Here is a 57,671-nt window from a genome sequence, read left to right as displayed (position 1 = left end):
CCGCCGACGCGGTGGCCGACCCGGACGACCTGCGGCTGGTCCTGAAGCTGAACGGCGAGACCATGCAGGACGAGTCCACCAAGGACATGATCTTCAACGTGGCCCGCATGGTGTCGTACGCCTCGCAGTCCGCCCAACTCCTGCCCGGTGACCTGGTGTTGACCGGCTCTCCGGCCGGGAACGGCCTGCACTGGGGGCGGCTGCTGCGCGACGGCGACGTGATGGACGCCTCGATCACCGGACTCGGCGCGCAGCGCACCCGCTGTACGGCGGAGGTGACGCCGTGACCGCCGCACCCCTGGACCGGGACGACCCCGAGGGCGCCATCGCCGAGGCGGCCAAGGCGTGTTCGAACTGGGGGCGTTGGGGCGAGGACGACCGGCTCGGCACCCTCAACTTCCTCGACGAGGCCAAGCGCCGCGAGGGCGCCGCGCTCGTGCGACGGGGCGTCAGTTTCTCCCTCGCGCAGCGGTTCGACATGGACGGGCCGCAGAAGGGCTGGCGGCGGCGCACCAACCCGGTGCACACCATGCTCGACACCGGCACCGACGCCGCGCTCGGCAACCAGGGCTTCCCGCACGGCCTCGGCGGCGCCGACGACGTGATCGCCATGCCGCTCCAGTGCTCCACGCAGTGGGACGGCCTCGGCCACATCTTCGACCACGGCAAGGCGTGGAACGGCCGCCCCGCCGAGCAGGTCGTCACCTCGGACGGCGACCTGGTCACGGGCATCGAGCACATGGCCCCGTACGTGGCCGGGCGCGGTGTCCTGCTCGACGTGGGCCAAGTGATCGGCGAGGGCGGCGAACTGCCCGACGGTTTCGCCGTGACCGAGGACCATCTGACCGCGACGGCCGAGGCGCACGGTGTGACGGTCGGCCGGGGCGATCTGGTCCTGGTGCGCACCGGACGCCTCGCGCGGGCCCGGCGCGAGGGCTGGGGCGAGTACGCGGGCGGCCCCTCCCCCGGGCTCTCGTTCACCACGGCGGGCTGGCTGCACCGTACGGAGATCGCCGCGATCGCCACCGACACCTGGGGCTTCGAGGTCCGCCCGAACGAGTTCGCGCACGCCTTCCAGCCCCTGCACCAGGTCGCGATCCCCAACATGGGGCTGCTGATCGGCGAGATGTGGGACCTGGACGCACTGGCCGCGGACTGCGCGGGCGACGGCGCGTACGACTTCTGGCTCACCGCCGCTCCCCTGCCGATCACCGGCGCCGTCGGTTCGCCGGTCAGCCCCATCGCCGTCAAGTAGCCCTCCCTCTCCCGAGGAACGAAGGAGTTCCCGTATGAGCACACCACCCCGCACGGTCCTCGTCGTCGGCGGCGGCGCGGCCGGCAACGCCGCGGCGATCCTGCTGCGCCGCGCCGGGATCGCGGTCGACCTGATCGAGGCCAAGGAGGACTGGAACGCCACCGCAGGGTCCGGCATCACCCTCCAGGGCAACGCCCTGCGCGTGCTGCGCGAACTCGGCGTGTGGGAGGAGGTGGCGACGTCCGGCCACGGCTTCGACGCGGTCGGCATCACGGCCCCCGACGGCACGGTGCTGCACATAGCCGAGGATCTGCGCACCGGTGGCGACGACCTGCCCGCCACGGTCGGCATGCGGCGCCCGCGGCTCCAGACGATCCTGAGCGAGGCGGTACGGGCCAGCGGCGCCGCCGTACGGCTGGGCGTCCGGGCCACGTCGCTGGACCAGTCCGCCGAGGACGCGCGCGTCACCGTCCGCTTCACCGACGGCACCGAGTCCCGCTACGACCTGGTGATCGCCGCCGACGGCCTGGGCTCCGCCACGCGTGCGGCCATCGGCATCACCGACCGGCCCGAGCCCACCGGCATGGCGATCTGGCGCGTCGCGGCGCCCCGCCCGGCCGGCATGACCCGCGCCGACCTCGCCTACGGCGGCCCCGCCTACATCGCCGGGTACTGCCCCACCAGCGAGAGCACGCTCTACGCGTTCGTCGTCGAGGCCAACCGCGACCGGTCCTCCATACCGGCCGCCTCGTACGCGCACGAGATGCGCTCCCTGGCCCGGCACTACGGCGGCCACTGGCCCGAGATCACCGCCCACATCACCGACCCTTCCGAGGTCAACTACACCTGGTTCGACCGGATGCTGGTCGAGGGCTCCTGGCACCGCGGCCGCGTCGTCCTGGTCGGCGACGCCGCGCACTGCTGTCCGCCCACGCTCGCCCAGGGCGCGGCCCTGTCGCTGGAGGACGCCTGGGTGCTCGCCCAGATGCTGACCGCCACCGACGTCTGGGACGACGCGCTCCTCCAGGCCTACTACGAACGACGCGTCGCCCGCGTACGCCCTGTCGTGGAGGCCTCCGTCCAGATCGGCCGGTGGCAGCTCGACGGAGTGCGGGACGCCGACGTGCCCGGCCTGATGGGCCGCACCATGAGCGCGCTGCGGGAGCTGCCGTGATGCCTCCGCCCACCGTCGACGTGCACGCCCACGTCCTGCTGCCCGAGATCGAGGCGCTGGTGGCGGGTCTGCCGGGGCTTGCCGCCGCGCGGGCCCTGGACGCCCGGCGCAACGGGCCGGACGCACTGAAGGCCAACGGCCCGATGATCGGCGCACGCATCCCCCGTCTCACCGATCCGGCGGTCCGCCTCGCCGCGATGGACGCCCAGGGCGTGGACATCCAGCTGGTCAGCCCGTCCCCCTCGCACTATCACTACTGGGCCGACGAGGAGACGGCCGAGAAGGTGTACCTGGCGGCCAACGAGGCCACCGCGGCGCACTGTTCGGCCGCGCCGGACCGGCTGCGCGGCCTCGGCCTCGTGCCCCTGCAACACCCCGGGCAGGCGGTGCGCGCCCTCGACCACGCGCTGGCACTGGGCCTTGACGGCGTCGAGATCTCCAGCCACGCTCCGGGGCGCGAACTGTCCGATCCCGCCTACGAGCCCTTCTGGGCCGCGGCGGCCGAGACCGGCGCGGTCGTCTTCCTGCACCCCTTCGGCTGCACCCTCGACGAGCGCCTCGACCAGTGGTACCTGTCCAACTCCGTGGGCCAGCCCACCGAGAACGCCGTCGCCCTCTCCCACCTGATCTTCTCCGGAGTCCTGGACCGCCACCCCGGCCTGAAGATCCTCGCGGCGCACGGCGGCGGCTATCTGCCCACCCACATCGGCCGCGCCGACCACGCCTGGACGGCCCGCTCCGACGCCGGGTCCGGCTGCGCCCACCTGCCCAGCAGCTACCTCAAGCGCCTCTTCTTCGACTCGCTCGTCCACGACCCGCACGTGCTGCGGGAGTTGGTGCGCGTGGCCGGCGCGGACCGGGTGCTGCTCGGCTCCGACTTCCCCTTCGACATGGGCACCGAGGACCCGCTCGGCGCGCTGCGCGCCGCCCGCCTGACCGACGCCGACTTCGAGGCGGTGCGCGGCGGCAACGCGGCCGCCCTCCTCCGGAAGGACTGACCTCATGAGCCACCGTCTGCTCACCCATCTGCGCCACGTTGACCTGGCCGTGCCCGACTACGCCAAGCAGCTCGACTTCTACGCCGGCGTCTGGGGCCTGACCAAGGTCGCCGAGGACTCCGGCATCTCCTTCCTGGCCGCCGAGGGCTCCCCCGAGCAGTACGTCGTGCGTCTGCGCGAGGCCGACGAGAAGCGGCTCGACCTCGTCTCGTACGGCGCGGCGTCGGCGTCCGACGTCGACACACTGGCCGAGCGACTCCTTTCCGGCGGCGTGGAGTTGATCTCACGGCCGGGCAAGGTCGACACGCCCGGCGGCGGTTACGGCTTCCGCTTCTTCGACGTCGACGGCCGCACCATCGAGGTCTGTGCCGACGTCGAGGTGCGCCGGCACCGGAAGATCGAGGAGAAGGAGGCCATCCCGGTCAAGCTCTCCCACGTCGTCCTCAACTCCCCCGACCTGAACCGCACCCGGGAGTGGTACGAGCGCCACCTCGGCTTCGCCCTCTCCGACACGCTGTCCTCGCCCCACATGGGTGAGGTCATGCACTTCATGCGGATCTCCAACCAGCACCACTCGATGGCCATCGCGCAGGGTCCGCACACCGCGCTGCACCACGTCTCCTTCGAGATGCGCGGTCTGGACGAGTACATGCGCGGATCGGGTCGCGTGATGCGCGCCGGGTTCCGCAAGATCTGGGGCCCCGGTCGTCACATGGCGGGCGACAACACCTTCACCTACTTCCTCGATCCGCACGGCAACACCGTCGAGTACACGACGGAGTTGGAGGAGCTGGACGAGGACACCTGGCATCCGCACGTCTACGACTTCTCGCAGCCCGAGGTCACCGACCAGTGGGGCACCGCGAACGCGATGAACGAACTCGTGGCCAAGGAGTCCTTCAACGACCCGGACCGCGGCGTGTTCGTCGCCCCGCCGGTCTGATCCCGCCGGACCCGCCCCGGGCCCCGGGGGCGCGGCGGCCCTGTCCCTGCCCCGGCACTCCGCCGCCCGCGCCCCCGGCCCCTGTCCGCACCAGGAGACCCCATGCGATTCGCCACCTACGCACACAACCACCGCACCCGCGCGGCCGTCGTCGAGGAGGACGGCACCCTCTTCCCGCTGCCCGGCGTCACGTCGCTGACCGAGGTGATCCGGGCCGGCGGCGGTCTGGCCGCCCTCCTCGACGCCGGTGCCGCCGCGCTCGACGTGCCGCCGGGTCCGCACGTCTCGCAGGTGCGGCTGCTGCCTCCGCTCCAGCCCTCCTCCGTACGGGACTTCGTCACCTTCGAGGAGCACGTGGAGGGCGTGCGCCGCGCGGTGGACGGGGCCGGCGGAGTCCCCGACCAGTGGTACGCCGCGCCCACCTTCTACTTCACCAATCCGCACGCGGTCCACGGACCCGGCGACGCGATCCCGATGCCGCCCGGCTCGACCGCCTTGGACTACGAACTCGAAGTCGCCGCCGTCATCGGCCGCGAGGGCCGCGACCTCACCCCCGAGCAGGCCCGCGACCACATCGTCGGCTACACCGTCCTCAACGACTGGTCCGCCCGCGACCTCCAGTCCGTCGAGATGAAGGTCGGTCTCGGCCCCTGCAAGGGCAAGGACACCGCCAACACGCTCGGCCCGTACCTGGTCACCGCCGACGAGCTCGCCCCGTACCGCGACGGCGAGGGCTTCCTGCGCCTGGCGCTGACCGCCGAGGTCAACGGTCAGGTGGTCGGCAAGGACCTGCTCTCCAACATGAGCTGGACCTTCGAGGAGATGGCCGCCTACGCCTCGCGCGGCACGCGCGTCGTGCCCGGCGACGTCCTCGGCTCGGGCACCTGCGGCAACGGCGGCTGCCTCGCCGAACTGTGGGGCCTGCGCGGCGAGCGCACCCCGCCGCCGCTCAAGCCCGGCGACACCGTCACCCTCACCGTGGAGGGCCTCGGCACGCTCTCCAACACCGTGGTCCCCGGCGCCGACCCGATCACCCTTCCCACCGGCCGACGCCGCTCCCGGGAGCGGCCGTGAACGACCCGCGTCCTCCCCGTCTCCTCGGCAAGGTCGTGGTCGTGACCGGCGCGGCCCGCGGCCAGGGCGCCGCCGAGGCGCGGGCACTCACCCGGGAAGGCGCCCGCGTCATCGCCACCGACGTCACGGAGACGCCGGACATCCGCGTCCTGGACGTCACGGACGAGGGACAGTGGGCGCTGCTTGCGGCCGAACTACGGGAGTCGTACGGGCAGCTCCACGGCCTGGTCAACAACGCGGGCGTCACCTGGCGCGCCCGCCTCGACGAGGTACGCCCCGACGACTTCGCGCGCGTCCACGCCGTGAACGTCACCGGCCCGCTCCTCGGCATCCAGCACCTCGCCCCGCTGATGCCCGCCGGCGCCTCGATCGTCAACGTCGGCTCGTCCGCAGCGCTGACCGCCCACTATCCGGTCGCGTACACGGCCAGCAAGTGGGCGCTGCGCGGCCTGTCCAAGGCCGCGGCGCTCGAACTGGGGCCGCGCGGCATCCGCGTCAACACCATCCACCCGGGTTTCATCGAGACGGAGATGACCGCCACGGCCTCCCCGGCCTTCCGCGAGAGCAACCTCCGCGAGACCCCCCTCGGCCGCACCGGCACGGTCGACGAGATCACCCCGCTCGTCACGTTCCTCCTGTCGGACGAGGCCTCGTTCATCACGGGCACGGACATCCCGGTGGACGGCGGCTACACCACCCACGGCGGCGCCAAGTCGATCTCGGACGCCCTGCGCGCGGACCCGGGTCCCTGAGACCTGGCGTCAGCGCACCCGCCCCCGGGCCTTCAGGGGTACCGGGGGCAGGTCCGGCGCCGGGATGCGGGTGCCGTCGTAGCCCTTCACCTCACCGAAGCGGGTGGTTTCCATCCAGTCCGCCCGGGCCCGGGCGATCTCGTCGTTCGACCGCCCGATGAAGTTCCACCACATAGCCGGTGTTTCACTGCTTTGCGCAGGTCAGAGGCCTCTCGCTCCTCGCCTCACCTGCGGGGCCAGCGCATGACATCCCTGCCCCCGCCACGTCCATGCCCCGGGCTGGTTGATCGGGCTGTGGTGGTAGTTGGCCGGGAGTGCCCGGGTGGTACGGCCTTGTGCACGCCTTGGCGCAGGAACCGGGCAGCTCATGGCATTCGGATTCCGGGCGGGACCGGTGGAGCAGACTCGGGTGCGGTCGGCGGACAGCGGCCCGGCCACCGGACGGGAGAGGGGCGACATGGAGGGCTTTCGGCAGGTCGGGGAGAGGGGGAACCTGCCGTCCGAGACGACGAGTTTCGTCGGGCGTGGGAGTGAACTGAGCGTCACAGCGGGCTTGGTGACAGCCCATCGGCTGGTGACGCTGACCGGGCCGGGCGGGGTGGGCAAGAGCCGTCTGTCCCGGCACGCCGGAACCGAAGTGCGGGCCGCCTTTCCCGACGGGGTGTGGCTGGTCGAGCTCTACCCCGTCAGGGATGCGGAGATGATCGCGCTCGGCGTCTATGAGGCGTTGCGGCTGTCCGATCAGACCACGCGGCCCGCACTCGACGTGGTGGCCGAATGGCTGGCGGACAAGCAGCTGCTGCTGATCCTGGACTGCTGCGAGCACCTCACCGCCGGCTGCGCGGACCTTGTCCGGGTGCTGCTGGCGGCGGCCCCCGGGGTGCATGTCCTGGCCACCAGCCGGAGTGCCTTGCAGACTCGGGGCGAGCGGGTGGTGCCCGTTCTTCCGCTGCCGATCACCACCGGGGCAGGATGCTGCGACGGAGCCCCGGCCGACGCGGAGTTGTTGTTCACGCAGCGCGCCGCGGAAGCATCTCCCCCGGTGGTCCTCGCGGAGCGGGACAGCGCCGCGGTCGCCGAGATCTGCGCGCGCCTGGAGGGCATCCCGCTGGCCGTCGAGCTGGCCGCCGCCCGGCTCGCCGAAACGTCCCTGAACGAACTCGGCTGGGCCCTGCACACCCGCTTCGAGTTCCTGGCCAGGCAAAGCGACAGCGCGTACGGCAGAGCTGGCGAGGCAGATCCGCGGCACTGGGCGCTGCGGACCACGATCGGCTGGAGCCATGAGCTGTGCTCCCCGTTGGAGCGGCTGGCGTGGACGCGGCTCTCGGTCTTTGTCGGAGGCTTCGAGCCGGAGGCCGCGCAGTGGGTTTGTACGGGAGGCCCGCTCGCCAGCCGACAGGTACCCGGCCTGCTCGACCGCCTCGTCGACCACTGCGTCCTCCAGCGCGCCGACACCGTCTGCGGGCCCCGCTATTCGATGCTGGACACGATCCGCGAGTACGGCCAGGAATGGCTGGCCCGGCTCGAGGAGGAGCAGCCGCTGCGCGAGCGCCACCGGGACTACTACCGCCAACTCGCCCAGGCCGGTGACCACCTGTGGGCCGGTCCGGAACAGGTCGACTGGTCCGAGCGGCTCACCGCCGAGCACGCCAACCTGCGGGAGGCCCTCGAATCCTGCCTGGCCGACCCGGATCCGCTGCCCGCACTGGAGATGGCGAGCGATCTGTGGTTCTTCTGGACCGGGTGCGGCTTCCTGCGCGAGGGGCGCGCCTACCCTGAACGGGCCATCGCCGGGGAACGCAAGGCGCCCCAGGGCCCTCAGCTGCTCCGGGCCCTGTGGTCCTGCGGCCATGTGGCCAACATGCAGGGCGACTTCGCGCGCTCGGCCGCGCTGGAGAACACCTCCTGGCCGCTGGCGGACCGATTCGCGGACCCGGCGGCGACGGCCGCCCTGCGCTACGTCCGGGGCACCCGCCTGGTGATGACCGCCCGCCCGGACCAGGCCCTCGACGTCTGCCGCGCCTCGCCGGACCGCCCCCCGGCCCGCGGCAGCGCCCTCGCCATCTGGCTCCTGACCCGGGGCATTACCTCGTACGCGCATCTCCTGTCGGGCGAGATCGCCCACGCCGTGGCGGCTGCCGACCTCATGCGCGAACACAGCGAGCACCACGGCGACCTGTGGCTGCGCGCCTACGCCCTCTACTTCCTGGCCATGGCCGCACTGGCCAACGGCGATCCAACGACGGCCCACCGCCACGCCCGCGACTCACTGGCCCTTAAGTGGCAACTGAACGACACCTTCGGCGCCGCGGTCGATCTCGACACCATGGCCACGTCCCTCATCGCGTCGGCCCCCGAACGCGCTGCCCGGCTGCTCGGCACCGCCGACAGCCTCTGGCACTCCATCGGACGGAACCGCGCCGGAGTGCCGGAGTTCCTCGCGACCCGCAACGCCTGCGAACAACAGCTCCGCGAGACCCTCGGCGACGCACCGTACGCAACGGCCCATCGAATGGGTCTGGAAGCCGGTATCGACGAGGGCATCAGTTACTTCCTGCGCCTGGAGTGAACCCGCCGTCCGGAGCCGCGACCGCATCAGGATGGAAAACGCTCAGTGCTCGGCGAGCAGCTCGACGAGGACGAGCGGGTCCCGCGAGGAGTGGCCGGTCAAGCGTGGGAGAGGTAGCGGCGCTACGACGGTCAGCGGACCAGGTCGATCGAGCGCCGGTGCTCGCGCACCGCGTGTACGTCGTAGCGGGTGAAGTCACCGGCGATGCAGATCAGGTGCGGGCCGCTCCACAGGACCTGGGACGCGGCCGTCACCCCGAGCCGGTCGCGGACCAGGCGCTCGCAACAACGGCTGCGGTGCGAAGTCCAGGGTGTCGGGTTCATCCCGCCCGTGCGCGACAGGACGCTCATCGCCGCGGTTCGGGCGCTCTGGGGCCGGGGCGTCTTCACATGCCGTCGGATTGCCTCTCGGATCCTTGCGCCCGCTCTCGGGCGGCGAGGTCGCGCAGGCGCGCGGTAGTGCCGTTGCGCTGCGCGCGGCGCAGCCCCTGTTTGGCCAGCAGGCCGTTGGCCACGGTCGTGACCATCCTGTTCTGCGGCGCTGTCATGCCCGTCAATGTGTGGGGCGCGTAGAGGGCCCGTCCGTCCTCGACGGTCAACCAGCCGGTGACGGTGCGCATGCTCACACCGACGCACTGCGGTTGGAAGCTGTGGGCGAGGAATCCCGCTCGGCGTCCGCCCGGTGGCAGCAGTTCGGACGGTGCGGCGAGGCGCAGGCCGGTCTCGTCGCTCCCGGTGACCGTCACCGGGAGGATGACGGGGAGGCCGTCAGCACCCTGGTAAGCCAGCAGGCGATGAGGAAGGGCGGCGATCTGCCGGGCGAGCTTTGCGACGGGTGTCCGCGGGGTCGTGCCGTTCCTCGGCGGTTCCTGTTCGGCGGGATGTCCCGGCCAGGAGGCGCCCGTCACGGTTACACGTCCACTCGCCGAGAGATCGGGCCAGACGGCGATGCGGTCCGGGTGGACATCGACGAAGACCCGGTTCTGGTGGTACTCGCGAAGCAGCCAGTCCCATACGCCTCCGCGCCTGGTCCGCCCGAGGAACGGCTCGGAGGCGTCCATCAGCCCCGCCAGTCGCTGCGCCGAGGGCTGAAGGTCCACCTCTGCTCGGCCCTGGGCGAGGACGTAGTGGCTGTGGGTGGCGAACCCGTGCTCGCGCGTGTGATAGGCGAGACACACGCGTGGGTTGCGCAGGATGTGTTCCAGTTTCTTCGGGAAGCCCAGCGATGTGGTGAAGCTGACCTCGTTGGCCGCCCGGTCCGCGAGCCCCACCGGTGAGACGCTGGTGACCACCGCGCCTCCGGCCGGGGTGAGGTAGGCGGCAGCGACGGTCAGGTCGCCCTTGAATGCCTCGAACGCCGTGTCCGGCCACGGGAGCCGCGTGGAGCTCACGAGCCGTCGCCTCGCAGGACTCGCAGGTCGGCGGCGGCTTGGCTGCGCAGGGCGGGCAGCAACGCTTTCACCGGGGGCGGCATGTTCACGAGCATCGACTCCACCTCGGCCGGCGTGCCGGCTTCATCGAGGAATCCGATCATCAGATGCCCGGCCACCGGGGGTGTGCTGGCGATGACTCGTTGGGCGAACTCCTCCCACTGCTCGGGTGTGATGAGCTGCAGGGCGGGGAGCAACAGTGGTTCCTCGTGAGCCAGGTGGTCACGCACGCTGTCGCGCACCGCGACAGCCGCCTCGCGCAGTGCGTGCCGGCTGTCGCCGCTCAGGCTCTCGCCGCCGGGGCCTTCCGTACCGGTCTGGTTGACGGAGGCGAGGCGGTCGAGTGCCTTGTCCAGGTGGTCGTGTTCTTCGCTGAGTTCGTCCAGTGCGCCCTTCGTGTCCGGCGCCGCTGCCAGGATGAGCGGCCACAGCCATGCGTCTTCGGTCTCGTGGTGGTGACGCAGGTTCGCCACGATGAAGTCCCGTAGCTGCACGAGTGCCTGACGTGGCACGGAGGATCGGTCGACGGCGTCGACGAGCAGTCCGGTAGCCAGTCTGTGTGTCTCATGGGCGAGCCGCGTTTCCACGATGGCTTGCGCGTCGGACTCGGCTTGCATGGTCATGTGTGCGGAACCTTCGCGTAGGAGTGAACGGTCTTCCGGGCGGCCCCAAGGCCCTGAACCGCTCCGGCGGGGCGAGGGGAAGAGATTTTGGTTGCCCGTCCGGTCTCCATTTCAAGTTACATGCTCTGCAATGAAGTTATCCACTCTGGCGTCCGATAGGCTGCCGACATGCCCGAACAGACTCGGAGGTATCGGTCAGCACGGCGTGAGCAGAGCGCGGCTCAGACCCGACAGGACATCCTGGAGACCGCGCGCGACCTTTTCATCACGCATGGCTATGCGCAGGTGACGATGGGGCAGATCGCTCGCTCGGCCGGTGTCGCGACCAAGACGCTGTATGCGAGCGTGGGCACCAAGACTGAGCTGCTGCACGCTCTTCTGGCCGTGGACGTGGCGGATTCGAAGGCCACCGGGCTGCATGACGCGGTACTCCGAAGCAAGGACCTCGCCTCCGCGATGACCTGCCTGGCCCACGGAATCCGCGGCAACACCGAACGCTTTGCCGCATCCATAGACCTGCTCCACTCCTCCATGGCCAGCGATGACAAAGCGCGGCAGGTGTGGGAGTACGTCGTCACGCAGTACCGCCAAGCGCTGCGCGACATCGCGCAGCACCTGGTCGCCCTCGGTGTGGTGGCTCCTCATCTCGACGTGGACGGTGCGGCGGACCGCCTGTGGCTCTGCTTCGGGCTGTCGGCTTGGCGATCGCTTGTCGTCGACTGCGGCTGGAGCTATGACGACGCGGAGCGCCTGCTCGCCCGCCAGGCGGTGAGCATGCTCGAAGACCCCGGCCCGGCATAGGCGGGACGTGGGTCCCGTCGAGCTGCCGCACAGGCTACGGCCTCAACGGAAGCGTCTGGGGCCGCAAGGCGCCGAGGCCCGAAAGGTCGCGGCCCGTGGCTGTTCGAGGCCGGTCCGGAGGTATCCGGCCATGGGCCTGGAGCTTTCCCACCGGCGACATGGCCCACCTGCCCGCCGTCGGCGCCAGTCTCTTCGGGTCAACGGTCCTGGAAGGTGTCTAGGGCCACGGCCTGGGCGACGGCCAGGCGGGGGTCCGGTCCGGGGGTGAGGATGTCGACCACGTAACGGTCCCGCAGACCCCACTTCCTGTCCACCTTCAGCACCTGCTTGCCCCCCGTCTCGAAGTCGAAGTGGTACGGCCACAGGAACGGCACCAGGTCCAGCGGCAGGAAGTCCCAGACGCGGCGGAGCACAGCCACGAACCGGTTACGCTCCCGGCCGACGGCGGCCGGGAATCCGGGTTGGTCCAGCACCCAGGTCGAACGCACCAGGGAGGCGAAGTCCTTCTCCTCGAAACCGCCGACAAGGTTGCCCTCCGCGTCCCACACGTCGTAGCCACCGCCAGCGCCGCGAAGGCCGCGCTCCTCGATGGTGAACAGCACGCGGGTCCCGGACAGGCCGGTGTAGAAGGTGATCTTCTCCTTGAGCGAGAATCGCTTCACCTCGGCGCAGGCCAGGACCTCGCCCTCCGAGCCGTCCGGCATCAGCTCGCTCACCATGTAACGGCCGGCCTTGAGACGGTTCTCCTGCCGGACGGTGAAACGTCCCCCGGTCCACTGTCCCGCACTGTCCACTGTTCCGCTCCCGAAGCCGTCGTTCCCTGTGCCGCCGCTGAGTGCGTCCGGCCGAGCCATCGTCACCGGACCGCCCGCCCTGCGGCAGTCTCCATAAGTCGTCACCCGTAACGACCAAAGAGGACAGGAATCCCAGGAACCGAGGCCCTCCGACCCCCCCTTCGTCGCGCGCGACCGCACCGAACGAAGGATGCGGGTGTCAGAGGGCAGCCGTCTATCGTCTGCACGTGGATGCAGCAGAAACTCCCCGTACCGCACCGTCGTTCCGCTTCCGTCTCGCCGCCGCCTCCCCCTGGCCCCGGCGGCGGATCGTCGGCGAGGCCGTGCTCACCCCAGTGCTCTCCGGGATCGCAGGCATCCTCCGCACGGCGGAGACCGGCTCCCTGGTACAGGGCGGCGCACTGGCCCTGGTCGTCGCCGTACTGTCCCTGGCGCGTCGCGCCCTGCCGGCGTCGGTACTGCTGGCCGCGTCAGCCCTGGCCGGCACCTTTCTCGGTACGTTCGTCCTGCTGGTCTGCGCCGGCTGGTCCGCCGGCAGCCGCATCGAGCGCCCGGCGCGGGCACTGGCCGCGTTCACGGCCGGTTTCGTCCTCCACCTTGTCGCCGGCGTGGCCAACGCACCAGATGAAGACCTCGGACTGTCGGTGCTGGTGACCGTCGCACTGGTCGGGGGTTCGTTCCTGGTGCTGGCAGTCGTGCCCGGTTTCGCCGCCCGGTACCGTGCCCAGCGGCACGCCCTGCTGGACGCCCTGCGGCGGCACAACGCCCAACTGGTGCGCGAACGGGCGATGGTGGCGCGCCAGACCCGGCTGCTGGAGCGGCAGCGCATCGCCCAGGACATGCACGACAGCCTTGGCCACCAACTTGCCCTGATCGCCGTGCACACCGGGGCACTGGAGGTGGACCCGGAGCTCAACGGCCGCCAGCGGGAAGGTGTGGGCGTCCTCCGGGAGGCATCCAGATCGGCGATGCGGGAGCTGCGCGAAGCCGTGGGCATCCTGCGCAACGACGCGGAGATGTCCGGGCCCGGTCCGCAGGGAGCCGGGCCCTCCCCGGACCGTGCCGCGGTTTCTGTCGAAGGGCTGGTCGCGTCGTCGCGGGCGGCGGGCGCGACAGTGGAACTGCACCGCTCCGGCGCCCAGCGGACCCTCACCCCCGCTGTCGACCAGGCGGCGTACCGCATCGCTCAGGAGGGACTGACCAATGCACACAAGCACGCGCCGGGCGCCCCGATCACAGTCGCGCTGCGCTACGAACCGGACAGCCTCGTAGTCGAGGTGGCGAACGGCCCAGTACCGGCCGGGGTTCCGGCCGCACTCCCCGCGATCAGCGGCCAACAGGGGCTGACGGGCCTGCGGGAGCGGGCCCGTCTGGTCGGCGGCATGGTGCACACCGGCCTCACCCCCGGCGGGGGCTTCCGCCTCGCCGGTGTGCTGCCGTACGCCGACGGCGAGCGGCAGTCCCCTCCGGGCGGCGCGACTTCGGTGGCTGCGGACGACGACTTCCGGGAGCAGATCGGCGGGGCCTCGGCGGGAAATGGTGGTGGCGTCCTCGAACGCGCCATACCGCACAAGGAGTTCACCACCATCGTGAGCAGCAAAAAGAACGCCGCCCTGGGATGCGCCGCCACCGCCGTGGTCCTCGTCGTGGGCATCGGCGCCCTCCTGGTGTGGGGGGTGTCGAAAGGGATCGACGAGTTGGAGAAGGGGGCCATACCGACGAGCGTGTACAAGTCGGCTCGAGTCGGCGAGGCCGAGGCGGACCTGCGCGGGAAGTTGCCGGAAGGCGGCTCATGGCTCACCGACGGCGTGGAGAAGCAGGGGCCTGCGCTGCCCGATGACGCGGCCTGCGAACACTTCGTGGACGACGAGAAGGACATCGTCTACCGGTTCTGCTTCCGCGACGGGAAGCTCACCTCCAAAGTGTCCTACACGTACAACCCCTGACCCGAGGTCTGTGACCACGCTCCCGGCCGGATCGGGCATGATGAGCTGACCTGTTGTCCGCCTGTCACACCGATCCCGCGCAGGAGACCGCATGATCCGGGTTCTCATCGCCGACGACGAGCCGCTCATCAGAGCAGGCATCAGAATGATCCTCGCCTCCGCCGGGGACATCGAGGTCGTCGCCGAGGCCCGGGACGGCCGGGAGGCGGTGGACACCGCCCGGGGCACCGCGGTCGACGTGGCCCTGCTGGACATCCAGATGCCCACGATGGACGGGCTGACCGCGCTGGCCGAACTGGGCCGTGCCGCGCCGGGGGTACGAGTGCTGATCCTGACGACGTTCGGGGAACGCGACAACGTCCTGCGGGCGCTCGGCCACGGCAGTGCGGGCTTCCTGCTGAAGGACACCGCCCCGCAGGAGCTGATCCACGCAGTCCGCGCGGCGGCGGCCGGCAACGCTTACCTGTCCCCGGCCGCCACCCGCCACGTGGTGGACACCCTCGCCTCCCCCGCCGCCACCGTGCGTGGCGAGGAGGCGCGCCGCCGCCTGGCCGGGCTGACCGCTCGCGAACACGAGGTGCTGGCCCTGCTCGGCGAAGGACTGTCCAACGCGGACGCCGGCGCCCGCCTGCATATGAGCGAGGCGACGGTGAAGACCTACGTCAGCCGCGTCCTGACCAAGCTCGACTGCGACAACCGGGTCCAAGCGGCGCTCCTGGCCCGCGACGCGGGCCTGGAGCCGTGCGCAGAGTGAACTTCAGCGCCCCGGCAAACCGTACGTGGAACGGATCCCCGAACTCACCCTCAGAGATGAGCCCCGTGAACCGGACTACCCGGATGCCGAGGTCCTGCTCACCATCGTCAATGCGGAACGCCATTGCCGACCGGTCCCGGTCCAGCACGTCGAGCGCGACGGACGCGTACCGACGCAGAGCACCTATTCCGTTGCCGTCGTATTCCTGCGGGCAGTAGCAGCCGTTCGCCTGCCGGTTACCGCCGCGGCTGAGACGGTCCGGCACCACCACAAGCTGGGTCTGCTGGAGGAGCCGGAGCGCGCACCGAGCAGCTACAAGCGGTACGACGTACGGCACCTGGTCCGGCTGATGGGCATCCGCCGGCTGACCGATCTCGGCGTGCCGCTGTCCGACATCCCCACGGTGGCCGCCGCCGACGCACGGTCCAAGGAGATCCTGCGCGCCCTGGACGCCGAACTCGCGGCGAACATCGAGCGCCAGCAGCACATGCGCCGCCAACTGGCCGCGATCCTGGAGGACGGGGCCTCGCTCGGCCCGCCCGCGGGCTTCGGGGCCGCCGCCGCCACACTGCCCCAGGCCCAGCAGGACCTCCTGGTGGCGTCCTAGAGCGTCCTCACGCCGACGGCGATGTCCCTCATCCGGGACCAGTACACGCGCCCCCGGGACAAGATGGACGAGGAGTTCGAGCACCTGCCGGCCCGCACTCAAGGCCCTCGTTGAGGCGTGCAAGCCCGTGACGCTCGGTACCTTGCGGTGCGACCTGGAAGGGCTGCCGACGTTCGGGCGGCAGTCGCGCGCGGTTGACGACCGCGGCGCCTCGGTCAACGACCGCGGCGTGGACGAGGTGCTGTCGTGAGCGACGTCCCCGACGCGGTCTTGCCGCTGCAGGCCCTTCCAGTGGCAGCACACCTGGGGCGCCGGTAGCCGTCTGACGAGTTCGTGCACGGTAGGCGGTGAGACATCGAGCCTCGGCCGCCGCGAGCACATGAGCGACGCCATCCAAGCCGTCGCCTGCCTGCTGTCTCAGCAGCAGACCGTGGACCTGAAGCCGACAGGGCAGACGTGAACCCAGATCACACCGAAGCTCGCGACGTCTCACCGCCTACCCGTGCACGAGCTCGTCAGGCGTCGCGACCGAGTCGGAATCATCCCCGTGCGGCGATGCCGGTGGCCGCCAAGTCGCGCCGTGAGCAGAGCCCCAGCTTGGCGAACACGTTGGACAGGTGATGCCCGACGGTGCGGTCGCTGATCCGCAGATGGGCCCCGATCTCGCGGTTGGTCAGATCGCCGGCGGCAAGCTGGGCCACCCGGCGTTCCTGTGCCGTCAGCGTTGACATGCCCGTGCCGGCGGCAGTGGCACGGCGTGCGGGCGCCATGATCAGACGCTGCTCACGCCGGGCCCGATCGAGCATCGGGCGCGCTCCCAGTGCGTGGAACGTCTCGGCAGCGGCGTCGAGCTGCTGGCGGGCGTCTCGGCGCCGCCGCTGTCGCCGCAACCACTCGCCGTAGAGCAGACGGGCCCGTGCGTGGTCGAACGGGCGCCGGGACGCACCGGGCACGTCCAGCGCCGCCCGGTAGGACCGTTCGGCGGCGGGTTCGTCCAGCAGTGCGCGTGCCAGGTGCCCTGCGAATCTCGCCCAGTGCGCGCCGGTGCGCCGTACCCAGACGTCGAGCGCCTCGGCGCGGCGCTGGCCGATCTCCGGCCGCCGCGCGTGCACGGCGGCCTCGATCGTGTCCAGGCTTGCCAGCAGAGCGACGATCGGATGTGCTGCCTCGTGCCCGTGCTCGTCCAAGCGGGCGAGCAGGTCGAGTGCAGCATCGGCGCGACCGGCCGCCAGAGCGGCCATTCCACGGTTCCAGTGGGCCGAGGCGCTGGCCGCACGGTCGCGGCGCGGCCTGGCCAGTTGCAGGGTTCGAACGGTCAGATGGTCGACGCTGCGGCCGTCACCGCGGGCGGCGGCGAGCCACCCGAGGCAGTTCCGGCACTCCGCAGCGATGTGCTCGGCACCGATTCGCTCGGCCGACGCGAGCCCCTCGGCCGCGGCGTCCTCCGCGGCACCCCACCGGCCCGCGGCGATGTCGAGTCGCGCCATCCGAGCCAGCGCCGCAGCAAGCGAGGTGCCATCGGCGTGACGGCGGTGCCTGCGGACAAGGGCGTGCACGGCATCGGCGAGTGGCTCGTCGAGGCCCCACACCAGTCCGAGCGGCGACACCGGGAGCAGCTGCGACTCCACCCGGGAGATGTGCGCCATGACGTCACCGAGTGCTGCCGACGACGCTGCCCGTGCCGGGTCCGTCGCCGGCCCCCACCACGTCCGGACGATCGGGAGGACCTCGGGCAGCCCAGGGGCCGTCAGCCCCGCGAGACCAGTGAGGGACTCATCGACGAGGTCGTCGCGGGCCGCGGACCATCCCGCGTGCAGGGCAGCGGCGCCGAGCTCCACTCTCATACGCGGATCATCGAACGCGGCGATGTCGCGACTGATCGATCGATGGGCTCGTTCCAGAGACCCCTCGGCGAGTTCGAGTACCCCGCGCAGGCCGCGGCTGGCGCGGGTGGCCAGAACCTCGTCGGTCAGGCTCCGGGCATCGGCCAGCAACCGACGCGCCATCGTGGCGTCGCCGCCGTGCCAGGCGGCCACGGCCGCGCCGGCGAGCCTGCGGGTCGCAGCGGCCGGGTCGGCGGACAGCTCGGCGGCCCGCCGCAGGATCGGTACCGCGCCGACGCCCGAGGGCACCGTCTGCTCGAGCAGCCCGGCGATCTCCTCGTCGACGTCCTGAACGGTCGCGGCCCGGTGCCAGACATGCCCGCGACTGCCCGGGGGAAGCGCGGCGGCCAAGGTCCGGTGGGCGCTCCTGCGCTCAGACGGGGAGGCGCTCGCGTAGACAGCGGCCCGGACCACCGGGTGCCGTAGCGCAGGCCGGTCGGGCGTCCCGGCGAGCAGACCCGACCGGATCGTCTCCTCCCAGACCGGCTCCTCGGCGGCGCGGGAACGTGCTGACCGTGCGAGCGTGAGCTGATCACCGTCGGCACGAGCCGCGGCCATGAGCACGACGAACTCGCGTGCCGGGGGCGGCAAGGTCTGCAAGCGCTCGGCGAAGGCCTTACGCAGCCGGGGCCCCACGGACACCGTGCCGGCGGCAAGATCGTCGACTGGTACAGGCAGCTCGTGCAGTGCCAGCGGGTTGCCCCCACCTGCTTTCACCGCGCGGGTGACCTCGGGGCCGTCGAGGCCGGGGTGGGCGGCGCCGACCAGTTGGGCGGCGTGGTCGTCAGCGAGAGGCCTCACCGCGAGCGGATCGACCCCCTCCCACGATCCGCCGGCAGGCGCGTCGTGGCCGGCGACCAGGACCACCACCGGATCGGTCCCCACCCGCCGGGCGACGAATCCGAGCACGAACTCGGTCTCCGCGTCGAGCCGGTGTGCGTCGTCCACGACGATCAGGAGCGGGCGGTCGACTGCCAGCGCCGACAACAGGGACAGCACCGCCACGGCGGTGAGCGACCGGCCCGCTGCGCTGGCCTCGCCCGCGAGCACGCCTCGCAACGCTGACGCCTGGGACACCGGAAGAGTCGCGATCAGGTGCTCGACCGGCCGGAGCAACGTGTCCAGACCGGCGAAGGGGGTCCCGGACTCGCACCGTGCGGGCTGTACCGCCAGCGGGGCGAAATCGGGAGACGCCGCGGTGACGTGGTCGAGAAGCGCGGTCTTGCCGATGCCCGGCTCACCCCAGAGCACCAGGGCGCCACCGGTGCCACGGCGGGCTCGGTCGAGCACCTCGGTCACGGCAGCGATCTCTGCCTGTCGTCCGACGAGCGGAGCCGGAGCACCGGTTGCCCTCATCGCGTCCCCTCAGCCGTGACCATCTTCCGGCCCCAGAAGTCCGTGCCGTACCGTCCGAGGCCGGCGGGATCGTCCGACGCCCCGACGAGGACGCCGACCCCGTGCACGAGCACGATGCCGGTGAGCCCCGCTCGGATCCTGATGAGCGCATCCTCGGGCCCCTGCTGTGGCAGTGCCACCCCACCGAGCCGGGTCCCGTTCGGGGGTGCCGACCTGTCCGTGAATGGTGTGAGCATGCTCAGCGGCCTGCCGCAGGTGCTTCTAGGACCGCAGACCACGGGCCCGAGTGCCTTGACCGATGGCCCCGCCACCGCGGGTAGGGTCGGGTCCCGTTCGTCGATCGCCGATGACGAGCTTGCGCATCGAGCACGCCGAACCGCTGCCACGGCACGGGCAGCGTATGGACGAGGCGCTCGCCGCGGGCGCACGTCGAGCTCGGCGCCGCGGGGCGAGGCGCCGGTGGCCGTGGTCATGGCGACTCCTGCGAACCGGGGCGGACGCCCTTGGGGAGTGGATCTCCCAGGAAGGCGAGCAGGGCGGCGTTGACCTCGTCGGCGTGAGTCCACAGCAGGCCGTGCGGGGCGCCGTCGATCTCCACGTACTGCGCGTCGGGCAGGGCCCGGCGGAAGCGGTGGGCCGTGACTTCGATGGGGAGGATCCGATCTGCGGTGCCGTGCAGGATCAGGGCCTGCGTGCCGCTGGCCCGGACGGCCTCGACGTCGGCGCGGAAGTCCTCGATCCACGAGGAGACGACGGCATGGGCGGCCACGGGGGCGCTGGAGATGGCGACGTTCCAGCTGGCTGTGACCGCCTCCTGGCCGATGCGGTTGCCCAGGTTCTCGTCGAGGTTGTAGAAGTTGGAGAAGAACTGCTCGTACCAGGCGTAGCGGTCACCCTTGGCCGCGGCCTCGATGCCGTCGAAGACGTCCTGGGGCACGCCCTCCGGGTTGTCGTCCCGAGCGACGAGGAAGGGCTCCAGGGAGGCCAGGAAGGCGAGCTTCACGACCCGCTGGTGGCCGTATCGAGCGATGTAGCGGGCGAGTTCGCCGGTGCCCATCGAAAACCCGACGAGGACGACATCGCGCAGGTCCAGGGTCTCCAGCAGGGCATTCAGGTCGGCGGCGAAGGTGTCGTAGTCGTAGCCGGTGCCGACCTTCGACGAGCGGCCGAAGCCGCGGCGGTCGTAGGTGATGACGCGGTAGCCGGTGGAGAGCAGCTCGCGCGTCTGGCGCTCCCAGCTGTGGCCGTTGAGCGGGTAGCCGTGGATGAGGACGACGGGCTGACCCGCGCCTTGGTCCTCGTAGTAGAGCTCGATCGGCGTGCTGTTCTCGTTCCCGATGGTTACGTGGCCCATGATCTTTTCCTTCCGAGGGTGGTGTGCCTGCTGTTGACCGACGAGCCGCCGTACCGCGATCGTTGTCGCTTCGGCGATGGTGGCGTTGCCGGCCGTGGACTCCGGGTCGGCCGGGTCGGCGTAGACGGCGAGACCGGCGGCGCGCGGTCCGCGAACAGCACGATCCCGACGTCGTTGTGCTCGCCCTGTGCTCCGGTCCCGGTCCTGTCCACGATCAGCCTCCCGGCTGGCACGTCGGCGAGATCGGCGAGTTGGCGGGGCCTCCAGGCCACGGCTGTTCCCTCCAGGTGTCGTGTCCTCGACCGACGTGTCGTCGGCCCACATGTCCTCGGCGTGGTCAGGGGCGCGTGAGCCGGCGCCGGCCGGCGATCGGCCTCCGACAGCCCGCCCCACCGCCGTGCAGCTCCCGGTGGGCCAGGGCGTGGACGGCGCCCCGTTCGCGCTGCTGCCGTAGCGGAAGGACTCCTTGTCGGCGGGGAAGAACACCAGGGTGCTGATCACGGTGGCCGCTCCCTTCCCGGTCGCTCTGCTGTCGGCTCTCAGCGTCGCGGGGAAGGCGCCTGGTCCGCGTCGGTGGAAATCCCTTATCCCGTCACCGACCCTGGCGCGGGGGAGGCTGGCATCTTGACGACCCGGTGCTGCCCGCGCGCTTCGCATCGGTGACAATTACCGGATAGACGCCGTGTCGGCGCCAGAGGAGGACCAGGCGATGCTCGTGGGACGGCGCGCCGAGCAGGCGGCGCTCGAGCAGCTGCTGGCTCGGGCGCAGGGCGGCGACAGCGGGGTGTTGGTGGTGCGCGGGGAGGCCGGCATCGGCAAGTCCGCCCTCTTGCAGCACATGCGGGAGACCGCCGTGGCGATGGGATTCGGGGTTCACGACGCGGCCGGGGTGGAGGCCGAGGCAGAGTTCGCGTTCGCGGGCCTGCACCAGCTGTGCGCCCCGTTCCTGGCGCGGGCGGTCGAGCTGCCCGAGCCGCAGCAGACCGCGCTCGGGGTGGCGTTCGGGCTGCGCGAGGGTGCTGCGCCGGACCGGTTCCTGGTGGGGCTGGCGGTGTTGAGCCTGTTGGCCGAGAACGGGCCGTTGCTGTGTGTGGTCGATGATGCGCAGTGGCTCGATCAGGCGTCTGCGCAGGTTCTGGCTTTCGTGGCCCGGCGGGTGGGGGCCGAGCGGGTGGTGATGGTGTTCGCGCTGCGCGATCCCGGTGTGACCGACGTCGAGGCGTTCAGCGGGTTGCCGGAACTGCACCTGGCGGGGCTGGGAGCCTCCGATGCCCAGACGCTGCTGGCCGCCGCGGTCCGCGCACCGCTGGACGATGTGGTGCGCGACCGGATCGTAGCCGAGGCGCGCGGCAACCCGCTGGCGTTGTTGGAGCTACCCCGGGGTGCTCCGGCGGTGCAGTTCGCGGGCGGGTTCGAGCTGCCGGACGTGGTGAGCGTTCCCCGCCGGATCGAGGACGGCTTTCGGCGTCGCGCGAACAGCCTGCCTGCCGACGCGCGGATGCTGCTGGTGGTTGCCGCGGCCGAACCGACCGGGGATGCGGCGTTGCTGTGGCGCGCGGCCGCGGAGCTGGGGATCGCCCGCGAGGCGGCTGCGCCCGCGGAGGCCGCCGGGCTGCTGGAGTTCGACTTCCGTGTGCGGTTCCGGCACCCGCTGGTGCGCTCGGCGGTCTACCGGGCGGCCACACCGACCGACCGGCGCCGGGCGCACGGCGCGCTGGCCGCCGTCACCGACCAGCAGGTCGATCCGGACCGGCGTGCCTGGCACCGCGCGCAGGCGGTGGTGGGCACTGATGAGGACGCCGCCGCGGAGCTGGAGCGTTCGGCCGGACGGGCCCGCGCCCGCGGCGGGTTGGCCGCCGCAGCGGCGTTTCTGAAGCGTGCGGCCGAGCTGACCCCTAGGCCGGCCGTCCGGGCGGAACGGGCCCTGGAAGCTGCACACGCCAAGCACGAGGCCGGTGCGTCCGAGGCCCTGGAGCTGCTGACGGTCGCCGCGGCCGGGCCGTTGGACGCCGTGGCGCAGGCCCGCCTGGAGCTGCTGCATGCTCGGATCGCGTTCCACGGGGCAAGGGGCGGCGAGGGGCCGCGGATGCTGCTGGACGCCGCCAAGAGCCTCGCCCCGCTGGACCCGGCGCTGTCCCGGGAGACCTACCTCGACGCGCTCGATGCGGCAATCGTTACTGGCGACCGCGGACCCGGCGGCGTGCGTGCGGTGGCCGACGCGGCCCGGGCCGCGCCCGCACCACCGGAGCCGCCGAGGCCGGTGGATCTGTTGCTCGACGGGCTGGTGACGACGTTCACGCAGGGCTACGCGGCAGGAGTGCCCGGCCTGCGGCGGGCGTTGGACGCCTTCAATCCTCACGAGCGGGACGATCATGCCGTGAACGACGGCGACGACCGCCGCTGGCTGTGGCTGGCCGGCCGGACCGCGATGTCGGTCTTCGACGACCAGATGGTGCACGCGCTGGCCGCTCGTCATGTCCGGCTGGTCAGGGAAGCAGGCGCGCTGGCCACGCTCCCGGCAGCACTGCTCGTCCAGTCCGTCATGCTGGTGCTCTCTGGTGACTTCTCCCGGGCCGACGAGCAGACCACGATCGCGGCCGCGACCAGAACTGTGCCCGTGCTCCACGGCCAGCTCATCCTGGCTGCCTGGCGCGGCCGCTCGGACGAGACCACCGAGGTCCACGCGACCATGGTCCGGGAAGCGGCTGGACGTGGGGGCCGAACTGAGGACTTCCTGGCGCAGTACGCCATGGCGGTGCTGCACAACGGTCTGGGCGACTACCCAGCGGCTCTGGTCGCTGCGACGCGGGCTTTCGAGTCCGACGAGCTGACCCACAGCAACCTGGCCCACTCCGAGCTCATTGAAGCGGCATGCCGTAGCGACCGGCCGGAGCGTGCGACCGCTGCGCTGGACCAGCTCAGCTCACGGGCGCTGGCCAGCGGCACCCCATGGGGGCTCGGGCTGGCAGCGCGCTCATGGGCATTGGTCAGCACCGGCCCGGCCGCCGAGGAGTACTACCTCGAGGCGATCGAGCAGCTACGAAACTGCCGAGTGGCCACCCAGCTGGCCCGGACTCATCTCGTCTATGGCGAGTGGCTACGCCGCGAGGGCCGCCGCCAAGGCGCCCGCCAGCAGCTCCGCACCGCCCACCAGATGCTGTCGGACATGGGTGCGCAAGCGTTCGCCGCACGCGCCGCCCGCGAGCTGCGCGCCACCGGCGAGCACCCACGCAGCCGGTCCGCCCAGCCCTCCGACGCGCTCACCGCACAGGAGCTGACGATCGCCCGGCTGGTAGCTACCGGGGCGACCTCCCGGGAGGTCGGCGCACAGCTGTTCTTGAGCCCGCGCACCATTGAGGCCCACCTCCGCAGCATCTTCCGCAAGCTGAGCATCACCTCCCGGCGACAGCTGCGGGACCTGCGGCTTCCCTGACGAGCTGGCAGCGTGCGTGCCCAGTCGCGGTACAGCGAATGCCGCCCGGAAGGCCAGCGAGCTGCGCCCTTTGGAGCTCGCAAACAGGATCAAGAGCGCGCCGTCTTGAGACGACGCCTGCACTTGCGGTTGCTGATCAGCCGGATGTCCTCTTCCGTGAGGGCACCGCCGTCAGCGGTCCTGACGGCTTCGAGGAGCGTCGTGCGGTCCTGGTCGGCCAGGAGCCGAGCCAACTCGGCTTCGTCGCCAACAACCAGCCGCAGGCTGCTTCCGGGAAGGTCCAGCTCGACGCAGCGCTGGAGGAAGGTGATCAGACGCCCCCTGCGCGTGTCGTAGACGTAGGGAAATCCGTGGCCGCGTATCTCAAAGTCCGAGAAGTCCTGCAGTACGACGTTGAACTCCGTGGTTGGCGGACCGATGCGCAGACGCCGAACGACGGCTGGATCGGGCTCGGCCGTCTGGTTCCTCCAGTCCGGTGGGACGGCTGGCAGGGGCGCTATGTCGCCTTCGACCACGAGAGGCTGAACATCTTCGCGCTGGAGCCTGGTGAGCACGGATTCGAGTCGCTGCCAGTCGCGTCGGTGACCGCTTTTGTGAAGGCGGGCAGCAGAACTCGATCCACGTTGAGGACAACCTCGTACGTATCGACCGTCCATCCGTCACCGGGCATGGGGTGGTAATTGCCGCCGTCACAGCGCAGCGTGAGGACGGCCGGGCGGAGCAGGTCGCGGGCGACCTGCTCGCCTTCGCGGTCGAGGAGGCTGTAGGTGTGCCCGAGAACGAGGTCGAGTTTGCCGGTGCCGTCGTTGGCGAGCGGCAGCGAGACCATCGGGCCAGTGGCCGGCGCGGGGAACGGTGTGTAGATCGGCCGACCCGACAGGAACTCGAAGGCGCGGAAGGTCCAGCCGTCCGGCCCGAGGAGGCGGTTCTGCTCCTCTGGACGGGCGCTTCCATCAACGTCGGCGAGGTCTACGCCAGCCTGGCCCGCGACATCACGAACGGCACCCACCACACCCCGGGATTCCGGCACGCCGTCCACAACAGCCGTCTCATCGCCCGAGTCGAACAAGCCGCCCGGACCGGCGTCCGGCACTGACGCCGCCGCACCGCGCGGCACCGTGCCTTACTGCCGTGACGGATACGGCGACCGATCCGCGGGCACGGGCGGCCGACATAGGTTCGGACTCGCTGAAGGGCTCCTGAGGCCCACCCCCCCCCCGATCAGGGAGTCGTTGATGATTTCAGTCCCTCGTCACCATGGCCCTCGCGGCGCTTCGCGGCAGGCTCACGGCGTATGACCACCTCCGCGCGCGCCGCTGTTCTCGAAGCGCAGGACGGGCCATTCGAATTCCGCGACATCGAGATCGAGGACCCGCGGCCCGACGAGGTACTCGTTCGCATGGTCGCGACCGGAATATGCGCGACCGACGCTCACGTGCGGGCACAGCGAATGGCGACGCCGCTGCCGGTGGTACTGGGGCACGAGGGGGCAGGAGTCGTCGAACGCGTGGGGGCCGCTGTCACCACCGTCGAGCCCGGTGACCACGTCGTCCTCTCCTACCACTCGTGCGGCCGCTGCAAGCCGTGCATGTCCTCGCACGCGGCCTACTGCGACAACGTCTGGGCGGCCAACTTCGCAGGTGCCCGCCTGGACGGCTCGAACGGTCTCCACGTCGCCCACGGTGCTGAGCCGCACGGTCACTTCTTCGGCCAGTCCTCGTTCGCCACCCACGCCCTGACGCACCAACGGAACACGATCAAGGTCCCCCGCGATCTGCCCCTCGACGTCATGGCTCCGCTGGGGTGCGGGCTGCAGACGGGTGCGGGGGCCGTACTCAAGGCCCTCGCCGTGCCGGCGGGAGCGTCCTTCGCGGTCTTCGGCGTGGGCGCGGTGGGCCTGGCGGCGGTCATGGCGGCACATGTCGCGGGTGCCACCACCATCGTCGCCGTCGACGTCGACGCCGGCCGCCTCGATCTGGCCCGCGATCTCGGAGCGACGCACCTCGTGGACCCCGGCCGGGTCGAGGATCTGACCGGCGCGCTCCGCGCCGTCGACGAACGCGGTCTGGAGTACGTCCTCGACACGAGCGGCCGCGCGGAGAACCTCGACGCCGGGGTCGGCGCCCTGGCACCGATGGGCCGATTCGGCTTCGTGGCGTTCCACGAAGGAGCGGGCGCCGTGCTCGACGCCGGCCGGCTCACGCTCGGCCAGTCGCTTCAGGGCATCATCCAGGGCGACGCCGTCTCGTCGCTCCTGATCAACGACCTTGCCCAGCTCTATCGAGCGGGCCGGTTCCCCATCGACCGACTGCTGTCCTTCTACGACTTCGCCGATATCAACACCGCGTTCGAGGATGCGGGCTCAGGCCGCGTCACCAAGGCAGTCCTTCGGTTCACGTCACCGGGATAGACCACCCGTTCGACAGCTTCCCAAGAACACAGAAAGGCGTCCCGCCGGTGTGCCAGAGCAGTCAGATACCCATCAACGTCGAAGAAACCCCGAGCTTCTACGGGATCGACCACTATGGATTCGCCCGCGCGGGGGCGGACGACCCGTTGGACCCCGAGGGCTATTACCCCCCGTATTTCCAGAGCGAGCACTTCCAGAAGTACGGCTACCACGTGGAAGAACTGCGCGGCGGCTTCTACTGGGTCACCAGTGCCGGCTACGACGCCGCATTCGTGGTGACCGAGGAGGGCGTGGTCGCGATCGACGCACCCCCGACGCTGGGCGAGAACATGCTGGCGGCGATCGAGGACGTCACCGACCGACCGGTGACCCACGTCATCTACAGCCACTGGCACGCCGATCACATCGGCGCGGCCTCCGTGTTCGGTCCCGACGTCGAGATCGTCGCCCACCGCATCACCAAGGAACTCCTGGAGCGCTTCCCCGACCCGAAGCGCCCCCTGCCGACGAGGACGTTCGACGACGAACTCGTCCTCGAAGTGGGCGGCGTGAGCCTGCACCTCTCCTACAAGGGAGAGAACCACTGCCCCGGCAACATCTTCATCTACGCACCCCAGCAGAAGGTACTCACAGCCGTCGACATCGTCAGTCCGGGAAGCGTCACGTTCATGCACTGCGACGCCTCGCAGAACATCTCCGGCTGGTACGAAGCCCAGTCCCAGATCCTCGAATACGACTTCGACTACTTCGTCGGCGGGCACCACATGCATTACGGCACCTACGAGCAGGTGAAGCTGTGCGTGGAGTACTTCACCGACGTGCTCGAGGGGGCGACTGCGGCGGTCGAGCGGTTCAGCCGCTCGGATGCGCTCGCCGACATCGTGACCGGCACCGGCTGGGACAGGATCTTCGTCGGTACCGAGAACTGGATCAGCTCCATGGCGAACTACACCACCCGCCACGTCCTCGAGAAGGAGACGAGCGACGGCCGGCTCTGGTGGGAACGGCTGGCAGGAGCCACCACCCAGACCAAGTACCACGCGTACACCGTGCTGGAATCCATCCGCCTCGAACGGCCCCGGCCCGACTACCGCCTGCGGGGCGAGAATCCTCCGGTCTTCCTGACCTGACACCGTTCTGAACGGTGCGAGCAAATGACCCTCGTACATGAGAAGGATCATCATGAAAGCCGCCGTCATCACCTCGTTCGGCGAACCCTCCGTGTTGCGGGTTGCGGAGGCTCCGCGACCGGTGCCGGGTCCGGGTCAGGTACTGATTCGGGTTCACGCCGCGGGGGTGAACCCGGCGGAGATCCAGGCCCGCGCCGGAGCGTTCGGCCTGCGTGCTCCCGCCATCATCGGATTCGAGTTCGCCGGCGTCGTCGAGGCGGTCGGCCCGGGCGTCGACGAGGGCGTGGCCGGCGACCGCGTCGCCGGGTGGCCGGACTCCGCCACCCAGGGCTCCTACGCCGAGTACACGGTCAGCAGCAACTTCGCGACGATCCCCGACGGCGTTTCCTTCGAGGAGGCCGCGGCTACTGTCATCGGCGCCGACAACGCGGCGAGGGCCCTCGGACTTCTGAACATTCGCCCGGGTGAAACGCTCGTGGTCACCGGCGCGAGCGGTGCTCTGGGCGGCGCCGCCGTGCAGTTCGCGCGACAGCGCGGTGTGACGGTGATCGGCGTCGCCGGGACTACCAACGCCGACTTCGTCAGGAGTCTCGGAGCGACCCCTGTCGCCCACGGCCCGGGCCTGGTCGATCGCATCCGTGCCGCCGCTCCGGCCGGGGTCGACGCCGCGCTCGACACCGCCGGCAAGGGGCTCCTTCCCGCCCTCGTCGATCTTCTCGGCGGCCCCGACCGGATCGTGACGCTCGCCGACCGCGATGCCGCGCGACACGGCGTCGCATTCAGCCCCGGGGGCAGCGGGAACCGCGACCGCGGCCCTGTCCAGGAAGCCCTGAATCTGATCGCCGCCGGCGCATGGACCGCACGCATCGGCCGGAGCTTCCCGCTCGACGAGGCCGCGGACGCTCATCGCCTCGTCGCCACGGGCCACACCCACGGCAAGGTCATCCTCCTTCCCTGACTCGGCCGACCGGCCATGCAACCACGACACCAATCAATTGGAGAATTCGAAATGCCTGCAGTCCTCGTCCATGGTGTACCTGACACCCATCGGCTCTGGGACACCGTCCGTTCCCATCTTCAACGCGAAGATATTGCGACGATCGATCTCCCCGGGTTTGGCGCACCCCTGCCAGAGGGATTCACGTCGACGAAGGAAGAGTATCTCGATTGGCTTATTGAGAAGATCGAAGAAATCGGCGAACCCGTCGACCTGGTCGGTCATGATTGGGGGTCTCTGCTCACGGGTCGTCTCGCGTCTGTCCGGCCAGATCTGGTGCGCACATGGACAGGTATCAGCGGACCAATCGATCCGGAGTATCCGTGGCACTATCTTGCCAAGATCTGGCAAACGCCGGGCGAGGGTGAGAAATGGATGGCGGACCTCGACCTCGAGGAGTTCGCAGCAAGTCTCAACGAGGCGCAGATGCCGCGCGACGCGGCAGACGAAGCGGTCCGGCATATGGATGCCACTATGAGGGCAAGCATTCTCGCCCTTTACCGTTCGGCGATCGAGGTCGGGGCGGAGTGGAAGCCAGGTCTGAGCAAGGTGACCGCACCAGCGCTAGTGATCTGGGGCCTGGACGATCCGTTCCTTCCTCACCGCTTCGCCGACGAGCTCGGTAATGCCACACGCGCACGTGCCGTCTTCAAGCTGCGCAGCTCGCACTGGCCGATGATCGAGCGTGCGGCCGATGTCGCGCGTGAACTCGAGGCCCACTGGGCTCACGTGTAAAACCTGCGCTTGGGTCACTCGGGCTCACCATGGCGAACGCCAATAATTGCTCGCTCGCCATGGTGAACTCGAGTGCCCACGCATGTGTCCGGAAACGAATCATCGTGACACAGCCCTGAGAGCGTTTCCGGGCTGCACATGGCAGGAGCATCCTTATGACGAATTCAGCACATACCCAGATCGGCGTCGGTATTATCGGGGCTAGTTCCGATCGGGGTTGGGGCGGAATTGCTCATGTCCCGGCGCTGCAGGCGCTCGACGCGTTCCAGATCCGCGCCGTCAGCACGACTCGTATGGAGAGCGCGACCGCGACCGCTCGCCGGCTGGGCGCCGATCTCGCCTTCGACACACATAACGCTCTGGTCGGGCGACCGGAGGTCGACCTGGTGGTGGTCGCGGTCAAGGTGCCGGATCACGAGCAGATTGTGTCCGACGCGCTGGCCGCGGGCAAGATGGTTTATTGCGAATGGCCGCTCGCGAGAAACCTGTCCGAGGCCAAAGCGCTGGAGGGGTTTGCCCGCGAGCGGCGGCTGCGCACGGTTGTCGGGTTGCAGGGCGGCCTGCACCCGCCGATCCTCTTCCTTCGCGACCTCATCGCGCAAGGCGTGATCGGCAAGCCGCTCAGCACGAGCATCCGAGCGCATCTGGCCGACGACATGTGGGTCGGCCGATACGACCCGCCGGTCGAGTACATGGCCCACGCAAAGCATGGCGCCACGCTTCTGAGCATCATGCTCGGCCACGGGCTCGAACCGCTGGCGCGCGTGCTCGGCACGTTCGAGAGTCTGTCCGCCGTCGTCGCCAATCAGCGCGGTGACGGCGTCCGCCTATCCGATGGCGCGTCGCTGCCAAAGGACGCTCCGGACGAGATCGTCGTCGCCGGCGTCCTCGAAGGCGGGATCGTCACCTCGCTGCACTACAGTGCCGGGCAGTCGGCCGGCTCGGCGACGGTATGGGAGATCCAGGGCACCGAGGGCAGTGTGCGTGTGGAGTCGGCGTCGGGCTACCTTCACTTCACCGATTTCACCATCACGCTGCGCCGCGGCAGCGAGCCTGTCCAAGTACTACAGGTCCCCCCCGCTTATGCGGCTCCTGACCTGCAACTCGACGCACCCGCAGCGGGGGTCGCCCGCCTCTACGCCCAGTTCGCCGCCGACCTCCGCGACGGAACCGCCGATGCGCCGGATTTCGCGGTCGCACTCGATCGCCACCGGGTACTCGAGGCGATCACACGCGCCGCTGAAACAGATCATCGGCAGCATCTGTCCCGCCCCGACCGAATGAACTCCAATCTTTGAACCCGGGAGAGGCACTGGGCCTCTTCCAAGCTGGCGGCGCTGACCGAGGGTTGGACAAGCCTGCACAATGACGAAGCTCCTGGTAGACGGGTTCTCGACCAAGATCACCCGTGTCTGCCAGGAGCTTCGCGTGCTTGTCTACCCCGTCCTCGATTGATCTGTCCAACCGCAGCCTGCGGTTCCTGACCGGGCAACTGGCAGTGAGGCGACGGGAGATCGGGACCCGCTGGAGGCGACTTCCCACAGCACCGCAGGCCCTGCTCGCCCTTGCCCACCTGCGGTGCGGCGACACCTACGCCCGGCACGCCGCCGGGTTCGGCATCGGGATCGCGACCGTCTACCGCTAGATACGCGAGGCCGTCGACCTGCTGGCAGCCCTCGCACCGACCCTGACCGAAGCGATGGAGACGATCCAGGGGAAGGCGTTCGTCATCCTTGACGGCACCCTGCTGCCGATCGACCGCATCGCCGCCGGCACCCCGTACTACTCCGGGAAGCACAAGCGCCACGGCATGAACGTTCAGGTTCTCACCGACCCGTTCGGATGGCTGCTGTGGGCCTCGCCCGCCCTTGCGTTGGCGAGCAGGCCATGGCCACCCCGAAGGGCTGGCGCCTTCTGCGGAAACTCCGCTGCAGCACCAATCGGATCACCGACGTGGTGAAGGCCGTCCTCGTCCTCTACCACGCGTCAACATGAGGTTGGAAAGCGCTCACTGCCGCAGGACCCGAGGACCCCGCCGCCGTGATCAACCAGCCGCTGCGGGGAGTCCGCCGCTTCGCCGAGGCCGAGGGCCGCGACCCGGCCGGCATCGACGCCATCCTGAGGAACAACCCCACCACCGAGTCGACCGTGCCGGAGATCGCGGACATTCCCCGTATGGGAGATGAGACGGACGTCGACCACGTCTTCGTCGACTTCGTCCACCTGGCCGACCAGGGTGTGGACCAGGCCCTGGACCTGCTGCGCCAGACGATGGAAGTGTCCCGCTGAAAGCCGGTCCGCAAGACGGCGCGGTCCGCCCGGGGGCCGCGTCATCGCGTCGGTCCCTCGCGCGCGGTCGAGGTGGCGGCATAGAGCCAACGGCGCAGGACGAGGGTCACAGCCGGCATCATCAGATACGTCATCAACGTACTGAACAGCAGCGCGAGCATCAGCACCCGCGCCACAAGCGGCCAGGCACGGAGCGCCGGCCCCAGAAGACCGTTGCCGACTAGGGAGATCGGGAGTACGGCCGCGAAGGCGGCGAGCGCCATCTTCCACCGAGGCGGCGCCGTCGTGGGCGTGTCGTGCGCAGTGGTGAACAGGGTCTCCATTCCGGAGAGTTCGCGACGCGCCACCTCGCTCTGATGGTGGCCCTCGCAGTGGTCAAACAGTGCGGCACGCTCAGGTGACGTCGTCCAGTGCCGCGCGGACTCCTGGTCGCGGAACCGGTGGATCAGAACCCATGGCCCGGCGGCCGTGGCAGGCCGGAACAACCCGTCCCCCAGGTGTCCGGGAAACGCCGAGGCGGTGTCGGTCACCCGCCCGGACCACTCCCGGAAGTCCTGCTCGTAGCCGGGTTCCACAGCGCGTGCGGTCAGCAGGGTGACGTCGGCCGGGCCGACGTCGTCCGTCTCGGTCATCGATTCTCATTCCGCCGTCGAGAGCTGTCAGAGCTGCGGTGCCACATGCACGAGGTGCTTGGTCTCCTGGAATTCCTCGATCCCGCGGATGCCGTTCAGGCGGCCCACTCCCGACTGCTTGAAGCCGCCCTCCTCGAACTGGTCGTGGACCATGGCCCAGGTGTTGGTCCAGACGGTCCCGGCCTGCAGTTCGCGGCCGACGCGCAGGGGGCGGTCGACATCACGGGTCCAGATGCTCGCGGCCAGGCCGAACTCGGTGGCGTTGGCACGCGCCACGGCGTCGGCCTCGGAGTCGAACACCTCGAAGGTGGCGACCGGCCCGAACACTTCGCGCTGCACGATCGGCGAGGACACGTCGGCGACCTCGATCAGGGACGGGCCGAGGAGCGCCCGGTCCCGCTTGCCCCGCACGAGGACGGTGGCGTAGTCGGCCGCGGCGGCCACGGTCTGTTCGACCCGTTGGGCGTTTCCTTCGTCGATCATGGCGCCCATCTCGCTGGCGGGGTCGTCGCCGGGCCCGACCCGGACCGTTTCGAGGGCGGCGACGAGCCGCCGCCGGAGTTCGTCGGCGACGCTGCGCTGGACCAGTATCCGGCTGCCCGTCATGCAGAACTGGCCCGCGAACATGGTGACGGCCTTGGTGAGCACGGGCACGACGGCGTCCAGGTCGGCGTCGTCGAAGACGAGCATCGGCGTCTTTCCGCCCAGCTCCATGGACAGCGTTTTCAGCGTCGGGGCGGCCTGTTCCATGATCACGCGGCCGACCGCGGTGGAGCCGGTGTAGCTGATCACGTCGACGTCCGTGGAGGAGACCAGCTCCGGAGCCCCGGTATTGCCGCTCTCGGTGAAGACGTTGAACACGCCCGGGTCCAGGCTCGGCGTGTCGGCGATGATCTCGCTCAGCACTCCGTTGACCAGGCCGGTCTGCGCCGGCATCTTCATGACCACGGTGCAGCCGGCGGCCAGGGCGGGTGCGAAGGATCGCGCCGAGAGGATGACCGGTGAGTTCCACGGCACGATCACCGCCGCGACGCCCGCGGCTTCGCGCAGGGTCATCGAGTACATGCCGGGCCGCACTTCCCCGGCCCTGCCGTGGTCGGTGAGGGCCAGCGCCGCGTGGTAGTGGAGCTTGGGGATGGTGCCTTCGACTTCGATGGCCGCCTCAGAAAGCACTTTCCCGTTCTCCCGCGCCAGGAGGGTGATCAGTTCGTCCTTGCGCTGCTCGAGCCGGTCGGCCAGTTCGTGCAGCGCTGCCGCACGCCGGTGACGGTCGCGGGACCAGGCGGTGGAGTCGAAGGCCCTTCGGGCCGCGGCCACGGCGGCCCTCGCCTCCCGCGCACCGCCGTCGGCGAAGGTGCCGAGCAGGCCGTCGGTCGCGGGGCTGCGTGACTCTCCGCGGGAGCCTGAGTCCTGCCACTGCCCGTCGATGTAGTGGCGCGCGTGGGGCAGGATTTCGGATGTGGGCATGAGGTGACCTCTCGTCATGCGTCGCACGGCGTTTCGCCGCGGGCGCGGGACAACGTCAGCGACGCTACAAGTCAGGGCCGGTGGGCGAATCGGGCGGGCAATCCGTTGTTTTCCGCCGGAGGCGTCGTACGCCCGCTCCGCCGCGGCCTCCCTGGTGTCGGCGTACACGTGAACGTGGCTCTGGCTTGCGGATGCTGTTGGTGATCTTTGCTGCGGTCGGTGAAGCGATGCGGTCTGCTGTTCACGGGCCGCGTCGTTGTGCTGCTCTGGTTTGAGCGGGGCAGAGCGAGCGGTGGGGGTGGCCGCGATGGCGATGGGTTCGGTACCGGGCCGGGCGATCCCGGCCTTGACGGTACGGATGGCTCGGGCCAGCAATCCGCGGGGCACGGCGGCGATGTGGGTACGGGATCGGTTGGACGAGCTGTTCACCGACGCGGACTTCGGGGAGTGGTATCCGGCCGATGGCCGGCGAGGTCTGTCTCCGGCCCGTCTGCCTATGGTCTCGGTGCTGCAGTACGCGGAGAACCTGTCGGACCGGGCGGCGGCCGAGGCGGTGAGGTGCCGCCTGGACTGGAAATACTGCCTGGGCATGGAGTTGGACGATCCCGGCTTCGATTTCTCGGTGCTCAGCGAGTTCCGGGACCGGATGGCTCAGGGCGACCGCGCGGACCGGCTACTGGCCGTGATGGTCGACCATCTGGTGGCGGCCGGCCTGGTCAAGCGGCACGGGCGGATGCGGACCGACTCCACTCATGTACTGGCCGCAGTGCGGAAGTTGAACCGGGTGGAGCTGGTCGCCGAGACGCTGAGGGCTGCTCTGGAGGAACTCGCCTCCGCGGACGACGAGTGGCTTGCGCCGCTGGTCAGCGCGGGGTGGGCGGAACGCTACGGGCGCACCGCCCGCTATGACCGGCTGCCCAGGACAAAGGAGAAGTTGGCCGCCCATGTGCTGCAGGTCGGCAAGGACGGCATGCGGCTGCTCCACTCGCTCTATCGTGACGATGCCCCACTCCGGCTGCGGATGCTCCCGCAGGTGCAGGTGTTGCGGCAGGTGTGGGTCCAGCAGTACTTCTGCGACGCGGACGGACAGTTGGGCTGGCGTGGTCCGAAGGACAGCCATGACCGGCTCAGCCGCCGCAGTGCCCCGCGCCGCCTGGACGGTCCGGGCGAGGGCAGCCCCGGCATCGGCTCGGCACGGGTGCCCTGGTCGAGCACGGAGATCGTCACCCCGCACGATGCCGAGGCCCGCTTCGCCCACCGGCCCGGCAAGGCGGCCTGGATCGGATACAAAGATCATCAGACGGAGACCTGTGATGCCGAGAGGCCGAACGTCATCATCCACGTGGCCACCCAGACGGCCCCTGAACAGGACGTCTCCATGCTGGAGCCGATCTATGACGCGCTGGCGCGGCAGTGTCTGCTGCCCGCTGAGCACTTGGTCGATGCCGGCTACGTCACCCCGGCGACCATGTTGCGAGCCACCACCGCCTACGGCGTCACCGTGCTCGGCCCGGTCCGCCCGGGCTCTCCACGCCTGCGCCGCCCCGGATTCGACAAGAAGGACTTCCACATCGACTGGGACCAGCACACCGCGACCTGCCCGCGCGGCGCGACCAGCCCGCCCTGGAATGACACCGCGATCGACGGCCAGCCGGGCCACTCGGTGCTCTTTCCCCGAGCTGCCTGCCGAACCTGCGAGGACCGACTGTCCTGCACAGGCAACACCGGAGGCCGCGGACGCCACCTCCTCCTCATGCCGCGCCCACTACAGGAAGTCCAGAACAAGGCCCGCGCCGACCAGGAAACCCCTGAATGGCGCGCCCGTTACGCACTCCGATCAGGCTGCGAGGCCACCGTCTCCGAGACCGTCCACGCCCACGGCCTACGACACTGCCGCTACCGCGGACAGGCGAAAGTGCATGTCCAGCACGTCCTCACCGCCGCCGGAACCAACATCATCCGCCTCAGCGACTGGTTCCCACCGGGCACCACCCCCGCCGGGCCCCCACGACCACTCACCCAGTTTCAACGCCTCTGTCAGGGCATCACGCTCCCGCACGCCAGCTGACCCGGCGAAGATCACCAACAGCATCCGCTTGTATGAGCCAGGAACCGCACCCATCGCTGTTCGGGCCGGGCCGCGCCCGCTGGGTCAGCATGGCCGAAGCCCTGGGATGGGGCGCTACCGACCGCCCCGTCCCCACCATCTGCGCCGGCGGCGGACCCGGCGGCGGCCCCGAACCCTTCCCCTCAGGCTCCCGCAAGACGCTGTCCGACGCCCGGGCACGCGGGACCTGGATGCCCCGCCCGGACGGAGTAGCCCCATCGTCCCGCCGCCAAGGAGCCGGACGGGCGGCCCGGCACCGCACCCGTGAGAACCGCGATGCCAGCGCCCCGGCGCCGACGTCCACCGCCGAGGCCCATCGCTGGGCCTGGTCCCTGCGCAGCAACAACCAGGTCAACGCCACCATCCGGTCCATCCATGAGCCGGCGGCCACGCTCTTCTTCGGACACCGCGCGAACGAGTGCACCTGGGTCGCCGACCCAGCCTCGGCGCCCCCGGAATCCACAGACGCACCGACAGAGCCGGAGCCGATCCGGATCACCGCCCGCGAGGCGGGCATCCTGCAGACGTTCCCGCCGACTACCCCTGGGCCGGCAACAAAGGCCAGGTCTTCGGCCAGATCGGCAACGCCGTGCCCCCGCTACTGGCCGGCCACCTCCTCGCCCCACACCTCGGCGTCGCCCTCGACCCCAACGACTTCACCCTCGCCGCCTGATGTCCCTCACCCCCGAACCCGACGAAGACCACCTCGACGCGATTGCGCCGCCGCAGCCCGTGCTCCACGTCGAGCAAGCCCTCCTCGGCGCCCTCCTCCTCGAACCACACCGCCTCGGCGACGTGACCGGCATCGCCGCCGACTCCTTCTCCACCGCCGTGCATACCGCCCTGTACGCCGCGATCAGCACCCTGCCGCCACCCGACCCAGCCGAGCACGCGGCGAACACCAACTGGCTCGACCAAGTGCTCGCCACGGGACGTGAGCAGGCACGCGGACTGACCGCCACCTACCTGCACACCCTTATCCAGATCTGCCCCTGGCCACAGCACGCACCGGCCTACGCGCGCATGATCGAGGCCGAGTGCGCCCGCCGCCGCTTGCAGAGGGCCGCCGAACACCTCGTCCAGATCGTCCACGATGTCTCCCTCCCCCACCCCGTCCAGACGGTGCTCGCCGAGGCCGAAACCCTCGGCGCCCTCGTGGACGACATCGCCAGCCGCTTCCCCCCGCGTGCCGGAGGGCTCCCCCGCACCGCGGCCCCACCGCCCGTCACGCCCGACCGCAGGGAGGCGGTCGAGGAGGAGCAGTGGCTGCTCGCAACCGCCACCGCCCACCCCACAGACATCGATACCGTCCCGTGGCTGCTCCCCGACGACTTCACCCTGCCGCTACACGCCGGCCTGTGGCAGTGTCTGACCGCCCTCGCGCGGCGCCGCGAGGCCGTGGACCCCGTCACCGTGCTGTGGGAGGCCCAACAGCACGGCCTTCTAGGCGCCGGAAGTGACCCCGGCGACGTGCTCTGCCTGCTGGCCGAACCGACCGGCTCCCTGGAGTACCGGGGCGAGCGCACCCTGCAGCGCTCCCTCCTGGCCACCGCCGATCAGGCTGGCCGGCGCATCGAGGCGTACGCCGCCGACCCGGCCAACACCCCCTTCCAGCTCGTCGTCGGCGCCCGCCGCTCCCTCGCCGACATCGCCGCCGTCCGCACCCGCTGGCAGCACGCCACCAAACCGGCCCCCACCCAACCTCAGCGACCCGCGCCCCCCGCACGCGCCGGTCCACCGACCACCACGGCCGCGCTCACGACCCGTGCCGGGCGAGCCACCCGATAGACCCGCATACGCCGGTGGCCGGACCCGAAGATCCGGCCACCGGCAGAAGAAGGCGACACTCCGTGACACCCACACACCCCATCGACGCCAGCGTCCGCCTCGACGTCCACCCCACTCATTCCAGCGCCGTGACCGCCACCCTGACCGGCGCCCAGGCCCGCATCACCCGCGTAGGTCTGGAGGCGGCCGACTGGACCGTCGTAGCCGACAACGTCCTGGTCCTGGTTCGCATCGACCATGAGGAGCCCTACTGGGCGCAGGACGCAGCCCAGCATCTGGCCGCCGAGGGAATCACCATCGAGATCACCCCTCAACTCCAGGAGGCCATGGACGAGGAGTGGACCTGGGCCAACTACCCGATGCCCTGGTGCAGCCGCAGCGAGATCCGCGAGGTCTCCAACGACGCCCAGAAGATCCACGACGACATCCGCCACGGCCAGCTCCTCATCCACGCCCACGCCCACGACGGGCACACCACCGTCGCGGTCGGCACCTATCTCACCCCCGGCGGCAAGTCCGTCTACCTTCACGGCGAGGACCACCTGCGCCAGGTCGCCGACACCTTCGACTCACCCGCCCAAGCCTTGCTCGCCTTCGACAAGGTCCACGCGGCTGCGATGCGACCCGGCCCGGCGCCCCTGACCGACACCGAACACGCCGCCATCGAGGCCCGTTCCGTCTTCGACGTGACCGCGGCCAAGTCCGAACCCTCCCACCCGGAGCCAGAGACCGTCCCCCTCTACCTAGCCGATGCCGACGACCACGACGCCCTCCTGGACACCTTCCTCACATCGCACGGCGAGTTCGAGCGATGGCGGACGTGGTCCGACGAGACGACCCACGCCATCCACGAGTCCCAGACCCTGCGCATCGAACGCGTCCACGAGGCCCCCGCCCACGAGACCGCGTGGACCGTGGCCGCCTACGAGACCCCCGTCTCCGAGCGCATGTGGGTCCTCACCGCTACCGCCGCCACCCCCGCCCCGGTACTGGAGGAGCTGCTGAACCACCTCGCCGACGGCGACGGCTGGGACACCACCATCGGCGCCCCCGTGAACGAGAAGATGGTCAGCGCGGCCACACAGCCGCTCTCCGACGCCAGCTGGAAGCACACCGTGGACGGGCGCTGGATCCGCTGGACTGCCCCCGCCGGGGACGCAGGCGTCCAGTTCGACGCCTTCACCGCCCAGCACCACCCGGGCCAGAACCTGTCCACCTGGACAGTCTGGGCTGGCCCCGACCCGGACCGGCCCACCTGGACCCTCACCGCCTCCCCGCACACCCCGAGTTCGCTGCTGGCCGACCTCTCCGAGACCCTCGCCCTCGACACCGGCCTGCGCCGCCCTCAGACCGCCGGCACCGGACACACAACGAGCCTCCTCACCAGCCCGGCGGCCACCCCGACGGTCACGGCCAACGCGACTGCCAGCCGCTCACGCTGATCATCGGCACGCAAGAGCGAGGGAACATAGCGCGGGATCGCCGGTTAGCCAAACCGGCGACCCCGCGCACAATTGATAGTCCACCGCCACGCCCCACCCGCACGTCGAAAGGCATCACCCTCACGACCACAGAGCAGCCACGAAGCGGCCATGGCCAAGAGACCAGCAGGCGATCACGCCGCCGCGTAGCTCGCCCGGAACAGATCGTGCGCCCGCTCCACGTCCCTCGGCGTACGAAGCTGCACCTCCAGATCACCCGTCCCGTGGTGACCGAGACCCGACACGTCCCGGGTGAAACCCGGTACCAGGTCGACGTTCCTCGGGTCGACCTTGAGGTAGACCAGCAGCTTGCTGCGCTGCGGCGGGCACAGGCAGGCGAAGTTCCGCAGCCGCTGATACGCCCGGTACTGCTTGCGCTCCACGCGGTTCACGCCGTCCCCGAGCCCGAGCAGGACCTCGTCGACCGCGCCCGCCAGTTCCACCATCGCCGCACCCTGGACGTCAGCCGCCACCCTCGCAACCGCTTTGCGGCGCCTCCGACGGGCCACCTGCATGCCGCTGCTCACGGACGCCACGGTCTCCAGGCCGAGCAGGTCACTGCCGAAGAGTCGGTAGCGGACCAGGTCGATCGAGCGCCGGTGCTCGCGCACGGCGTGTACGTCGTAGCGCGTGAAGTCACCAGCGATGCAAATCAGGCGCGGCCCGCTCCACAGGACTTGGCACGTGGCCGCCGCTCCGAGCCGGTCACGGACCAGGCGCTCGAACTCGGCCCGGTGGTCCATCAGCCACGCCAGGTAGAACAGGCCCTGGTGGATGACGCCGACATCGACGCCCCGCTTGTACTCGACGATGACCGGCGATCCGTTCTCGTCCAGGCCGAGCGAATCGATCCGGCCCCCGTGTACCGGTCCGGTGCTGTATTCGCCCGCCAGGAACCGGACGCCCAACAACGTCTCCATGTGCGCCTCGACAAGGCTCTGCACATCCGCCTCGACATCAGCAAGACGCGGCATGACCTCGGTCACGCCGCCTTTTGTGTTGAACAGCTTCAGGCCCGACACCTTCCCCTCCTCGGCTCAGAGATCGTCAACGCCGAGTGGGCAGAGGTTTGTTTCCGCGAACGACTTTGGGGCCGTGAAGAAGGTATGTGCATGGGCCGCTCGACCGTGCTCAATTACCCTTCCCCAAAGGTGCCGCCGCAGGACCCTCCGGGGGCCTCGCCGGTATCCAGCACCGTGCGGGTGACGAGGGGTGATGACAGGTGGCGGGGGATCAGATTATCCAGCACGGGAAAAGACAAAGGGTCCAACTCTGGGGAGTCGGACCCTTCTTGAACTGCATGTTTGCCAGATCGGCGACGTGGTGCCAGGCCACCCGCTCCCGTGCCGCGTGCTCCAGATCAGCCGTGGAACGCGCGTAGTCACCGCCTCCCTACTCCGCGTGCTCCGAAGCGGAGAGCCCGAGTACAACCGGGCTGACGCCTAGCGCTCCCCCGCCCTCATTTGAAGAAGCCCCAGCCCGAGCACGGCGGACCTCCGTCTAGCGCTGACTGGCCACCATCAGCCGGCCCATCGCCTGGCTACGCACCCGCCTAGCACCGCCCTTCGCCCACGCGCCGCGGGAACCCAACCTTGCCGTGTCGACCTTGACACCCGGGGACACACACCACCGCAGCCCCTGGAGGGCACCCGGTAACCCGGCTGATCTCCTCACTCGGGCTGCCCCGTAGGTGAGACCGGCTGGCTGGCTGCCGAGCAGGTCAAAGGCCAGATCGACTGGAAGTGCGCCCTGTCGCTGGAGCTGGAAGGCCCCGGCTTCGACTTCTCACCACTGAGACCGTCAGGCTCTACGACGGCAAGGCGACCCGGCTCGAAGACACGAGGCGGCTGCGGAAATGCTGGTCCTCACCATGCAGCCCGCAGGCGGCCGTCGGCACCGATGCCCTCGCAGGCGCCGTAAACAGCTGGGTCAGTTGATTCTTGACATTCATTTGCGCCTTTGGCCACAGCTGGTGGGTCAACAGCGGAGCGAGGACGATGCTGCAGGAGGCCCTTCATACAAGGGCGAGGGTGAGTCCCATGAGCGATATCGGCGAGGACGAGTCGGGCCGCTGGTTGAGCGGCGAGCAGCAGACCACCAACTTACGGACATACGTGGCTGCTGTCGCACGGCACAGCGGCGCCACGGTAACTGACCGACTGCATGTGCAGATGACTCGTGATATCGCGGCAGGGTTTGCCGCACGGGGCGCACGCGGCGGCACGACGAAGGCACAGGTGTGGGGGTGGATCACTCAGGACGGCCCCCCTGCCTACGGGCTTGAGGAGTTCGAGGCCCGGTGGGAAGTCTTCGAAAGCGAGGGCCTCATCCGCCCCTACCGGTCCAAGAAGCACCAACAGCGTCATTCCTTCCACCCTTTGGGCACGGTCTTCTTGATGGTCTGCGACCGGCTAGAGAGCCGGGGCGGGATCGATGAGCTGATCATTCTCCTGGATCGCACCCAGGCTCTGCTCGACGAGGAACACCCAGACCGGGACTCGGTCGCGCACAACATCATCTTCTGCCAATGGGCATTCTCGACCTTTGCGGTACAGCTGGAGGCGCTGGTCCTCGACGGCAGCATGAGGGAACTGATTGATGACCACCAGCAGTACAACCACCAGGACTTGGAGCGCAGAGTCCAGCGACTGAACCGGGAGGTAACACGGCTCTTCCCGAAAGACTTCGACCTGGGTCACAAAGCGGTGGCCATGCTGGAGTCGCAGCAGCGATACACGCACTGGGTCGAGCAGGCGCTGCTGCGTGTACTCGACCATGCTGGGCGATCACTGGACTTTGACGTCCTGTCCGCTGAGAGCTACCTGACGGCAGCGAAGAAGGGCCTTGACCCCGGATCTTGAACACACGAGACACTGGATCCTGCGGATCTGAGAACGGACATCTCGTGGTCATGAAGAACTACCCGCCGCAGTTCAAGGCGGACGCGGTCGCGCTGTACGAGTCGCGGCCGGAAGCGACGATCAGGTCGGTCGCCGCCGATCTGGGGATCAACCCGGAGACCCTGCGGAACTGGGTGAGGGCAGCCGGGGTGAGCCGTCCCCGGGGACGGCGGACGCAGGAACCGGCCCTGCCGCCGGCCCCGCTGGAGGCGGAGAACGCCGCCTTGCGGAAGAAGGTCCGTGAGCTGGAGGAGGAACGGGAGATCCTGCGCAAAGCGGCGAAGTATTTCGCCGGGGAGACGCGCTGGTGAACCGCTTCCAGTGTGTCGCCGACCTCCAGCGCCGTCACGGCGTGAAGCGGCTCTGCAGCATTCTCGGCGTCAGCCGCTCGAGCTTCTACTACTGGCGCCGGACAGCTGCGGACCGGGCCGCCCGGCAGATGGCCGACGCCCGCCTGGCCGCCCGGATACGGGCGGTGCACCAGGAATCGGACGGCACCTATGGAGCCCCGAGGATCACCGCCGAGCTCCGCGAGGAGAACGGTGAGTCGGTCAACCACAAGCGTGTCGCCCGGATCATGCGAGCGTCGGGGATCGAAGGGGTCCGGTTGCGCCGCAGGCACCGCACCACCGTCTCTGATCCGGCAGCGGTCAAGGCGCCGGACCTGATCGGCCGCGACTTCACCGCGGACAGGCCGAACACGAAGTACGTCGGCGACATCACTTACCTGCCCATCGAGGGCGGGAAGTTCTGTTACCTGGCGACCGTCATCGACCTCGCATCACGCCGTCTGGCCGGCTGGGCGATTGCCGACCACATGCGCGCTGACCTCGTCACCGACGCCCTGGCCGCGGCGATCCGCACCCGCGGCAGTCTCGCCGGATCGATCATGCACACCGACCACGGAGCTCAGTACACGAGCAGGATTTTCGCCGAAGCCTGCAGGTCAGCAGGGGTTCGGCGAAGCATGAGCGCGGTCGGGTCCAGCGCGGACAACGCCCTCGCCGAGTCCTTCAACGCGACCTTCAAACGCGAGACCCTGCAGGGACGAAAGGGCTGGGCAGACGAGCGTGAGGCGCGACTCGACGCCTTCCGGTGGCTCCACCGCTACAACACCCGACGCCGACACTCCCGCCTCGGGCAACGATCACCGATCGCCTTCGAAAACGCCCTCCACCTCACACCAACTACGCTGACACCAGCCGCATAACCCGTGTTCAGGAATCGGGGTCAAGGCCCGAAGGCTCCGCTTGAACGGCTGGCTGAAGCCGCGGGCGTGCTGGTGGTCGATGCGCCACAAGTATGGCTGGATGCCGGTGCCGTGATCGATACGTTGGACGAGTTCGCACCGCGCCACCGGGTGCGCTATCGCCCGCCAATGCCCACGGGGACACCGGAGCGTGACCCTTTCGGTGCAGCGGCGGCTCGTACGCAACGCGAACGCACGCGGCGTACGCGGGCTGCCGAGCGTCTGCTCCTGGAGCGGGACAGGGCCGAGGTGACAGAGGAGCTGCGTCGCTCGCGTTGGCCGCGGGCCGCCCGCATGCTGGCGGACCTGATCATGCTGGATGCCGATCCTCACGCTCCGTTCCGGGTGCAGATCGGCGACCAGTTGATCGTCGACCGCGACGCGTGGGTGACGTATCTCCACCCAGTCACCGTGTATCGCACCGTCCCTCCTACGGTGCTGGAACCGCAGGGCCTCCCGGTGGGAGGGCACCGTGAAGAGTCCTGACGCTGTCCTGATCCTCGCGGCAGCACGCGCCGACGGCATCGTTGGACCCACGGGCCTCCCGCCCCAACTGTTGGCCCTGGCCGACCGGACGGCCCGTGTGGCGGGGCGACTGCTGGTGGAGTGCGACGGCCCTTGGCCGACCCCGGTCGGCACTGCGGGACGGCCAGGGGAGTTGGGCCGCGCCTTGGTGCTCGGCTGGGCGGATTCTCCCGTGCCCGAAGAGCTGGGGACCTATCCGATCGCCCGGCTCACCGCCACCCAGACCATCACCTTCGCGCTTTGTCTCGCACGGGCCTGGCCCGACCTGCACCTGCCTCCCTACCCGGGCTGCCCGTTCACCCGGGCCGAGATAGCCGATTCCGCCGGCGATATCGGCATGGACCGGAAGTGGGTCAAGGGCGCCCTCGACGGTGAACTGCGGTTGCTGCTGCTCGTCGTGAGTGACGGGACCCGCTTGCGACTGGGCCCGGCGGTGGCAGCACTGCCTGCCACCTTCACCGAGACGATGCGCCGCTTCCACGACCAGCTGCCGGGCGTCGGGCTCGGCTCGGAGGTCCGGGAGGACTACGATGAATGAGGTACCGCTCTCCGATCTCGACGAGGCGCGTGTGTGCTCCGCCATCGCCGCGGTAGAGACTGCGGACGGGCTGGTCCCCAGCGAGCCGTTTCCCGCCCTGCAGTCCGATGCCCTGCGGGCGGTTGTGGCCCGCAGGCTGGCCGGGCTCGGGCGCGTACTGCTGATCCGCGAGGCGCACGGCCGAACCGGGTACACCAGCGGCTACGAAGACAGCGTGGCTGCCCGCTTGGCCGGGGAAGGCATCGGTGTTTTGCCGCCCGTCGACCGCGCGGTTCTGATCATGGTGCTGCTGCGCACCGTCGCAGCACCCAGGGCAAGAGGCGAGCATCGCTCGGCCTCCTGGCTCGCCGACGGCCCCGGCACCAGCACCGACGAGCTGTACACCAACCCGTACGCCACCTACGAGCAACTCCGGCCAGCGATACGCCGCCTCAAAGCACGCCGGCTGCTGCGAGAAGGCTTCCACCGCAGTCTGCTCCCGGGGCCGGCATTGCTGCGGCTGACCGATAAACAGTCCGCTCGGCTATGGGAGGACCTGGTCCTGGTCGCCGAGCCCGACTCGATGTACTCGCGGGCAATCCGCCGACGCCGCCAGGAACAGACACCACCTGCCCAGGTCCGCCCCCGAGGGGAGGTTGAGCCATGACACGCCCGTTCCCGTCGGCTACGGAACAACCCTCGGACGATGTTCCCGTCAGCCTGGGCATCATCGGCGACCGGCAACTGCTGTGCGTCCAGACCTTTGACATCGCCCGGCATACGTCTGCTGCGGTGGGGCTCATTCCCGGATGCTTCGCCGCCGTGTCCGGCAAGGGACCCGACGATTCGAACGAGTCGGGAAAGACGAGCTGGCTGGCGGCAGTCGCGCTGCTGTTGGGCGATCCGGAATGGCGGATGCACAGCAGCGGGCCAGCCGCCGTTGCAGACCTGCTCTTCGAACCGCGGACCGCAGGCATCGGAGCACGGGGGTACGCCCCTGCGACAACCGGCTATGTCGCTGGACTCTTCGCGGACCCGGACGATGTCCCGGCCACGGCCCACACCGTATGGGTGAAGCTCTCCGCCACACCTACCTATGTCGAGGTAAGGCACGCCCCTGGGGTCTGTCTCGCCACCGCCCCGGACGACATCGAACGCCATGACGAAGCCGTCGGTCTGTACCGGAACCTCCCGTCCACGTCGGCGCTGGGCGCCACCCAGTACGCCACCGCACTGTACGGACCTGTCCCTCGCTGCCTGGCCTTCTTGACCTCCCGGGGGAAGCGCCGTGGCGGGCCGTCCCTCCTCAAGCTCGACACCGGCTTGTTCACCCCGGCCGGGATCGGCGCCGCTCTGATCGAACTCACCGGCCGTGGCACCCTCCTGGACACGGACGCGTCCCTGAGCCGCGATCTGAGCCAGGCGGAAGGCGACCTTGAGACCACACGCCACGATGACATCGAGAGCCACACTGACGAGGAGCGGGTCCTTCGCACCCTGAGTCAGCGAAACACTGCCCGTGAGGAGCTCACCCACGCGCAAGTGCTCTGGGCCCTGCACTACGCCCGCAGACTGCTCGATGCCCTGGAGCGCACCGATCACCTGCAATCCGAATCGAACGAGCATGCCGATGCCCTCGCAGATGCCAGGCGCGACCGGCAGGAAGCGAGAGCAGCGGAACAAGCTGTGGAGGATCCCGCACAGCTTGTGCAACTGCTCCAAGAGGCTAGCGAGGCCAAGCAGGAAGCCGAGCGGCAACTCGGCAAGGTGCGCGCTGATGCGGGTGCTGAACGCCACCGGCTCGGATCTTTGAATCAGTTACTGCGGAAGGCACAGGAGACCGCAGCCGGGGTACGAGGCAACCTGGAAGACGCCCGTCGCGAGTCGCTTGCCGCCTGCCAGCAGGTCATCGCCGCAGAGGCCCGCCTCACCAACGCGGACCACATTCAACAGACAGCCCAGCACGACCTCGCAGACGCAGAAGAGGGCCGCTACGGCGCCGCCGGAAAGACCATCAACATCTTGCACGACGCTGGTCTCACCGCCGCCGGCCTACTGGATGGCCTCGATCTGCCTGCCGAGACGCGCCACGACTGGGAGGCCCGGCTGACCCTGTACCGCGACGCCGTATGCATCGCCCGGACAGACATCCCCGCTGCCCGTACGGCCCTGGCCGGCCAACCCGGTGCGGTGCTCCTTGCCGTACCGGAAATGGCAGGACCGGAACACGCGTCGGTCCGCGGGTTCCTGGACACTCTCGCCACGCGCCTGCACCTGGAGCACACGCCTGACACTGCAGTCGATGACGCCCTTGGCCTGTACGTACTGGGTGGGTTCACGGAGCCGATCACCGGCCGCATCGCTTTCCTCGCCCGCCTGCGGGCCGCCGTGGAGCTCGCTGAACAGTCCCTGTCCCTCGCTCGTCAGCAGCGCGACGAAGCAGTTGCTGCCCAGGAGCACAGTGAAGACCTCGTCCGGCGCCTCGAAGCCAGCGTCCGTGCCGCCGAGCTGCGCTCGCGCCGACAGGAGGTCGAACGCGAACTCGCGGTGCTGCAACAGCGCGTGGCAGAGTGCGAGCTCTCTCTGCGCGATGCGGACACCGCCTGGAGGGACGCCGGTATCGCGCAGGCCACCATCGAGTACCAGCGCGGCCAGGCCAAGAACGCGGTCGAGCAGGCCAAGGCTAGCGAAGAACGCGCGGCCAAAGAGCATGAAGACGTCCAGAAGCAGATCGATGAACTCGACATCAGCTACTGGCAAGAACACGGTCGCGACCGTGACACCGCGCTGCGGGCGCTCCACTGGACCACCGCATCACCCGATCACGGGCCAGAGGCAGAACGCCGAACCGAGAGCAGACTGCGCCAGCACGCCGGCCACCACCTTGAGCGCGCGCTCGATGCTGTCGGTGTCGACACCGAAACCGGTGCAGGCGCCCCCACCGCCGAACTCGAAGACACCGTCCGGCTCCGTGACAATCCGGCCGACGACACCGGAAGCCGGCGCTTCGCCGACGCCACGGCTTTCGAGGCCCCTGCTCAGGCCCTGCAGGACTGGCTGGACCGCTTTGCCGACTCGGACGCGTCTGCGGCCGACCGGATCCGGCAGGAACGCGCCGACCGTGCCGACCGCATCGCCTTCGGCGAACAGACCACAGCGGCGCTCCGCGAGAGCCTGCGCACCATGCAGGGCGGCATTGCCCTGCGTCTCGACCAAGCCCTGCAGGACATCGAAGACGCGCTGGCTGAACTCAACAGGAAGGCTGGCCTGTACGGCGTCGAGCTACGCCGCACCCTCATCCCGCCGCCCAGCCTTCAGGACATGTGGCGCTGCGAGGTGACACCGTACTGGCGGCGGACCCCGAACGGCCATCTGCTGCCCTACGACAACGTCACCAACTCGGCCCAAGAGAAGCTCTTCTCGATCCACCTGGTGCTGGCAGCGCTTCTCGCCTCACCGCACCCGCGCGGTCGACTGCTCATTCTGGACGAGCTTGGCGACTCCCTCGGCTCTCACCATCGCCAAGAGGTCCTCAGCGCGCTTGCACGCAGCGCGCACGAGCACGGCATCACCGTCCTGGGCACCTGTCAGGAATCCCTCTTCGACGACGCGGCCGAGCACTGCGGAGAACTTCTGTACTTCTCCTATCCCAGCCACACTGACGCCCTCAACGCCCCCACCCGGATGTTCGGCTATGACCGCCACGGCGACCGCGTCGAACTGACCATGGAGATCTTGCTCGCCGGGCGGAGCTGGTGGTGACCATGCAGCCGCCCCGCCCGGAAGTCCGCTCTTCCAACACCCCACCCGGTCTGGTCTGCCGCGCCGTCGTCCCCACCCGTCGCCAAGACGATGGCACCCACCGCGCCATCATGGCTTCCACGACTGGCCTGCCACGCTATTCAGAGGTCGATCTTGAAGCCGGTGCACCGGTGATGGCACTGGACGCTTCAGCCCTTGACGTCCTGGTAAAAGGCGGAGACCGCCGCTTCGTCCTCGAAGGAGCTCACCGCTCCTGGGCCGCGATACAGGGCCGGTACGGCGAGCGCGCGTGGCCCTTGGCCCTCGAACTGGCCCGTGCTGGGGCCATCGTCATACGCTGCCGGATCACGCGCGACATGGCCCTCGGCCGCCCCCTGCGCTGGTACCGCACCCAGGCCGCAGCACACGCAGCAGAAGGGGAGACTACCGCTAGGAGCGCGCGTCGAACCCGGTTGCGTGCTCAGTCTCAACACGCGCTGGAAGCCTTGGCGGCCCACGGAGGACCCCCTGGACCAGCCGAATCTGATGCCGTTCGGGGACTGACGGACCATGACTTCGAAAGCGTGCTCCTCGCCTTACGCCATGAACTGGACTGCCCCACCCCGGCTCCGAAGCGCACCCGCATCCTCATCGCAGTCGCCCAGGACCTCTGTGACGGCATCGTGCACCCCAATGCCCGCGCCTTCTCGCAAGTCCACACCGGCCACACCAAGACCTGGGACGACGCTCGTTCCGTTCTGGAGGCCAGTGGCGTCACCCGGGCAGTAGTCATCGCGCTGGGGCTGCGACGCGACAGCCGCATCGGAGCCGGCGGGGCCATCACCTGTCGAATAGCCCACGCTCTCCTGAGCCTCGACTTGCTGCGGGGCCCTGTCCTCTTCCGCGCCGAGCAGTCCAACCTGTCCTTCTCCCTCACCGGGGACCGCCTGGTCGTCGTCGAGAACCTGCAGGCCGCCGAGACCCTCTGCGACACCCTCGTCAGCAACACAGCGACCAGGGACATTGGGATCGTCTACTGCGCCGGCATGCCCAGCACCGCTGTCATCGAGCAGATCTCGACCCTCGCCGACCAAGCAACAAAGATCATCATCGCCCCCGACGCGGACCTCGGCGGCGTCCGGATCGCCACCGCCATCTACCAGAGCATCGCCTCCAGAGCCCAAGCTCGGAGCGTGCTGTGCGACGCAGCATCCACCCACCATGTGCGGCAACGCCCGTGGGCCCCAGACAGCCCGGTCTGGGAAGGGCTCTCTGCCGCCCTGTCCGGGCCGGCGGCAGCGCTCGCTCAGGGCTGCCTCGATCGTGGCTACCCCGTCGAGCAAGAGGCTCCCATCGTCCAAAGCGTCCTGTGCCACCTCTGAAACCCGCCCGGAAGAGATACCTCATGCGCGACATCGACCACGACTACAGCGACCTCACCTTGACGATCACCCTCACTGGACGGGCGGCACACGATCTGCGCCGGCGCCGCGACATCACTGGGATGACCGGCGAAGCCGTTGCTGAAGAGGCAGTCTCCGACGGAGTGCGACACAGCACCTACAACGCCCTGTACCGCAACCGTGTCGAGCACATCACCACTCTTGATGGCTGGGCCAAGAAGCTGGCCGACATCGCTCTGGCGCTTGGGGCCATGCCCCGCATCGACGCGGCTGCCATTGTGGCCGGTGCCGAGGACCAATTCGGGGCCAACCTTCTCGATAATGTACGCGCGGTCAACTTCCAACGCTTAAAGGACATGTGGTCCGGCGTCACCATCGGATGGGGCGAGAGGGAAAACGGTTCCATCGGCCCGCTGGAACCCGCCAAACTCCCCGTCGAGATCACCCCCGATCAGCACGACGCCCTGGAGCGGATCGGACACCCAGGCACCATCAGCCAAGGTGCGGCAAGGGCTCTCTCACTCGGGATCCCTCAACTCGACCCGACCCCAGGCAAGGTCTTCGATTCACGACGCCAGCGTCGCATGACCGCCGTTATCACTCGGGGCGACATCGGCGTCTTCCGCGCCCTCTGCGTAGAAACTGAGACCTGGGGCGAAGGCGAAACCGAACACGAAGCCTTCGCCACCCTCCACGAACGCACTACTGAACACGTCAACCGGCAACCTGAAGTGCTCGACCGGTGGCCCCTCATCGACCCATTCGAACTCAGCATCAAGGGCCGCCCCATACGCCTGGCTGCAGTGCTAGACAAAACCGAGACTGGCCGATGGACCGGCAGAGAACCACTGACCCGGATCGCAACGGGGCCACACCCCACCCGTCACGCCGCCATCCAGGCGCTTCAACAGGAAGTCAAAGCCCACGCCGAACTTGAGGGACTGCCTGCCGAGATCAACATGCTCCCGATCGATATCGCTTGCCCCCAGGAATGGCTGAAGAAGCAAGAAGCGCAGCGCCTGAAGTCCCCGAGCCCCGAGATTCAGCAGGCTGCTTATCGCAGGTTCTACAGGGAATCGGAACAGTGACGTTGGAAGCAGTCTGCTGATGTCGCCTCGTCCGCATCCTTTCTCGGCGACGCACCAGGGAAGAACATCCGCGCCAAGGGGCGGCACCGTATCAGCGGATCCCCGGTTACCGAAACCGGGGATGCCGCCGCGTCCTTTGAACACGACGGCGGCCCCGGAATCAACCAACAGCGTCCGGATACTCCGCGGGGGCTTCTGCTTGTCACGTGTGTCACGCATCTGTCACAGCCCCTATGAGCGGGGTCCTGACTGTAGCTGTTTGACCAGGTGGAAGACCTACCGGGCCGATTCACGGCTCCCCACTTCCTGGGCTACTTCAGTAGATCGCGCTATCCCGCCGCAGTGACCGGGAGCTCGCCGGTGCCAAACACTGTCCCCATCACAGAGAGCACCGCAGCCACATGGGCATCCCAGTGCGTGTCCACTCCCAACACCCCCCCCCGCAGCGCGACGACGGTTCTGCGGAGCAGGCGACGTATCGGACAAGGCCGAACTGGAACCGGACATGCCCGGTCCGATAGTGCGTCGCGTTGCCGGTACCGGGCCGCGTCAGGCAGTCAGAATCGTGAGGGCGCCACAACCATCGACAGGCCCCTAATCCGTGGTGAAGGTGGTTCCGGAGGCGGGCGGTGGGCCTGGGACGGCACCTACCCATCCTCCCGCCCGCCACCGCACCCCCACCCAGAAATACTGAGCATGCTCAGTCCCAACTCGTGGGACATCCCGTATCTGACTCCGGCCGATCACGATGCAGCGCAGAGACCGATAACTCGGTTCAGGTTGCTTCACAACCGGCCTCCTGTTCGTCTGCAGCCACAACGCCGGACGCTCGCAGATGGCCGCCACGCTCCTGGCTCACCGCGCCGGAGACCGGGTCACGGTGTCCTCCGCAGGTACGACCCTGTCCGGTGAGGTGGAGCGGGGCGTCGCCCAGGCCCTGGTCGAAGCGGGCATCGACCTCGCCGACGCCTACCCAGAGCCGCTGACCGACGAGGTCGTCCAGGCCGCCGACATCGTCACCACGATGGGCTGCGGCGACGCCTGCCCGATCTTCCCCGGCAAGAAGTACCTCGACTGGGCACTGGAAGACCCTGCTGGCCGCCAGGGCGTCGAAGCCATGCGCCCCATCCGCGACGAGATCAAGACCCGCGTCGAAGCCCTCATCGCCGAGATCGACGCCCAGCAGAATGCGTGAGCACGATGACTGAGGGGGACGTCATACGCGAGGTCATCGATACCCGCCGGATATACCGCCGCCCTCTACACCGCCCGCGCCAACCTGAAGCCCCAGCTCTCCGGCAGCTCAATCTTCGTGGGCGGCTCACTGACCACGCCCCCCTAGGTCGAGAACTTCCCCGGCTCCCCCGAGGGCGTCGAGGCCCGGTCCTCATAGAGAACATGCGGGCCCAGGCCAAGTGCTTCGACGCCGAGATGGTCGACGACGTCGTCGAAGTGGCCCGGCAGCCAGCGAGGGCACGGGCCCGTGTCTGTGTCTGTGTCTGTGTCCGGCAGACGTGCCGTTCAGTGGCCCTGTAGTGCAATATCATCTGCCCGGCAGCGACACTGTCCCAGCGCCCACCGCAGGAATGAGCCCCTGAACGCCGCGAGCAGCGAGGAGTCATCGTGACCGAATACGGGCCTGACGCGGACGGTGGGCCGACCACTCGTAGTCCCGAGAGCGTGGGTGGCCGCAGGGCACTGACGTTGGCGGAGGCGCTGGCGGCGGCGGAGACCGCTGCGCCCGTGGAATCACTCGACGTGGTCGCGCACACGCTCAAGGAGCGCCTCGGGGCCGCGTCGGTGTCGTTTCTCATCACCGATTTCACCGGCAGCTCGGTCGTACGGCTAGGGGTGGCGGGCAGCGTTGAGACTGGTGAGCCCGCCCGCCGCATCAGGCTGCGGGGCTCCCTGTACGACGACGTGATCCGCACCCAGCGGCCGTATGTGGAGGCCAAAGCCGGGGGCGCACTGGCACGGGTCGTCGCCCCGGTGACCAACCGCGGGGACGCCATCGGACTCCTCGAACTGTTCCTGCCCTCGGCACCGGACGCGGAGGTGATGCGGGAGATCGGCGAGACCGCGCACGCGCTGGCGTACATCGTCATCGCGAACCGGTCCTACACCGACGTGTACCAGTGGGGACGGCGCACCACCCCACTGAGCCTGGCCGCGGAGATCCAGCACCGGCTACTCCCCGCGTCGCTGGCGTGCGAGGCGGCGCAATTCGCGGTCGCCGGCGCGCTGGAGCCCGCCGACCACGTCGGAGGTGACACCTTCGACTACGTCGTCGACCGGGACACCATGCAGCTTTCCGTCACCGACGCCATGGGGCACGACGTCGGCGCCGCGCTGCTGGCCACCCTCCTGGTCGGCGCCCTGCGCCGGGCGCGGCGGGCCGGTGCCGACCTCGCCGAACAGGCTTGCCAGGCCGACCAGGCCGTGCGCGAGCACGGCGGCCAGAGCTATGTCACCGGTCAGCTGCTTCGTATCAGCCTGGTCGACGGCAAGAGCGAGTTCATCAACGCAGGGCACCCCTGGCCGCTGCGCATGCGGGACGGGCAGGTGCAGGAGATCACTCCGGAGGTCGACATGCCGTTCGGCTTCCAGGTCCCCCACGCCTACCGGGTTCAGTCGCTGGACCTGCGCCCTGGTGACCGGCTGGTGATGCTCACCGACGGCATGCTGGAGCGCAACGCCGACAGCCTCGATCTGTCGGACCTGATCGTGCGCACCCGCGCATTGCATCCCCGCGAGGCCGCCCACACCCTGATCGCGGCAATTGTCGACGTCAACGACGGCCACCTGCATGACGACGCGACCGTCATGTGCCTGGACTGGCACGGCACCGGCCACTCCCGGCGCGACGCCGACACCGGCGCCGACCTCGCCGACGCCTCCGCGCCGTCGCGAACGGAAAGGTCCACTCCTGGTCGGTGACTTGAAGAGTGCTCCGATACCCCGCCAGGCGGTGTCGTCAAGAGTCACGCCCACATCAGTAGTGCTGCGAGGGTGACAGCTGCCAGGGGCGGTTGAAGATCCGTTCCATGCCGGCCAACGCACCCGCCGACACCGATTACGCCTAAGCCGGGAAGCCGCGCGTCTCCGCCTTCTCATTCAGCCTGTGGTCGCCGGGTTTACTGATCCGGTGGTGCGGCGGTGTTCGGCGTTGATGCGCTGGGCTTCTTCGAGTTGGTCTTCGAGGATGACGATGCGGCAGGCGGCCTCGATGGGGGTGCCCTGGTCGACCAGCTCGCGGGCGCGGGCGGCGATGCGCAGCTGGTAGCGGGAGTAACGGCGGTGGCCGCCCGCGGAGCGCAGTGGAGTGATCAGGCGGGCCTCGCCGATGGCGCGCAGGAAGCCCTGGGTGGTGCCGAGCATCTCGGCGGCCCGGCCCATGGTGTAGGCGGGGTAATCGTCGTCATCGAGACGGCTGAACGAGTCGTCTGCTGTCATCTTCACCTCTCTGGAACACGCGTGGAGGGGCCCAGGTGCGGTACTGGCACCCGGGCCCCGAAGGAACTGCTACACCATCTGCCGGCCCTCTTACTGCACCGGCCTGCTGTTTCCGCTGACCCGACCTGGAAGTCGTCGGGCTTGCGGGGATCGCGGTTGCTTGACCGGAGACCACCTCACTATCGATGTCCTGCGGTACCCGGACTCAACATTCCGTCCGGGCGATCCTGATGGCGCCTCGCTCCTCCGTTCTTCCCTCTTGGATCACTTGCTCTCTTACGGAACTGCGTACTGCTTATCTCGCGAACTGCATGGCCATGCTGGTGACCTGAGTAAGCGCCACGCTTCGGCAGCCAGCCCCATCGCCTCTCCTGCATCCGCTCTGGCTTAGAACCCCACTGCCGAACTTCCCGGCGCGCGCGCCCGCAGCCGACGCCTTCACCAAGGTGCTGCTCACTTGATTTCACTGCTGGGTACTGCGAACTGCACTTGCGTGAACTGTGAACTGCTCACGGCGGCCCCTGATCACTGCGAGCCACCCGGTCCGGTCGTCAGTCCCGTCGCCGTCCTGCAACAACCCTGGCTTCGGAACTCCACCACCGCACCGTCCTGCGTACTGCACCTACGGGTACTGCTGCCCGGCAGTTCGTCTCTGCCAGACTCTGCTCGATCTCGGCTACGAGAGAAACCATAGCCACACTGCCACCCAATGTCTACTCTGACCAAGGGAGATTTTCGTGTGTTCAACAGTGAGGCATTCAACCTCGTACAGCGGGGATCGGACGGTGCAAGCCACTGTCCGACGCATCTCGAAGCGGCCCACACCGACGTCGCCGTCCTTCAGATGTCTCGGGGGTATCTCCGGGCCAGACGGAGCGCATTCTCTATGGACCCGGCGCATCATGACGGCTCCTCATAGGCGCCCTTGTCGGGCAGCATCGCCCCCGCGACGGGCGAGGGTGACCACCCCACCGACGACCCGAGGGCTGCTGCGCTAGTCAGCTCCGGCCGCCCTCTGGCCCCGCCGCAGGCACAGGCCGAGCCAGTCAGTAAGCAGCCAGGGAAATGGCGGTGTAGTGCGCCGCGAAAGCTGCCACAGTCAGCGCGTGGAAGACCTCGTGGAAGCCGAACCAGCGGGGTGAGGGGTCGGGCCGCTGGAGGGCGTAGACCACCGCGCCCGCGCTGTAGAGGAGACCGCCGGCCACGATCAGGACGAGTACGGCCACTCCGCCGGTGTGCAGGAAGTCGAGCAGGTAGCGCACCGGCGCCCACCCCAGGATCAGGTAGCACGGGGTGTACAGCCAGCGCGGGGCTGCGACCCACAGGACCCGGAAGGCGATGCCGGCCAATGCGCCCGCCCATACGATCCACAGCAGCACGGGCCGCTGGTCCGGCGGGAGAAGGAGCACGGCCAGGGGGGTGCAGGTGCCGGCGATGATCAGGAAGATGTTGGCGTGGTCGAGGCGCCGCAGAAGAGCCTCGCCGATCGGTCCCCAGGTGCCGCGGTGGTAGATGGCGCTCGTTGCGAACAGCAGCAAGGCGGTGACCGAGTACACGGCGCAGGCCAGGACCGCCTGTGGAGTGCGGGCCAGGCAGGTGAGTACGACGCCTGCGATCAGCGCGGCGGGGACCATTCCGGCATGGAGCCAGCCACGCAGCCTCGGCTTGATCGGTTCGATCAGGTCGGCCGCCCGCTCCACCACAGCAGCAACCGGGTGCGCCTCACCGCCCGACTCGTTCCCTTGTGATGTGCAAGGCAGCCCGTCGTCACGGCGTTCTCGACGTGCTGAGGCGAGGTGACCGCACTCGACTTCAGCGGCGTCGCGGGACACAGCTTCCCGCCCTCCCCCGGGCTCCTGGGCGTCAGTGGCAACCATGCAGTCATGCTAGGAGATCTCACCCGGACAGGATCATGGGAGGCCGGCCCCCAGCCTCTGGCCCACGTCGCCGGTCAGGGGCTGCTCCGCCACCGTGTGAACCACATCCCCGCTGGCACTGCGGCCAATTGGGCCTTCCAAACCGAGTAGATCGGCCGGTCATGGGAACGATCAGGGCTTCCGAACGAGTATCTCCGCCCGTCTACGCGCAAGGATCGCCGATGCTTCCTGAGGTCCGCCTCCACCTGTCCACCCCCCTCGCGCTGCAGCTGGAACACCAGTTGGGACTGGCTTCGCGTCTCGAAGCCAGCCATCTTGATGTGGAGGGCGTCGCCAGCGTCGCAGTCGTCGCAGCGGCCCACTCCGGTGGCTATGCGGCCACCGGTCATCTCCTCGGGCTGCTGGCCGCGCTGCCTTCCCCCACGAAGGAGGGAGAGCCCTTCTGGTCGGACCTGTGGAGGTCTTCGGGCACCGCATACCTGCTACCGGTCAATATCAAGGCACTGGTGCTGCGTTCCCTGGAGGGAGAAGGAACCGCCCTGGCCCGACAGATCCTCTCGGCCGTCGACGAGATGACCCCTTCCCAGCGCGTCGCGGCAGGCGAGGTGATCGGTCAGGCTCTAGCCGAGTCCGACCATTTTCCCGACCTCAAGACACAGGTCATCGGAGAACTGTGGCTCAGAGATCTCGAACTCACCGCCTGGCGCGTCCTGCATGCGGACCGCAGGTCAGACGATTTTGCTGGACGGAAAGCCTTCCTCGACGCCTGGACCAGAGTCTGATCGTCTGTTCCCTCCGCGCTGCACGACATCCGCACAGGGCGCGGGGCGCCCGCACCGGGACGACATGCGACAGCCCCGGCCTCGTGCCCCGGCATATCGGTCTCGGTGTCCCTGCCGCTTCCGAGCAACAACCTGAGGCGGCCGACAAGCTGCGCGCCGGCAACCGGACCGTGGCCTCCCGCCCGGCCGATCGGCAAAATCGTACATCGCCGACCAAGGCCGCCCCCAGGCCCGCCTCAACGGATCAGGGCCGCGCAGCCATTGCTGCGCGGCCCTGATCCTGCTTACCAGGAGTCCTGTCGACGCCCGGCGTGGCAACGGGTCCCATGGTCCGGCTGAAAGGACGCCCGCACGGGGCTGCGGCAGTCACCGGACGTGGAGGGCACGAGCCCTCGGGTGAGGCCGAGCGGTCAGGCGGGGTTGATGTTCTCGGCCTGCGGACCCTTCTGGCCCTGGGTGACGTCGAACGTCACGGCCTGGCCCTCCTGGAGCTCACGAAAGCCGGAGGAGTTGATCGCGGAGTAGTGCGCGAAGACATCCGGGCCGCCACCGTCCTGAGCGATGAAGCCGAAACCCTTCTCCGCGTTGAACCACTTCACAGTCCCCGTAGCCATAGTCATGCCTTCCAGTCGATGAATGCCTTCCACTCCATGTGGGAGGCAGAGGTGATCGCCCTGGTTCCTGCGGCACAACACAGCAAAATGCCCACGCCAAAGAGCGTGGGCAAAGGGGAATTCCGAACCACGACAGCTGACGCAGACGCTACACGCCCGCACTCCACGTCACCATAGAAATGATCACTCCGCACACCGGGATCGTGCCTGCCGGCGCCGGCGGATGCTCACCTCAGGCCGCAGCCGGTGTGCCGGCGTTGATGCGCTGGGCTTCTTCGAGTTGGTCTTCGAGGATGACGATGCGGCAGGCGGCCTCGATGGGGGTGCCCTGGTCGACGAGTTCCCTGGCGCGGGCGGCGATGCGCAGTTGGTAGCGGGAGTAGCGGCGGTGGCCGCCCTCGGAGCGCAGCGGGGTGATCAGGCGGGCTTCGCCGATGGCGCGCAGGAAGCCCAGGGTGGTGCCGAGCATCTCGGCGGCCCGGCCCATGGTGTAGGCGGGGTAATCGTCGTCATCGAGACGGCCGAACGAAGCGTCTGCTGTCATCTCGCCTCTCTGTGGAACATGTGGAGGGGCCCTGGTGTCGTACTGACACCAGGGCCCCGAAGGAACTGCTACACCATCTACCGGCCCTAGTGTTGCGCCGGCCTACTTGTTCCGCAGACCCACCCGGGAGAGGGCGAGGAATGCGGGGATCGCGGATGCGTGACCGGAGACCACCTCGCTATCGATGTCCTGCGGTA

Annotated in this window: 49 protein-coding genes and 5 pseudogenes (1 of these 54 cut by a window edge); 37 read left to right on the top strand and 17 right to left on the bottom strand. The window is 69.2% G+C overall.

The features are described 5' to 3' along the window. From QBL25_RS36620 to QBL25_RS36590, 7 genes are all read left to right on the top strand, one after another. Nucleotides 1-287: the 3' portion of a fumarylacetoacetate hydrolase family protein gene (locus tag QBL25_RS36620; RefSeq protein WP_409061250.1), read on the top strand. It extends 739 nt beyond the left edge of the window; only the last 287 of its 1,026 coding nucleotides appear in the window; its start codon lies off the left edge, out of view; its stop codon occupies nt 285-287. After that, nucleotides 284-1,255: a cyclase family protein gene (locus QBL25_RS36615; protein WP_409061249.1), complete on the top strand. Its 972-nt coding sequence runs from the start codon at nt 284-286 to the stop codon at nt 1,253-1,255. Before QBL25_RS36620 ends, QBL25_RS36615 begins: the two co-directional genes overlap by 4 nt. A gap of 34 nt (nt 1,256-1,289) precedes the next feature. Next, nucleotides 1,290-2,429 carry an FAD-dependent monooxygenase gene (locus QBL25_RS36610; RefSeq protein WP_409061248.1) on the top strand — a complete coding sequence of 380 codons (1,140 nt, stop codon included), beginning with the start codon at nt 1,290-1,292 and terminating at the stop codon, nt 2,427-2,429. After that, a complete protein-coding gene (locus tag QBL25_RS36605) occupies nt 2,429-3,427 on the top strand; it encodes an amidohydrolase family protein (protein ID WP_409061247.1) in 999 nt (332 codons plus the stop codon). The genes QBL25_RS36610 and QBL25_RS36605 overlap by 1 nt, the downstream gene beginning before the upstream one ends. A gap of 4 nt (nt 3,428-3,431) precedes the next feature. After that, the gene (locus tag QBL25_RS36600) at nt 3,432-4,370 is read left to right on the top strand and encodes a VOC family protein (RefSeq protein WP_409061246.1); all 939 of its coding nucleotides are present in this window, start codon (nt 3,432-3,434) and stop codon (nt 4,368-4,370) included. A gap of 102 nt (nt 4,371-4,472) precedes the next feature. Further along, nucleotides 4,473-5,444 (top strand): fumarylacetoacetate hydrolase family protein, encoded by a 972-nt coding sequence (locus QBL25_RS36595; protein WP_409061245.1) that lies wholly within the window; start codon nt 4,473-4,475, stop codon nt 5,442-5,444. Further along, the gene (locus QBL25_RS36590; protein WP_409061244.1) at nt 5,441-6,196 is read left to right on the top strand and encodes an SDR family NAD(P)-dependent oxidoreductase; all 756 of its coding nucleotides are present in this window, start codon (nt 5,441-5,443) and stop codon (nt 6,194-6,196) included. The genes QBL25_RS36595 and QBL25_RS36590 overlap by 4 nt, the downstream gene beginning before the upstream one ends. Nucleotides 6,197-6,205: 9 nt before the next feature. On the opposite strand, the pseudogene QBL25_RS36585 reads toward QBL25_RS36590, so the two are convergent. Then, a pseudogene (locus tag QBL25_RS36585) lies at nt 6,206-6,382 on the bottom strand (pirin family protein); the annotation flags it as partial. Nucleotides 6,383-6,752: 370 nt separating this feature from the next. Here QBL25_RS36585 and QBL25_RS36580 point away from each other — a divergent pair. Next, on the top strand, nt 6,753-8,765 hold the full coding sequence (locus QBL25_RS36580; RefSeq protein WP_409061243.1) for an ATP-binding protein: 2,013 nt from the start codon (nt 6,753-6,755) through the stop codon (nt 8,763-8,765). A gap of 134 nt (nt 8,766-8,899) precedes the next feature. Here the strand turns inward: QBL25_RS36580 and QBL25_RS36575 are convergent. The 3 genes and pseudogenes from QBL25_RS36575 to QBL25_RS36565 all read right to left on the bottom strand — a co-directional run. Continuing rightward, nucleotides 8,900-9,088: pseudogene (locus QBL25_RS36575) on the bottom strand (transporter); the annotation flags it as partial. A gap of 62 nt (nt 9,089-9,150) precedes the next feature. Further along, a complete protein-coding gene (locus QBL25_RS36570; protein ID WP_409061242.1) occupies nt 9,151-10,155 on the bottom strand; it encodes a hypothetical protein in 1,005 nt (334 codons plus the stop codon). Further along, on the bottom strand, nt 10,152-10,811 hold the full coding sequence (locus QBL25_RS36565; RefSeq protein WP_409061241.1) for a hemerythrin domain-containing protein: 660 nt from the start codon (nt 10,809-10,811) through the stop codon (nt 10,152-10,154). The genes QBL25_RS36570 and QBL25_RS36565 overlap by 4 nt, the downstream gene beginning before the upstream one ends. A gap of 174 nt (nt 10,812-10,985) precedes the next feature. Between QBL25_RS36565 and QBL25_RS36560 the strand changes: the two genes are divergently transcribed. Further along, nucleotides 10,986-11,618 carry a TetR/AcrR family transcriptional regulator gene (locus tag QBL25_RS36560; protein WP_409061240.1) on the top strand — a complete coding sequence of 211 codons (633 nt, stop codon included), beginning with the start codon at nt 10,986-10,988 and terminating at the stop codon, nt 11,616-11,618. A gap of 197 nt (nt 11,619-11,815) precedes the next feature. Here QBL25_RS36560 and QBL25_RS36555 read toward each other — a convergent pair whose 3' ends face one another. Continuing rightward, nucleotides 11,816-12,412, bottom strand: coding sequence for a hypothetical protein (locus QBL25_RS36555; RefSeq protein ID WP_409061239.1), 597 nt, complete (start codon nt 12,410-12,412; stop codon nt 11,816-11,818). Nucleotides 12,413-12,639: 227 nt separating this feature from the next. Here QBL25_RS36555 and QBL25_RS36550 point away from each other — a divergent pair, with 227 nt between their 5' ends. From QBL25_RS36550 to QBL25_RS36535, 4 genes are all read left to right on the top strand, one after another. Next, complete coding sequence (locus tag QBL25_RS36550) at nt 12,640-14,358, top strand: histidine kinase (RefSeq protein ID WP_409061238.1); 1,719 nt, start codon at nt 12,640-12,642, stop codon at nt 14,356-14,358. Nucleotides 14,359-14,449: 91 nt separating this feature from the next. After that, nucleotides 14,450-15,112 (top strand): response regulator, encoded by a 663-nt coding sequence (locus QBL25_RS36545; protein ID WP_409061237.1) that lies wholly within the window; start codon nt 14,450-14,452, stop codon nt 15,110-15,112. A gap of 25 nt (nt 15,113-15,137) precedes the next feature. Continuing rightward, nucleotides 15,138-15,719, top strand: coding sequence for a MerR family transcriptional regulator (locus QBL25_RS36540; protein WP_409061236.1), 582 nt, complete (start codon nt 15,138-15,140; stop codon nt 15,717-15,719). Between the two features lie 127 nt (nt 15,720-15,846). Then, entirely contained in the window at nt 15,847-15,969 is a 123-nt protein-coding gene (locus QBL25_RS36535; RefSeq protein ID WP_409061235.1) for a hypothetical protein, read from the top strand. A 289-nt stretch (nt 15,970-16,258) separates the two neighbouring features. Here QBL25_RS36535 and QBL25_RS36530 read toward each other — a convergent pair whose 3' ends face one another. The 3 genes from QBL25_RS36530 to QBL25_RS36520 all read right to left on the bottom strand — a co-directional run bounded on the left by QBL25_RS36530 (nt 16,259) and on the right by QBL25_RS36520 (nt 20,312). Next, entirely contained in the window at nt 16,259-18,958 is a 2,700-nt protein-coding gene (locus QBL25_RS36530) for an AAA family ATPase (RefSeq protein ID WP_409061234.1), read from the bottom strand. Then, nucleotides 18,955-19,137, bottom strand: a complete 183-nt coding sequence (locus QBL25_RS36525; RefSeq protein WP_409061233.1) for a hypothetical protein — start codon at nt 19,135-19,137, stop codon at nt 18,955-18,957. Before QBL25_RS36525 ends, QBL25_RS36530 begins: the two co-directional genes overlap by 4 nt. A gap of 290 nt (nt 19,138-19,427) precedes the next feature. Further along, nucleotides 19,428-20,312 (bottom strand): alpha/beta fold hydrolase, encoded by an 885-nt coding sequence (locus QBL25_RS36520; RefSeq protein WP_409061232.1) that lies wholly within the window; start codon nt 20,310-20,312, stop codon nt 19,428-19,430. A 709-nt stretch (nt 20,313-21,021) separates the two neighbouring features. On the opposite strand from QBL25_RS36520, the gene QBL25_RS36515 reads away from it, so the two are divergent. Continuing rightward, entirely contained in the window at nt 21,022-23,745 is a 2,724-nt protein-coding gene (locus tag QBL25_RS36515) for an ATP-binding protein (protein WP_409061231.1), read from the top strand. An 89-nt stretch (nt 23,746-23,834) separates the two neighbouring features. On the opposite strand, the gene QBL25_RS36510 is transcribed toward QBL25_RS36515, so the two are convergent. Beyond that, nucleotides 23,835-24,260 (bottom strand): hypothetical protein, encoded by a 426-nt coding sequence (locus QBL25_RS36510; protein ID WP_409061230.1) that lies wholly within the window; start codon nt 24,258-24,260, stop codon nt 23,835-23,837. Continuing rightward, the gene (locus tag QBL25_RS36505) at nt 24,242-24,838 is read right to left on the bottom strand and encodes a hypothetical protein (RefSeq protein ID WP_409061229.1); all 597 of its coding nucleotides are present in this window, start codon (nt 24,836-24,838) and stop codon (nt 24,242-24,244) included. The genes QBL25_RS36510 and QBL25_RS36505 overlap by 19 nt, the downstream gene beginning before the upstream one ends. Nucleotides 24,839-25,039: 201 nt before the next feature. Between QBL25_RS36505 and QBL25_RS36500 the strand changes: the two genes are divergently transcribed. The 7 genes and pseudogenes from QBL25_RS36500 (at nt 25,040) to QBL25_RS36470 (ending at nt 31,306) form a co-directional block, all read left to right on the top strand. After that, nucleotides 25,040-26,155 (top strand): NAD(P)-dependent alcohol dehydrogenase, encoded by a 1,116-nt coding sequence (locus tag QBL25_RS36500; RefSeq protein WP_409061228.1) that lies wholly within the window; start codon nt 25,040-25,042, stop codon nt 26,153-26,155. Nucleotides 26,156-26,202: 47 nt separating this feature from the next. Further along, complete coding sequence (locus tag QBL25_RS36495; protein ID WP_409061227.1) at nt 26,203-27,285, top strand: MBL fold metallo-hydrolase; 1,083 nt, start codon at nt 26,203-26,205, stop codon at nt 27,283-27,285. A gap of 52 nt (nt 27,286-27,337) precedes the next feature. After that, the gene (locus QBL25_RS36490) at nt 27,338-28,243 is read left to right on the top strand and encodes an NADP-dependent oxidoreductase (RefSeq protein WP_409061226.1); all 906 of its coding nucleotides are present in this window, start codon (nt 27,338-27,340) and stop codon (nt 28,241-28,243) included. Nucleotides 28,244-28,294: 51 nt separating this feature from the next. Beyond that, entirely contained in the window at nt 28,295-29,017 is a 723-nt protein-coding gene (locus tag QBL25_RS36485) for an alpha/beta fold hydrolase (protein ID WP_409061225.1), read from the top strand. Between the two features lie 155 nt (nt 29,018-29,172). Further along, nucleotides 29,173-30,315 (top strand): Gfo/Idh/MocA family protein, encoded by a 1,143-nt coding sequence (locus tag QBL25_RS36480; RefSeq protein WP_409061224.1) that lies wholly within the window; start codon nt 29,173-29,175, stop codon nt 30,313-30,315. Between the two features lie 134 nt (nt 30,316-30,449). Next, nucleotides 30,450-31,012 (top strand): annotated as a pseudogene (locus tag QBL25_RS36475) (transposase family protein). Nucleotides 31,013-31,057: 45 nt separating this feature from the next. Continuing rightward, a complete protein-coding gene (locus tag QBL25_RS36470; RefSeq protein ID WP_409061223.1) occupies nt 31,058-31,306 on the top strand; it encodes a hypothetical protein in 249 nt (82 codons plus the stop codon). Between the two features lie 41 nt (nt 31,307-31,347). Here QBL25_RS36470 and QBL25_RS36465 read toward each other — a convergent pair whose 3' ends face one another. Then, a complete protein-coding gene (locus QBL25_RS36465; RefSeq protein ID WP_409061222.1) occupies nt 31,348-31,938 on the bottom strand; it encodes an antibiotic biosynthesis monooxygenase in 591 nt (196 codons plus the stop codon). A 27-nt stretch (nt 31,939-31,965) separates the two neighbouring features. Continuing rightward, on the bottom strand, nt 31,966-33,405 hold the full coding sequence (locus QBL25_RS36460) for an aldehyde dehydrogenase family protein (RefSeq protein WP_409061221.1): 1,440 nt from the start codon (nt 33,403-33,405) through the stop codon (nt 31,966-31,968). 307 nt (nt 33,406-33,712) lie between these two features. On the opposite strand from QBL25_RS36460, the gene QBL25_RS36455 reads away from it, so the two are divergent. The 4 genes and pseudogenes from QBL25_RS36455 to QBL25_RS36440 all read left to right on the top strand — a co-directional run bounded on the left by QBL25_RS36455 (nt 33,713) and on the right by QBL25_RS36440 (nt 38,742). Then, nucleotides 33,713-35,473 (top strand): IS1182 family transposase, encoded by a 1,761-nt coding sequence (locus tag QBL25_RS36455; protein ID WP_409061220.1) that lies wholly within the window; start codon nt 33,713-33,715, stop codon nt 35,471-35,473. A gap of 41 nt (nt 35,474-35,514) precedes the next feature. Continuing rightward, a pseudogene (locus QBL25_RS36450) lies at nt 35,515-36,185 on the top strand (DNA cytosine methyltransferase); the annotation flags it as partial. Continuing rightward, a complete protein-coding gene (locus QBL25_RS36445; protein WP_409061219.1) occupies nt 36,185-37,300 on the top strand; it encodes a DnaB-like helicase N-terminal domain-containing protein in 1,116 nt (371 codons plus the stop codon). The pseudogene QBL25_RS36450 and the gene QBL25_RS36445, both read left to right, overlap by 1 nt. 62 nt (nt 37,301-37,362) lie before the next feature. Next, nucleotides 37,363-38,742, top strand: a complete 1,380-nt coding sequence (locus tag QBL25_RS36440; protein ID WP_409061218.1) for a DUF317 domain-containing protein — start codon at nt 37,363-37,365, stop codon at nt 38,740-38,742. Nucleotides 38,743-38,915: 173 nt separating this feature from the next. Here the strand turns inward: QBL25_RS36440 and QBL25_RS36435 are convergent, their stop codons facing one another. Beyond that, a complete protein-coding gene (locus tag QBL25_RS36435) occupies nt 38,916-39,803 on the bottom strand; it encodes a DUF5655 domain-containing protein (RefSeq protein ID WP_409061217.1) in 888 nt (295 codons plus the stop codon). 1,017 nt (nt 39,804-40,820) lie between these two features. Between QBL25_RS36435 and QBL25_RS36430 the strand changes: the two genes are divergently transcribed. The 11 genes and pseudogenes from QBL25_RS36430 to QBL25_RS36380 all read left to right on the top strand — a co-directional run bounded on the left by QBL25_RS36430 (nt 40,821) and on the right by QBL25_RS36380 (nt 53,141). Next, nucleotides 40,821-41,642 carry a hypothetical protein gene (locus QBL25_RS36430; protein WP_409061216.1) on the top strand — a complete coding sequence of 274 codons (822 nt, stop codon included), beginning with the start codon at nt 40,821-40,823 and terminating at the stop codon, nt 41,640-41,642. Between the two features lie 44 nt (nt 41,643-41,686). Then, nucleotides 41,687-42,891, top strand: a protein-coding gene (locus QBL25_RS36425; RefSeq protein ID WP_409054872.1) for an IS3 family transposase whose coding sequence is annotated in 2 segments (ribosomal slippage) — nt 41,687-41,978 and nt 41,978-42,891 — 1,206 coding nt in all. Because the reading frame shifts where the segments join, the coding sequence is not laid out codon by codon here. Nucleotides 42,892-42,957: 66 nt separating this feature from the next. After that, nucleotides 42,958-43,416, top strand: a complete 459-nt coding sequence (locus QBL25_RS36420) for a hypothetical protein (protein ID WP_409061215.1) — start codon at nt 42,958-42,960, stop codon at nt 43,414-43,416. Then, nucleotides 43,403-43,993, top strand: coding sequence for a hypothetical protein (locus tag QBL25_RS36415; protein ID WP_409061214.1), 591 nt, complete (start codon nt 43,403-43,405; stop codon nt 43,991-43,993). The genes QBL25_RS36420 and QBL25_RS36415 overlap by 14 nt, the downstream gene beginning before the upstream one ends. Next, a complete protein-coding gene (locus QBL25_RS36410; RefSeq protein ID WP_409061213.1) occupies nt 43,986-44,639 on the top strand; it encodes a hypothetical protein in 654 nt (217 codons plus the stop codon). The genes QBL25_RS36415 and QBL25_RS36410 overlap by 8 nt, the downstream gene beginning before the upstream one ends. Further along, complete coding sequence (locus QBL25_RS36405) at nt 44,636-47,734, top strand: hypothetical protein (RefSeq protein WP_409061212.1); 3,099 nt, start codon at nt 44,636-44,638, stop codon at nt 47,732-47,734. Before QBL25_RS36410 ends, QBL25_RS36405 begins: the two co-directional genes overlap by 4 nt. 2 nt (nt 47,735-47,736) lie before the next feature. Next, complete coding sequence (locus QBL25_RS36400) at nt 47,737-49,095, top strand: DUF2399 domain-containing protein (protein ID WP_409062908.1); 1,359 nt, start codon at nt 47,737-47,739, stop codon at nt 49,093-49,095. Nucleotides 49,096-49,118: 23 nt separating this feature from the next. After that, entirely contained in the window at nt 49,119-50,204 is a 1,086-nt protein-coding gene (locus tag QBL25_RS36395) for a hypothetical protein (RefSeq protein ID WP_409061211.1), read from the top strand. 835 nt (nt 50,205-51,039) lie between these two features. Continuing rightward, nucleotides 51,040-51,399, top strand: coding sequence for a phosphotyrosine protein phosphatase (locus QBL25_RS36390; protein WP_409061210.1), 360 nt, complete (start codon nt 51,040-51,042; stop codon nt 51,397-51,399). Nucleotides 51,400-51,408: 9 nt separating this feature from the next. Continuing rightward, nucleotides 51,409-51,659 (top strand): annotated as a pseudogene (locus QBL25_RS36385) (NAD(P)/FAD-dependent oxidoreductase); the annotation flags it as partial. 243 nt (nt 51,660-51,902) lie between these two features. Beyond that, entirely contained in the window at nt 51,903-53,141 is a 1,239-nt protein-coding gene (locus QBL25_RS36380) for a PP2C family protein-serine/threonine phosphatase (RefSeq protein WP_409062907.1), read from the top strand. Between the two features lie 177 nt (nt 53,142-53,318). Here QBL25_RS36380 and QBL25_RS36375 read toward each other — a convergent pair whose 3' ends face one another. Together QBL25_RS36375 and trhA are read right to left on the bottom strand one after the other, a co-directional pair. Then, a complete protein-coding gene (locus tag QBL25_RS36375; RefSeq protein ID WP_409061209.1) occupies nt 53,319-53,657 on the bottom strand; it encodes a MerR family transcriptional regulator in 339 nt (112 codons plus the stop codon). Nucleotides 53,658-54,703: 1,046 nt separating this feature from the next. Continuing rightward, entirely contained in the window at nt 54,704-55,357 is a 654-nt protein-coding gene (trhA, locus tag QBL25_RS36370; protein ID WP_409062906.1) for a PAQR family membrane homeostasis protein TrhA, read from the bottom strand. A 398-nt stretch (nt 55,358-55,755) separates the two neighbouring features. Here trhA and QBL25_RS36365 point away from each other — a divergent pair, with 398 nt between their 5' ends. After that, the gene (locus tag QBL25_RS36365; RefSeq protein ID WP_409061208.1) at nt 55,756-56,316 is read left to right on the top strand and encodes a hypothetical protein; all 561 of its coding nucleotides are present in this window, start codon (nt 55,756-55,758) and stop codon (nt 56,314-56,316) included. Between the two features lie 410 nt (nt 56,317-56,726). On the opposite strand, the gene QBL25_RS36360 is transcribed toward QBL25_RS36365, so the two are convergent. Together QBL25_RS36360 and QBL25_RS36355 are read right to left on the bottom strand one after the other, a co-directional pair. Then, nucleotides 56,727-56,930: a cold-shock protein gene (locus tag QBL25_RS36360; RefSeq protein WP_019072426.1), complete on the bottom strand. Its 204-nt coding sequence runs from the start codon at nt 56,928-56,930 to the stop codon at nt 56,727-56,729. 232 nt (nt 56,931-57,162) lie between these two features. Next, complete coding sequence (locus tag QBL25_RS36355; protein WP_409061207.1) at nt 57,163-57,474, bottom strand: MerR family transcriptional regulator; 312 nt, start codon at nt 57,472-57,474, stop codon at nt 57,163-57,165. Nucleotides 57,475-57,671 lie beyond the last annotated feature (197 nt).

The sequence above is a fragment of the Streptomyces sp. SYP-A7185 genome (genome assembly GCF_046103685.1).
Classification (GTDB): domain Bacteria; phylum Actinomycetota; class Actinomycetes; order Streptomycetales; family Streptomycetaceae; genus Streptomyces.
Note: the sequence above shows the minus strand (reverse complement) of the source record. Positions and strands in the feature narration are given on the sequence as shown.

Bases quoted from the DNA above. Each gene is read 5' to 3' on its own strand.
- QBL25_RS36600 (WP_409061246.1), top strand. From the start codon at position 3,432: ATGAGCCACCGTCTGCTCACCCATCTGCGCCACGTTGACCTGGCCGTG.
- QBL25_RS36515 (WP_409061231.1), top strand. From the start codon at position 21,022: ATGCTCGTGGGACGGCGCGCCGAGCAGGCGGCGCTCGAGCAGCTGCTG.
- QBL25_RS36595 (WP_409061245.1), top strand. From the start codon at position 4,473: ATGCGATTCGCCACCTACGCACACAACCACCGCACCCGCGCGGCCGTC.
- QBL25_RS36490 (WP_409061226.1), top strand. From the start codon at position 27,338: ATGAAAGCCGCCGTCATCACCTCGTTCGGCGAACCCTCCGTGTTGCGG.
- QBL25_RS36375 (WP_409061209.1), bottom strand. From the start codon at position 53,657: ATGACAGCAGACGACTCGTTCAGCCGTCTCGATGACGACGATTACCCC.
- QBL25_RS36430 (WP_409061216.1), top strand. From the start codon at position 40,821: ATGAGCGATATCGGCGAGGACGAGTCGGGCCGCTGGTTGAGCGGCGAG.
- QBL25_RS36465 (WP_409061222.1), bottom strand. From the start codon at position 31,938: ATGACCGAGACGGACGACGTCGGCCCGGCCGACGTCACCCTGCTGACC.
- QBL25_RS36445 (WP_409061219.1), top strand. From the start codon at position 36,185: ATGTCCCTCACCCCCGAACCCGACGAAGACCACCTCGACGCGATTGCG.
- QBL25_RS36610 (WP_409061248.1), top strand. From the start codon at position 1,290: ATGAGCACACCACCCCGCACGGTCCTCGTCGTCGGCGGCGGCGCGGCC.
- QBL25_RS36365 (WP_409061208.1), top strand. From the start codon at position 55,756: ATGCTTCCTGAGGTCCGCCTCCACCTGTCCACCCCCCTCGCGCTGCAG.
- QBL25_RS36455 (WP_409061220.1), top strand. From the start codon at position 33,713: ATGGCGATGGGTTCGGTACCGGGCCGGGCGATCCCGGCCTTGACGGTA.
- QBL25_RS36360 (WP_019072426.1), bottom strand. From the start codon at position 56,930: ATGGCTACGGGGACTGTGAAGTGGTTCAACGCGGAGAAGGGTTTCGGC.
- QBL25_RS36485 (WP_409061225.1), top strand. From the start codon at position 28,295: ATGCCTGCAGTCCTCGTCCATGGTGTACCTGACACCCATCGGCTCTGG.
- QBL25_RS36545 (WP_409061237.1), top strand. From the start codon at position 14,450: ATGATCCGGGTTCTCATCGCCGACGACGAGCCGCTCATCAGAGCAGGC.
- QBL25_RS36460 (WP_409061221.1), bottom strand. From the start codon at position 33,405: ATGCCCACATCCGAAATCCTGCCCCACGCGCGCCACTACATCGACGGG.
- QBL25_RS36520 (WP_409061232.1), bottom strand. From the start codon at position 20,312: ATGGGCCACGTAACCATCGGGAACGAGAACAGCACGCCGATCGAGCTC.
- QBL25_RS36410 (WP_409061213.1), top strand. From the start codon at position 43,986: ATGAATGAGGTACCGCTCTCCGATCTCGACGAGGCGCGTGTGTGCTCC.
- QBL25_RS36400 (WP_409062908.1), top strand. From the start codon at position 47,737: ATGCAGCCGCCCCGCCCGGAAGTCCGCTCTTCCAACACCCCACCCGGT.
- QBL25_RS36405 (WP_409061212.1), top strand. From the start codon at position 44,636: ATGACACGCCCGTTCCCGTCGGCTACGGAACAACCCTCGGACGATGTT.
- QBL25_RS36530 (WP_409061234.1), bottom strand. From the start codon at position 18,958: ATGAGGGCAACCGGTGCTCCGGCTCCGCTCGTCGGACGACAGGCAGAG.
- QBL25_RS36500 (WP_409061228.1), top strand. From the start codon at position 25,040: ATGACCACCTCCGCGCGCGCCGCTGTTCTCGAAGCGCAGGACGGGCCA.
- QBL25_RS36395 (WP_409061211.1), top strand. From the start codon at position 49,119: ATGCGCGACATCGACCACGACTACAGCGACCTCACCTTGACGATCACC.
- QBL25_RS36560 (WP_409061240.1), top strand. From the start codon at position 10,986: ATGCCCGAACAGACTCGGAGGTATCGGTCAGCACGGCGTGAGCAGAGC.
- QBL25_RS36480 (WP_409061224.1), top strand. From the start codon at position 29,173: ATGACGAATTCAGCACATACCCAGATCGGCGTCGGTATTATCGGGGCT.
- QBL25_RS36390 (WP_409061210.1), top strand. From the start codon at position 51,040: ATGGCCGCCACGCTCCTGGCTCACCGCGCCGGAGACCGGGTCACGGTG.
- QBL25_RS36605 (WP_409061247.1), top strand. From the start codon at position 2,429: ATGCCTCCGCCCACCGTCGACGTGCACGCCCACGTCCTGCTGCCCGAG.
- QBL25_RS36355 (WP_409061207.1), bottom strand. From the start codon at position 57,474: ATGACAGCAGACGCTTCGTTCGGCCGTCTCGATGACGACGATTACCCC.
- QBL25_RS36565 (WP_409061241.1), bottom strand. From the start codon at position 10,811: ATGCAAGCCGAGTCCGACGCGCAAGCCATCGTGGAAACGCGGCTCGCC.